Genomic DNA, 57,671 nt, shown 5'->3' with positions numbered 1-57,671 from the left:
GGCGACGCCGTGATTGGCGTCAATCCGGCCGCTGAATCAGTCGACTCGGTCGAAGCCGTGCTGCGCGGGCTTGACCGGCTGATTACGACACTCGGCGTGCCGACACAAGCCTGTTGCCTGGCGCACATCAGCACGCAACTGGCTTGCCTCGAACGCGGCGCGCCGGTCGATTTGCTGTTCCAGTCGATCGCCGGCACGCAGGGTGCCAACGACAGCTTCGGCGTGAACCTGGCGCTGCTTGGCGAAGGGCGCGAGCGCGTGCTCGAAGAGCATCGTCGCCGCGGCATTCCCTGGGTCGGCGAGGACGTGATGTACTTCGAGACCGGGCAAGGAAGCGCCCTGTCGGCCGGCGCGCATCAGGGCGTCGATCAGGTGACGCTCGAAGCCCGGGCCTATGGAATCGCCCGCGAGTTCTCGCCGCTGCTGGTCAACACGGTCGTGGGCTTCATCGGGCCGGAATACCTGTACGACGAGCGACAGATCACCCGCGCCGGCCTTGAAGACCACTTCATGGGCAAGCTACTCGGGCTGCCGATGGGCTGCGACGTCTGTTACACCAACCACGCCGCCGCCGACCAGAACTCGGCCGACAACTTGCTGGCGTTGCTGACGGCCGCGGGCTGCAACTACTTCATGGGGGTGCCCTGCGCCGACGACGTGATGCTCCACTACCAATCGACTAGCTTTCACGACACGGCCGCGATGCGCGAATTGTTCGGCTTGCGCCCCGCGCCCGAGTTTGAAGCCTGGCTCGAAGCGCGTGGCCTGATGCGCGACGGACGACGGTTGTTGCCCGATGATCGGAATCGACGGCCGTGGCTGGCGACCATCGAATCGGTCGTGGCCGGACGCGAGCCGGCGAACCTGCCCGCGTTAACCACTACGCCGCCTGCCGTGCCATCGTCAGCCATTCGGGCCAGCAGGGCGATCGAGCTGCCCGCGGATTTGGGTGCGCGGACACCGGCGCGAATCTTCACCGGTTCGAGTGGCACGTCGTATCCTTCGACAGTGCAGCTCGAATTGCGCGAGGACCATGCCGCGGCCCTCGACGCGGTGCGCGACGAGATCGACATTGCCCGCGATTTCGGCGGCGAACTGAGCGAGCGATTCGGGCTGTTCGAGGTGTCGAGCGCCGCCAGAACCAAGCACGAATATCTGTTGCGACCCGACCTGGGGCGAAGCCTGAGCGAATCTGGCCGAACGCTCCTTGTCGAACATTGCCAGCGCGGTGCGACCATTCAAGTAGTAATCGGCGACGGATTGTCGGCGGCGGCCGTGCGGCGGCAGATTCCGGCGCTCTTGCCCGCGTTGATGAACGAGTTTACCTCGCGCCGCTGGACGACTGGCCCCGTCTGCTTCGTCCGTCACGCCCGCGTTGGGCTAATGAACGAAATCGGCGCGCTCGTCGAGCCCGAGGTCGTGCTGCTACTGATCGGCGAACGTCCGGGGCTGGCGACGGCCGAAAGCTTGTCGGCTTACCTGGCCTATCGACCTCGGCCGGGGCACACCGACGCGCGGCGGAACCTGATCTCGAACATCCACCAGCGCGGCATTCCCTGCGAAGTCGCGGCCGTGCGCATCGCGCGCTTGATCGAGCAGTTGCTTGCCGCGCAACAGAGCGGCATCGCGGTCAAAGAGTCGCTGGCCGCTCCGGCGGCCGCCATCACCAACGCGCCGCGTGCTAGCTAGGCGCAGTTTCTTCAAGCCGCAGAAACGGCACAACCGATAGAGACGAGGAGCGCTGGTCGCTGCGCCCTGGCTCATCGAGTGCGCGCATCGAACTGCTAGCTCGCCCGCCCGTTCGCCGTCGCGCGACGGTCACGTCTCGATTGCCCGTCTACCGGACCCGTGTGAATCTCATGCGCAAGTTGCTGGCCTTCGGGATGGTTTCGCTGTGCGCCGCCTCGGCGAGCGCTCAAGGCGTGCCATCCGCGCCGAGTTACCCGCCGGGCGTCGGCTATGGCAACTACGGCGCGGGAGGTTTTAGCGGCGGCGCATTGGCCGCGCCGCCGATAGCGCCGCCGTGGCGCGGCGGGCAGAATGCCCCCTACGCTGGCATTCCGACATCTCCGAACACGGAAGTGGTTCCTCTCGGCACACCCAGCGGAGTCGTGCCGAGCACGCCGACAATGCCCGGCTATGGCGTGCGCCGCACGCCTCTCATGTCGCCCAGCGGGCCGGCCGCGAATCTTTGGCAACAGCAGCCAGCCGCGCCTTACAACCGTGGCGCCGCCATTCCGCCAGCCGAGTCAGTTCCGCGCGGCACGCTGGCCCCTTGGAGCGCAACAGCTCCCTACGCTGGCGGTCCACTCTACGGCGCTCTTCCTTACAACGGGGCCGCACCCTACACGACAAATGCTCCGGTCGGGCCACCGATCAGCCCCTCGGTTGCGCCAGCAAACGCGAATCCTGCCCCCGAGGCCGCCGACCCCGGCGTTGGTTACGCCAGCGGCCCCGCCTATGGCGGGCCGGCTTACGACGGTGGCTCGGGCTACGGGTACGGCGCAATGGGCTCGGGCGTCAGGTTGCCCAAGATGCCGCTGCTGCGCCGGCATCGCGGCATGATGTATGGCGGCTCGTATGGGGCGCCGAGCGACATTGATTATTCGGTGGGCGATCCCGCAGTCGGTGGCACGGTGTCCGGCGGCGCTCCGCTCGCCCCCTCAATGGTGCCGACGCCAACCTACGGCCCGGCCTCCAGCGGAGGGCCGATTGTCGCCGCGCCTGCCCCGGCGGCACTTGGTCCGACCATCGATGCTGGTCCGGCGGTTGGAGCCGGCCCCATGATGGGCGGCCCCGTCGGTGCTGGACCATTCGACGGCGGCACGTTTCCATCGCTCCCCTTGCCCGGCGGCCGGATACCCCGCTTTGCGCCTCGCGCTTACGGGCCACCGATGATTGGCGGCTTCGACGCTGGGCCACCGGTGGACGATCCGGTCCCCAGCTATCCGGCCCCGGTGGAAGAACCAGCGCCAGTGTACGAAGGCGATCCCTTCGTGAGTGGCCGACCGGGGCGTTGGTTCGGCGCGCTCGGCGCGCTGGCCATGACCCGTTCACAGGTCAACAGCCGAAACTTGGCGTACCTGAACCCCGACATCAACGCCGGTGTGCTGAACACTCGCGACAGCGTCGACCAGCAGTACCGGCCGGGCTATGAAGTGCGGCTGGGGCGCGTCGTGCGGCCGACCTCGGCCATCGAAGGCTCGTTCTGGATGCTCGACAACTTCCACGCCAGCAAGACCTACACCGGCCCGGACAATATTTATAGCACGGTCGATTTCGACACCGGCGGCCCGGTGATCATCGACAATCGGCCGGCCAGCTTGTACTTCGACGCCGCGCACCAGCAGCAGATCAACCGCACCGACGAGACCTGGAACCTGGAAGTCAACTGGCTCGAACAGCAGATCGAACCGACCACGCGCTGGAGTCTGCTGGGCATTGCCGGCATCCGCTGGTTCCACTTTCGCGAAGCGACTCAATATCGCTCGGCCATCGGCGGCACCACGTTCGACCAATACGACGGCGGCAACGTGGCCGACTACAAGGTCAGCGTGCGAAACGACCTGATCGGCGGCCAGACCGGCGCGCGGATTCAATACCTGATTACGCCGCGCTGGCGTTTGTACGCCATGCCCAAAGTGGGCGTGTTCGGCAACGCGATTCAGTCGCAGTCACACCTGCACTGCGAATGCGCCGACGGCGGCACCGGCGGGTTTGATCTGTCGGCTTACAAGCCCACGGTCAGCCTGTTGGGCCAGGTCGACGTCGGCACGTCGTGCCAGATCACACCTCGAATCAGCGCGTACATCTCTTATCGCGCGGTGGGCATCAGCAACATCGCTCTGGCCGACAACCAACTGCCGTACTTCGCCGCCGACTACGGCTACATCCAAAGCGTCCACTCGGCGAACTCGCTGATCCTGCACGGCGCGACGACGGGCATGCAGTTTGGATACTAGGAAACGATGAACGATGAAGTGTAAACGATAAAGTAAATGCCTGTTCGCGACTTCGTTGACCGCGAGTTAACACGCGAGTTGCCGTATCACTTTATCGTTTATCGTTTCCACTTTATCGTTTCCTCAATAAGCGTTCTGCCGCCCCAGCACGGTCAGCACCGTGCGGGCCAGAATCTTCAGATCGAGCCACGGCGACCAGTTGCGAATATACTCGTGGTCGCATTCGACGCGCTTTTGCATTTTCTCGAACGTGTCGGTCTCGCCGCGCCAGCCGTTCACCTGGGCCAATCCGGTAATGCCTGGCTTGACCTTGTGACGCAGCATGTAGCCGTCGATCTGCTTGCGATACAGCTCGTTGTGCGCCGTCGCATGCGGGCGCGGGCCGACCAGTGACATGGTCCCTTGCAGCACGTTGAACAGTTGCGGCAGCTCGTCGAGCGACGTCCGTCGCAAGATCGCCCCCAGCTGCGTCACCCGTGGGTCGTTCTTAGTGGCCTGAACGACGACCGGGCCATTGTCCGCGGTGCCCATGCTGCGAAACTTCCAAACCGCGATCGGCCGGCCATCCAGACCATAGCGTGTTTGCTTGAACAGCACCGGCCCGCGCGACGTGAGCTTGATCGCCAAAGCGATGAGCGCCATCGGCAACGCCAAGGCCGCGAGCATGGCCGAGCCCACCATCACGTCGAGCAACCGCTTGATCGCGCCGTCGACACCATAGAACGGGTTCTCCGAAACGCTCACCGCCGGCAGCCCGCCGATGTTGGTCCAGCGAGCGTGGTGCAAATCAAAGACAAAGAAGTCCGGCACGATGTAGACCGAGGCGGTCGTGTCGGCCAAGGCTTTGAGCACCGCCTGCACGCGCCGTTCGGCCCGCAGCGGCAGCGTGATGAAGATCATGTGTACCTTTCCCTGCTGAGCATCGGCCACAAGCTGGTCGATGTTCCCCACGCACGCCCCCACGTCGGCGGGCAGCTCGACGCGGCGATGCGCCGGCCGATCGTCATAGAAGCCTTCCAGCTTCACGCCCGTCCACGGGGCGCGCTGAATGTTGCGCACCAACTGAAAGCCGAGTTCGTTCGCGCCGACAATCGCCAGGCCGCGCAGATTGCGACCGCGGCAGCGCTGCCAGCTTTGATACAACCGCCAACTGCCGCGCAACGTCACCAACACTAGCGGCGTCACCAACAGCCAGGCAATCGCCCCGCGCTGGGTGAGCGCGGCTTCGATGCCGGCAAGCTGGCCGGTGAGGAAGCCCGCCAGCAGCAGCGCCGGAAACGTGGCCAACCAGGTCAGCGCCACGCAGCGGAACTCGTGCAACATCGGCGCGGCGTGCCAGCTTCGGTACAGGCCGATCACCTCGGACGCCAGGTTGAACACAATCAGCGCGGCCGCGGCCGCCAGCAAGCAATGCTGCTCGACCGTGACGCCCGCATACCAGGCCGCGGCGTACAGGCCGGCGACGATGGCCACGGTGTCAAGGCAGTGGAGAATCAGGCCCAACAACGAGGCATGTTGCGTGATACGGCGCTGCGCGTGGGACATCGCATCCTCGGCCAAGGAAATCCGCGAAGGTTCGCGCACGGCGGCCGTCCCCAGCGGTAAGCCCACACGCACGCGCGCAAGTGTAGCTTACAAATCGGCCCGAAGATGCCGGTTTTGCCGGGCGCAATGCGAGGAATTGTGAGCATGATTCCGATTAGAGCGCGTCTCACGACGTTCTAGCGTCTTGGGTGGCACCGATGGCTTGGCCATCGGTGTTGCGCAGCAACAAGAAACTCGATGGGCAAGCGTAACCCCAATGGAAGCTCGCCACCCGTACGAGACGGCGCTCGAGGTTTCTTGTGGCCTTCGGCCACCCAGGTGCAAGCACCTGGGCTACCCAAGCGACAGTGTTCTGAGAGCTGCTTTAGTCGGTCGCTACGCTAAACACCGCGCGATTGGCGTGGACCGCGCCGGTTTTGATCACGTTGCAGCTCACCTCCCTCCGATCGGCCTTCACCGGATATGCCATCGATGGGTGAAGCCAACTCATCGCGCGCGTCGTTGGCGCCGCAGCCAGCGGCGCATTGTTGCGGACGAAGTTGGTTCCGTCATGTGAATCGTAATCGTGGCGATTTTCTTGACAGCGAACCAGCGACCGCTATGTTGCGTACAACACTTGGCGCGAGCTTCGCAAATCGCGCGTCATCTGTCCAGATTGCAGGACGGCACTGGTGCAGTATGCGGGCAGGCCTTCATTATTTTACGTCTGCCTCGGAATTGATTGAACGAGGGTGGTCCTATCGCCCAGCCCACTCGGGCTCCTCGTGCATCGCGACGCATTGCGGCTCGGTTTTTTGTCGCTCGTTTCATTTCCTTGGGGCAATCGCCAGGTGACATCATGTTCATGTGCAGAACAGCACGGCATTGGCTGATCAGACTTTCATTCTGCGCTGCGGTTGTGGCGACTGGCTTGTGGGCGTTACTGAACGCCGAGCAAGCTCATGCTCAAAGGCCCACAGCACAAGCGGCTGGGCAGGTGCCAAAGGCAGGGAAAACATTCCGACTGAATGATGGCACGGAACTGCCGATCGATGAATGGCCTGAAACCTACGAGGCAGTAGAGTGGCAGCCACCCCTCGATCCAACAATTGCTAAGACACTCGTTGAGTACGATTTTAGGTCCGACTTGCACGTTGTAGAGATAGGGCTCGATCGTGAGCAGCAGAAAGTGTATTGGTTCGCATGTACAGGTGGCGGCAACAACGGGAAGCTTTGTCGGGCCAATTACGATGGCTCTCATGCCGAGACCTTACTCGATCACTATCCTGGTTCAGACAACAAAGAGTTGTTGTACCCGCGAGCGCTGTGCGTTGCTCCAGAATTAGACGCAGTTTATTGGGTTGGAACCTCGTATAGCCCCACTCCGGGGCAATCAATTTTTCGGGCCGATCTTAATGGAAAGAACGCCCGGCCCATTGTCACGGGGCTAAAGGCGTGTGTCTCGCTGTACTCGGATTCAATTGAGAAGAAAATTTATTGGCATGATGAGAATGCGATTCTTCGCGGTGATCTCAATGGTGATAATGTCGAGAGCATAACCGGGTTGACCAAAACGCGAGGGTCGTTTGGAATTGATATTCAACATAAGCGAGTGTTTCGGCGCGACGGCGAAGGATCGCTTTCACAAGCAGGCTATGACGGCGGGATGAGGAGTGTATTTCTTGATTGCGGAACTGAAATGAGTTCCAAGTACCCGGCGGACATTACCTACGTCGCGGAGCAAGACGCGGTGTATTGCCAAATGGCACGAGGCGTTGTATGCGTACGGCTTAAATCACCGGGTTACGCTCAACAAATAACACGAGGTCAATCGACTTGCTTTGCAATCGACGCGGGACACCGAAAGCTGTTTTGGTCAGATTCCATGAGGCATGGAGGTCGTCTAATATCTGGCGCGCTGCCTGACAAATGGCCAACTCAATTGCGCCGCGCTCCTCCTCTAATTTCCTCGATTGAGCCACATACTTCCCGCGTTGGTCAGGAGGTGACGGTTCGAGGCAAAGGCCTTAGATCCACTCGCACAGTATTTATGATCGGAAATCCGAGGTGCGAGTTAGTTGAGTCTCAGTTTAAGGTTTTGTCCGATGAACAACTGTTAGTCACGGTACCCAAGTTCACCGGCGAGTGCCGCAACATTCTTGCGATTGTTGTTACTGATACAGGCGCGACAGTGACCGTGCCTCAAAATCTTACGCGAATCGACAAAGTCGTTCAGTTCGTGCGCTACGAGCGACGCGATTCCTTAGGCTATTGGATTTCCGAACGAGGATTGCTTGACAAAGCTGAGAATGCAGTCGGCTTCATTGAAAAGGGAGGTGTTCTCCATTCGGGAACGCGCGGAGGGAATGTTTTGTTTGCCAAAAACGGTGCTCATGTCACCGTTACGACTACACCTGTATCGGTGTTTCACGAACCTTATGCCGAGATTGTCGGATTGAACAACCAAACACGCTGTATAGCGATTCCCGCGATACGCGCTAGCTTTATCGCTAGCTCGGCGGAGCTAGGCGGCGAATAAAGCTAATAGTTTGGTTTTGGCTATGTAGTGATCATCCACTATTACATCAAAGGGGTACCGATGTCTACGGATTGCAGTCCGGGAGATGGATGGGTGCGAAAAAGGGGATAAGTCCCATTATTGACGTCAGGGAGCGGGACTGCTAACGTAAAGCCATGCCCCGAGCCGCGCGTGTTGCCCCTGGTGGGATGGTGTTCCACGTACTGAACCGTGGCAACGATCGACGCGCAATCTTTGAAGGCGGCGGCGACTACGAGGCGTTCTTGCGGGTGATGCGCGAATCGCAAGATCGCTTGTCGATGCGAATTCTCGCCTACTGCCTCATGCCCAATCATTGGCACCTGCTGCTCTGGCCCCACGGCGACGGGGAACTGGGCACGTTCTTACAGCGGCTGACCACGACGCACGTTCGTCGTTGGCGTCTGCACCGACACAGCGTGGGTCAGGGGCACTTGTACCAAGGAACGTATAAATCGTTTCCCGTGCAAGATGACGACCATTTTTACGTCGTGGCGCGTTACGTCGAGCGCAACGCCCTCCGCGCCAACTTGGTGTCCAGTGCGGAGCAATGGCGGTGGAGTAGTTTGGCCCAGCGCGCCGGCGGTCAGCACCTGGACGATCCGCCGATCCTGGCGACCTGGCCGGTGCCCCGGCCGCGAAATTGGTTAAGCCGCGTGAACACGCCGCAGACCGACCGCGAACTGGCGGCGTTGCGGATGGCGGTGGCGCGTGGCCAACCGTTCGGCGGCGACGTGTGGCAACGGCGGACGGCCAAGCGGCTGGGCCTGGAATACACGTTGAATCCCCGCGGGCGTCCGCGCAAGAGTCCATCGTCGCGCGCATAGCGTCGAAATGGGACTTATCCCCTTTTAAATGTAAATGGCCCCCAGGTGCAAGCACCTGGGCCACCCCCGCTACAGCCTCCTGAGAACTGCTCTCATCGTTACACCGCAAGCTTGGCCGCGATCGGTTCGAGCGCGGCAATCACTTCGTCCATCGTCTGGGTTCGCTGCGTCAGGTCCTTTTTGAGCATCTGCTGGTAGATGCTTTCCAACTCGACGGGAATCTCGGGCCGGGCGGCAATCAACGATGGCACCGCCTGAATGTGATGCGCCATGATTTTCAAAACCGCCGTGTCGCCCGAGTAGGGAATGGCGCCAGTGAGCAGTCGATACAGCGTGCAGCCCAGCGAATAGATATCGGCGCGAGCGTCGGCCGTATGCGTATTCTTGGATTGCTCGGGCGCCATGTAGTCCGCCGTGCCCATGATCTCGCCCTCGTACGTCAGGGCGATGCCCTCTGATTCCGTCGACTGCTCATCGTCACCGGTCGCGTAAATGCGCGCGATTCCCAGGTCGAGAATCTTGACGACGCCGTTTTTATCGAGCAGCAAGTTGGCTGGCTTGACGTCGCGATGCACGATTCCTTTGCCGTGCGCAAAGCCCAAGCCGCGCGCCGCTTGCAGGATGTAGCTGATCGCCTCGTTCAGCGGGAGCGGGCCGCGTTGCTTGACCGTGGTCGAAAGGTCCTGGCCGTCAACGAACTCCATCGCCAAATACTGCAAGCCTTGCGCTTCGCCCGATTCGTAAGCGGTAACAATGTTCGGGTGCGAGAGCTGCGAGGCGACTTCGACTTCCCGCAGAAAGCGTTGAATGGCCCGCGACGAGCCGTCGCCGCGCGCGATCAGCACCTTCAAGGCCCTGACCTGCGAGGTCGGCACATGACGGACCTGATAGACCCGGCCCATGCCCCCCACGCCGATTCTGTCGATGATCACGTAGTTGCCAAAGACCAGTTCCTTGCCGCGCTCCTGGTACAGCTTGGCGGCCTGGTACTTGGACAGCTTGTCCTTGCGCACCAGGTAGCGGAGCAGCGTTTCGGCGTCTTCCGCCAGTTGCGCCGACGTCAGCCCATTGCGGAGCTTGGCGAGGTCTTCCTGGCCGATGATCGAAAGCGAGGTCAGGCCGTCGAGAACTTGCTGCGCTGAGATTCCCATATCCGCGAATTCAAAGTTGGTGAGGTGGATTGCGAGCCATGTTATCGACGATGGCAGGCGTCGCTGGCAAGTGGCGTGCGGCTAGGCGCGGCCGAGTATTGCACTTCCAAAAGGCGCGGGCCGTCGACGCAGTTCACCTTTTCTCTTCGGCCTGCATTTCCCTCCATTCGATTGCCGGCCAAATAATCACGGTGCCGTCACGACTAGCCGACAGGGCGGCATGACCATCCGGCGAGAAACAAACGCTCGTGACCTCCTGGCTGTGTTCCTTGAGCGAGAGGATTTCCTTGCCGGTTCGCGTGTCCCAAAGCTTGACCGTGTTGTCTTGGCTGGCCGTCAGTGCTCGCTTGCCGTCGGCGGAAAGCGTCGCGGCGTTCACGCCCGACGTGTGGCCTGCCAGCGTGATCAACTCGCGACCGCTCGTGGCGTCCCAGATTTTGGCCTGATTGTCGGCCGCGGAGGTGATGATGCGCGTGCCGTCGGCGCTGTATTCGGCCCACAGCACGCCCCACGTGTGTCCCGTCAGTTGGCGGAGTTCGCGCCCCGTCGAAGTGTCCCAAATACGACAGGTCTTGTCGGCCGAGGCGGTGACGACCGTCTTGCCGTCTGGCGCAAACGCCGCGCGTGTGACGCGATCGGTGTGGCCGGTAAAGGAACGAATGGCCTTGCCAGTGGTCGCATCCCACAGCCAGGCGGTCTTGTCGTCGCTAGCCGTCAGCACCCAACGATCGCGGCGGTCGAACACGGCGCTATTGACGTAGCCGACGTGCTGGCCGGTGAGTTTCAATTCGGCAAGCCCGGTCGCCACATTCCAAATCTTGGCCGAGTTGTCCCAGCTTCCCGTGACGATCCGCTTGCCGTCGGTCGAGAAATGCGCGCTGGCCACCGCGCCATGTCGATGGAATGTTTCCTCCAACAGCCCGCTGGCGGCGTTCCACAGCCGGGCCTCACTACCGCCGACTGTAGCCAGTTTTTTGCCGTCGGGCGAAATGGCCGCCGCCCAAGCCGAGCCCCCCGATTCGGCCAGATTCAACAAGGGACGACCCGACTGTTTGCCAGCCGCCGCAAAGATCTCGCGCTGGGCCTCGTTGTCCCAGAGATGGACCGCTCGATCCGCGGCGCTTACCGCCAACACGCGCCGACCATCGGGCGAAGCGGTCACAAAGCTGATCGCGCCACCGGCAAAGCTGAGCGTGTCGACCTCCTTCGCCGTTTCGACATCCCAGCGGCGCACCAGATTGTCTTCGCAGGCCGACAGAACTTTGCCTCCTGGCAACATGGCCAGCGACGTAACGGCCTTGGGATGCTTGAGCACGAGCGCGGTCAGTTCTTGTCCCGCCGCGACATCCCATTGGCCAATCGTGTTGTCCAGGCTCGCCGTCAGTAGCCGGCTCCCCTCGGGCGAGAAGGCCGCCGCGGTAATCTTGCGTGAATGACGCAGCAGGGACCAGGCTAGTTCACCCGAGTCGGCGCGCCAGACATTGCAGCGACCGCTCGACTCGCCCGTGAACAGCCAGCGACCGTCGCGCGACAGGGCTACGGCCGTGATCTCGGTGCGATGCGCTGGCAGCTTGCGCACCAGCGCGCCGTTGGCCGCATCCCATAGCTTGGCGGTCTTATCGGAACCGCCGGTGAGAATCGTTCGCGCGTCGAACGACAGCGCCGCCGCGGCGCTGCGGCCCGTGTCGTTCAGTCGCAACAGTTGCGTACCCGAAGCGGTGTCCCAAACCAAGGTCGTGCCATCGACCGCGGCGGTAAGCAACTTCTTGCCGTCGGGGAAGAACAGTACCGTCGAGGCCAGGAACGTGTGCCCTTCTTCAAAGGTCTTGTCTTCTTCGCCCGTCCGAGCGTTCCAAATCTTGGCGGTTCGATCGCGGCTGGCGGTGACGACTTGCTGGCCATCGGGCGAGAAACTGGCACAGAGGACCGCGTCGGCATGCCCACGCAACACACGTTGCCCGATGACGCGGACCTCTTCGTACTTGTCGACGTCCCAGAGCTTGACTTGCCCATCGTGGCCGCCGGAAAGAACATATTTGCCATCGGGCGAAAAACAGCAACTGCGAACCTGGCCGGCGTGGCCACGCAGCGATTTTAGCAGCTTGCCGGCCGCGACGTCCCAAATATTGATGGCGTTGTCCAAGCCGCCGGTGGCCAGCCGTCGGCCGTCGGGCGAGAAAGAAAGGGCGTGAACTGCGGCCGTGTGCGCCTTCAACTCGGTGATGGAGAGCGCGGCCTGTTTGGCCGAGAGGACCGCGCTGAGGCGGAACGGCTGCACATCGCCCGCTTTCCAGAGCAGAGCGCGCTTGTCGTAACCGCCAGTGGCAACGCGCACGCCGTCGGACGAAACGGCAACCGCGTACACCGCCCCCGCGTGGTTGCGAACGGTTCGTGGCGGCCGGCGCGCCGATGTGCTGCCGGCTTGAATCCCGATCTCGTCGGCAATCGACCAGACAATGGCCGTGCCGTCCTGGCTGGCGGTGATGATTTCCGCCTCGTTGTGCGAAAAGGCGGCTGACCAAACCCACCAGCTATGGCCGCCCAGCGTGCAGATCAATTGGCCGCTGGCCGTGTCCCAAAGTCTGGCGGTGCCATCGTACGAGGTTGACAGCAACCGTTCGCCGCGGCGAGAGAAGACGAGCGACAAGACCGAGTCGGTGTGTCCCTCGAAGGTTCTGATCAATTTGCCGGTATCGGCCGCCCACAGCTTGATGTAGCCCCGCTTGTCGTTTCCTCCCGCCGCCAGGCTCTTGCCATCGGGCGAAAAGGCGACCCCGTGGACGTACATCCCCCCATAGGGAATCACCCGCTGGGATGTCCCCGCGGGAAGGTTCCACACGCGCACCTGGCCGTCCCAGCCGGCGCTGGCGCAGCGACCGCCGGCGGCGTCGAACGCCACGGAACTGACCGGTGCCGCCGCGTCGAGCGACAGCATGCTTTGCGAACAGAGATAGCGCAGGCGACCCCATTCCCAGTGCCGGAGTGCCGGCGGGCATTCATCGAGCAACGAGGTGGCCCCCTCGAAAGCGTTCTCGTCGATCTTGGCCGAGGCCAGTCCGATGCGCGCCAGATAGGCCTGGTAGATCTCCGCTTCTTTCGCTTGCTCCGCGCGATCGCGCTCGGCACGGGCCTGTTCTTCGGCGGCCAGCGCGCGGTCACGCTGAATGCGGGCTTTCTCCTCGGCCGATAGCGCCTTGTCGCGCTCGGTCTTGGCTTGCTCCTCGGCCAACCGGGCGCGGTCGCGCTGAATACGAATGCCAAAGAACGCCACGGTGACGACCAAGACGATCGCCGCCACTAGCCCCGCCGCCACGCGCTTGACGCTTTTCAAGCGGTGCTGGCGCGCGTCACGTTCGCTCCGCGCCGCCGCGATCTGTTGAGCCAACGCCGAGTGGGCGGGGTCGCTGTCCACCAGCAATCCCGCCGCCAGGTCGAAGTCGCCTTTGCCCAGCGCGCAGGTGGCGTATTTCAACCGGGCGATCGACAGACAATCTCGGGCGCGCGCGTTGCCATCCCAGAGCGACAAAGCCTCTTCGAGCCCGAACAAGGATCGCGCAAACTCCGGATACTCGCCCGATTGGTCGGCGTTGGCCAATTCTTCTTCGGCGCGAGTGGACAGAGCAATGCTTTCGGAATGCGCCAGGTAGCCACGGATCGCCGCTTGGAAATCGCGCACCGAGGCATGGCGGTCTTCCTGGTTCGTGGCCATGGCGTGCAGAGCGATGTCCACGAGCTCGCCGCTCTTGTCCGTCGGCTGGATTTCATTGCGAGCGACGGCAAACAAACACTGCGACACGTTGGTGCCGGTGTGCGGCGGTTTGCCCGTGACGATCTCGTAAAGAATGGCCCCGAGCAAATAGATGTCGCTGGCCATGGTGATCCGTTCGATCGGTCCCAAGGCCATTTCCGGCGCCATGTAGGACGGCGTGCCCCCCATGCTGTGCGATTGCGTGATGCTCGCCGATTTCCGGAACGACGCCGATGAATACGCCAGGCCCCAGTCCATGACCAACACTTCGCCGAATTCGCCCAGCATCACGTTCTCGGGCTTGAGATCACGATGGATCACCCCGCGCGAGTGGGCAAAGGCGACGGCGTCGGCCACCTTGAGCAGAATATCGATGTTCTCAGTGACGGTCTTCTTGCGAATCGTCTTCAGCCAAGGCGTCCCTTCGACCCGCTTCATGGCGTAAAACAGCGCGCCGGCGTCGTTGGTCCCCAGATCGTACATCGGCACGATGTTGGGATGGTCGAGGTCCCCGGTCACCACCGCTTCCGAAAGGAACTTCTGCCGCTGTTCCTGATTGCGCGCCATGTGGGGCTTGAGCATCTTCAGCGCCACGGTGCGGTCGACCGACGCCTGGCGGGCGGAATAGACCACCCCCATGCCCCCTTCACCCAGCACCTCCAGCAGTTCGTATTCGGCCGCCACCAGCGAGTTGGATTTCAGGTCGCGCATGCTGCGCGGCTTGATGACCAAACTTTCGGTCGGCTTGCCTTTGGCCGAGTCGTCGACTTTGAGCGATACGTGGGGAGCTTGCGGGGTCGAGAGCTTGTCTCCCCAGACGTTCGATAACCGCGCCTCGAAGTTGAAGGACTCGTCATTGCCGCCCCCCGCGCGCAAGTCGCGGGCAAAGTCAGAGGACAATTGATCCGAATCGCAGGTCGCGTCGAGATTGATCCCCGTGAAGCTGCCGACGCCGCCGGTATCGTGACCGACAGGCTTGTCGGGCAGCGGCGTCGAGTCGGTGGTTTGCATCACGCGCGGATCGGAACCGCCGAGAAAGTCCCCCTTGGAAATCTCGTTCGAGTCGCAAGTCGCGTCGAGATTGATCCCGGTGAAACTTCCCGAGCCGCCGCCATCCGGGCCGGCAGGGATCCCCGACAGGGGCGTGGAATCCGTGGTCTTCATCAGCCGTGGATCGGAGTCGGTCAGAAAATCGCCGGCCTTCTCGATCTCGCTCGAATCACAGGTCGCGTCAAGATTGATTCCCGTGAAACTCCCCGAGCCGCCGGCATCTGGAGTGGCAGGTGTTCCAGACAGGGGCGTGGAGTCCGTCGTCTTCATCAGCCGCGGATCGGGCGCGCCGCCGTCAGCGTCATGGGACGCTTTCGGCTCAGCGGCGCGGGCGTTTGGGTCGGACAGGGCGGCGGAGTCAAACTCGACGGTAGCCGCGGGCGAACGATGATCGGTATCGGTCAGGCGGGGCGGCAACGACTTGCCACACACGGCGCAGCGCCGAGCCGACTGGTCGGCTTCAGGCACTTCTGCTTTGCAATGAGGGCAAGTCGGCATGATCGATCAGTCTGCTGAGGTTACTTGGGTTTGCGACGACCACGATTTCGAGCGCGCCAGGGGGAGTAAGCCTTGAATCGCTCCATCGCCTTGTCGACTCGCTGTTCCCAACCAGGGGCGCCGGCAAAGATGGCGGCCCCGCCCGACAACATCAATGCCGCCGCGGTTGACGAGGCGGACATGCTGCCAACGGCAAGGCCTTCGATATCTTCGGCGGGGGCTGAACCGCCGTGTAGCGCCGCCGACTGCTCGACCAGCGCTGGGCCAACGGCCCCGGGTTCGCCTTCAACAGCCAGGGCGAGGCGCGAATCGTCCCGCGCGGCCGGCTGTCTTTCCGGCGACCACTGGGCGCTGGGCGGACGGTCGCGGATGCCTTCCAATTGATCGGACGATTCGCCGGCTCGGCCGCCACGGACCTTGATTTCCATCACCTTTCGCATCGACTGCGAGTCGCCTTCAAACAGGTAAACCTCGTAGTGCCCGTCGGGCAACTCCTTGAAGAGCAGGTTCAAGTCATCGAGCACCTTCTCACCCAATTGGACGTTCTCGCCTTCCTCGCCATTGGGGAGCACCAGCTTTAAGATGACGATTCGTTCAGTTACCTGGTTCGTCTCAACCACCGTGACCGCCAATTGCAGCACACGCGTCTCGGCAATCGGCGGGACGATTGCATCTTGCACCGTCACAAGCCGAATCGCGACGGGAAACGTGAGATGAGCAATTTGAGGGGTCGTGTCGATGCGCACGGGCTTCAGCCCTTCGCCGGGAACCGTGACCGTGACCGAATCCTGGCTCAACACGTGATTGATGAAATTGATCCGATTGTCGCCTTGCAGCGTGACATTGATGACGATTGGCGAGGCGGAGTTCGACGTGTTCGGATTGGCGGTGTAGATGTGGTTGGCGGTGAACGTGCCGGGGTTCAACAGGTTAAACACATCCAGCGTTCCATCCGACCAATTGACGACGGCCGTGAAGTTCGACTCGCCCGCGCGCCCATAGTCGAACGTCACGCTCGATTCGCCCAGCGACGTGACTTCCGGTCCCGATAGATTACTTAATTGCGGAGGAACGTCCTCGATGGCGCCCGTCGCACTACGCACGCGCACGTTCGACCCGAAGACCACCTGGTCCCCTGCCGAACCGGTGATCGTGCCTGTGCCCACCACCGAGACGTCATCGGCAGCGCCGCTGTCGAAAAGGTACAGGTCGCGAGCCGCGGTCATCGAGATGCTGCCGTTTCCGCCCGTCGCCGCCAACTGCGCCGCAACGATCAAATCGTCGGCATTCGTGGTGAGCGCGATCCCTCCGCCACCCGACTCCAGGATGCTTTGCACCACGTCAAGGTCGCCGTCGTTGCTGACGATGATCCCGCCGCTCGAGGCATTCGTGATCCCCGCTACACCGTCCACCGTGCCGACGGTCAGGTCAGTGCCGTGATTCGCGAGCTGAATCGCGCCAGAGGTGGAGTTGCTGGCGGCTATTTGCTGCACATTGGTGTCGAGTGCGTCGCTGTCGCCGATGCCCGTCGCGGCACGCAGCGCCAATTGCGTGGCGATCACCTTGGAGTTGCTTCCGCCGCCGTCCACGATGCCACCGTTGTCGGACGTAAGATCGACAACCGAGTTGGCGGCTGTCGCGTCAATCGGCTGATCGAGCGTCAACGCATTCGTCGCGCGCAGCGTGACATTGCCCGCCGAGGTGACGCCAGCCGTGTTCACGGTGCCGACGGCCAGCGCGTTGGCATCGCGATAATTGACGGGCCCCGTCACGTTGGCGGCCAGATTGGTAACATCGTTCGCGGCATCGGTCAGCGTGAAGTTACCAGTGCCAAGCAGTTCCAAGCCGGTGGCACGGATATTGTCCCCCGCCCCCTGAGTGACGGCGCCCGCGGAGTTCAACGTCAGGTTGGCGGCGTCCAGGTTGATGGGGTCGCCAATCGTCAGCGGCCCCCCCGTCACCAACGACACGTTGCCGGCATTGGTTTGCACGCCCGTCACACCGTCGACCGCGCCGATCGCCAGGTCGTTGCTGTCCTTGAACCCTAGCGAGCTACCGCTCCCAGAAAGCTGCGCCGCCAACGTGTCGACGTCGTTGCTTTGCGTCAGGGTGACGCTATTCGCCGCTTCGATGGCCAGATTGGTTTCTTGAATCGTGCCCGTGCCGCTGATGCCTCGGCTGGTGATCAGGTGCAGCACGCTCGTCCCCGCCGGCGCGATCGGCGCGCTGATCGTGATATCCCCCGCAGTCGAACCGCCGATGCGGAGCGTGCCGGTGAAGATGCGATTGAGTTCGGCGCTCGTAATGCCCAGCTTCCCTGACGTGTTGCTCCCCAAATCAATCGGCTGCAAGCTCGACTCGTTGCGCACGGTGACAATGCCCACCGGCGTGGTGTTCAACGAGCCGTTGGTGGTATCGAGCTGCATGTCATCGGCGTTAATCGTGATAGCGCCGCCGGCGGTATTGACGGCGGCGTTCACGGCCAGGTCGCCAGCCGAAACATTCAAGGCCGTGCCCGAGACCGCGGCAAGCGTCGTTGCGCCCCCCAAGGTTGCCGTCGTGCCGGCGCTGACCGTGAGCGTTTGCAGCCGCTGGCTGTTGTCGCCCACCGCTCCGGAAAACGTGGCCAGCCCCGTCGCGTTCACGGTGGCGCTATCCAGCGCGTCGGTCGTGCCGCGTAGCGTGCCGGCAAAGCTAATATCAGCTCCGGCGAACGTCGTGGCGTGGCCGGCCGCCGCCAGCGTCACCGGGTCCGTGTACGTCTGATTGCCGGTGGTGGTGACCGAGCCGCCATTGATGGCCGTCGTTCCGCCGTTGTTTACCGTCAGACTGGCCAGCCGCTGAGTGTTATCACCGACCGCGCCCGAGAACGTGGTCAGCCCCGAACCGCTGACCGCGAGGTTCTCCTCGCCATCCGTCGTGCCGCGAACGGTCGAGGCGAACGAAACATTCACGCCCATCAACAGCGTGCTATTCGCGGCGGCGTTCAGCGTGACGGCGTCGTTGTAAGTCTGGTCGCCACTGGTGGCCACGCTGCCGCCATTCAGCGCGGTCGTGCCACCGGCGTTGGAAAACACGCTGGCGGCGTGGACACTAGCGCCGTAGGTCGTCGTGCCCGTGCTGTTGACGATAATCGCGCCGATCGCGCCGTTCAGGCCAGCGCCAATCGCGTTACTGACCGTGACATTGCCGCTGCCGGCATTGATCGTCAAATCGCGCGCCGTGGCGGTCGCGTTGTCCACCGTGCTGTTCAGCGCCACGGCGCTGTCGGTCGTATTCAATGTGACATTCGTGCCCAGCGTCACGGCGCCGCCGTACGTCTGCGTGCTGGCGGTGGTGATGGTGCTGGTGTTGATCGCCGCGGCAACCGACACCGAAAGCGTCGTCAGGCCGGTCACCGTGTCGGCCGCCGCGTCGCCGAACACGGCATTGCCAACGATGGCCAGACTGTGGCTCGCTCCCAGTATCTTGTCGAGGAACGTCGCGTACGAAGCGGTCAGCGTGGCGTCGCTGCCCAGCGTCGTCTGGCCGGTGTAGGTCTGAGTGCCGGTGCTGGTGACGTTGGTGGTATTGATTGTCGTCGCGCCCGACACTGCCAGCGTCGACAACCCGGTGACCGTATCGGCCGCCTCGTCACCAAACACGGCATCGCCGGTGACCGTCAGACTCTTGCCGCCTCCGATGACCTGACCCAGGAACTTGGCGGCGGTCGCCGTATCGACGACGTTGCCCGTCAGCGTGACAGGCCCTTGGAACGTGATCGTATGCCCCGCGGCGGTCACATCGCCGGCCGTCGAGACCGAACCGCCGGCTTGCAGCACGTCGCCGCCGGCAGTGATGTCCGCGGCCGCCGCGATGTCCATGTGCGTACCGACGTTCAACGTCACCGCGCCGACGGTGCCGGCCGTGGTGACAATGGATTGATTGAGCGTAATCTGCTCGGCCGTGATCGACAGATTACCCGTTGATTTGGTCGAGCCAAGCGCCAAGGCCGCGTTGACCGTCACCGCGTCGGTTCCCGCGCCGCCGTCGATGGTCATCGCCGCCTTGAAGGCGGGACTAATCGAAGCGATGGTGATGTTGTCGTTGCCCCCGTCGGCGTTGAGGGTGAAGGACCGGGTCGGATTCGTCACCGGCGCGGGCAGATTCGAATCGACAATCGAGATCGTGTCGGCCCCCTGCCCCGCGTTCACCGTCAACACGCCCAAACCGGCGTACGTCAGGTTGCCGCCGCCAAAGAAATTCTCGGCGCGCGCGAACGGCATCAGCTTCAGCGTGCCGGTCCCCGACGGCGGCTGCGTCAGCCAGCCCAGCGTGGTCAACCCCGTATCGAAGCCGCTGCCGGGTACGTCGGCGTCGATCAATCGAATATGGTATTGCAGGTAATCGCCGGCGCTGGGATTGAACGTATGTCCGGCGTCAACGATGGCGGCCAGCGGAATCGAGAATTCGTACAGCGAGTTGCTCGCGCCATTGGGGCTCAGGAACGAGCCGGTCACATTGTTGGCCGGCGAGACGACCGCCGAATCGAGCTGCACGACCGGCGTCGCGCCGTTGTTCAAATAGATGTCGATCATCACGCGGCTGAAGGGGCCGTTGGCTGTCCCCGGCCCCGCGGCATAGGACTGAATCAGCCCGTACAGGTTGGTATCGTCCCAGGCAAAGCGGCCGATCGCGCCGTCCAGGTCATAGCCACCCGCGTTGGCGGCCCCGTTCTGGTACATGGTGCTTACGTCGCTGGCGCGGAGGGCCGAGCCAAAGACCGCGATATCGGCAAGCTGGCCATTGAAATACTGTGCCGAGGTCTTGCCGTCGCGGCCAAAGACCCAATCTCCCGTCTTGCCCGCCGCTTGTGACCAGTTCGTCGAGCTGGACGTGTTATTGAGCACCGTGCCGTCGGCCTGGCCGTTGATGTAGATCACGCTGGTGTGCGTGGTGTAGTTCCAGGTGACCGTGACCTGGGTCCACTGGTTGAACGGCAGCCGAGTGTTGCTGACGATGATGTCTTGATTGCCAGTGGTCGTCTTCTCCCACGGCGAGAAGACAAGCCGATCGTAGAAGTCGGCGTTGCCAAAGCTGGCGCCGGCGTTGTTCTGCCAAGAAATGCCCAGGCTCAACTGCTCGTTCGAGTCTTCGACCAGGTACGAGAAGCCGTTGGCCGAGTTGTCGACCGCGTGGGTCGCGGGATTGACCCACAGGGTGATCGACCCCTGGGTCTTGTCGAACTCCAATGAAGAGCTATCGCTCGCGCGCAGGTAGCTTTGCGCGCCGTCGAACACAACCGAGTTCAGCGTCTGGCCCGTGCCCGAAAGCGTCGGCCCGCCGCCGACGTTAAACGTGACCGGCGTGGGCGCGTTGCCAATCAGCAGCGCGACGGACGTGCCGCCGTTGCCAGCCACCGTGGTCGTGCCAACCGCGTTGTCAAAGTTCCAGTAGGCCACCAGGTGGCCAGTGCCAGTTCCCACCGGATCGAAATCGCCATGCGATGAAGCTTGCACCGTCCCCACGCTGGCCGAGAGCAACTGGCTTCTTTCACCAGCGCTGAGCACGGTGTTGAAGATGGCCAGATCGTCGAGCTTGCCCGCCAGATTGCGCCCCGCGACGGCCGGATCCTTGCCAATGGTGAACAAGCCGTTAATCGTGCTGATGACACTGTTCCAGCCGGCAATGTTCTGGTCGAAGCCGCTCAGGTAGCTTTGTTCGGCGCCATTCTTGTAGATGCGCATCGTCTTGCTGGTGAAGTCCCAGGTGTAGGTCATGTTGACCCACTGGCCGATGGCGCCGCGGTCGGGGCCGTTGTCGATGACAAAGTCGCCCCCCGACGTGTTGATCCGGCCGTAGAACTGACCGTTGCTGTTGGGGCGATACTGCAGCTCGAAAGCCGACGTGCCTGGCCCTTCCAAGAACTCGTTGCGGTTCGTGCCGTCGGTCATGAAGGTCCAAAAGCTGATCGTCCCGGTGTTGCCGAATTCCAGGCTGCTGTCGCTAGGCATCTGGAAGGTGGCGTAGCTGGAACCGCCGTCGAATGTCAGCGCGCCGCCAAACTTGCCCGACGACGGTTGAAATTGCGCCAAGCCCGACGTGTAGAGGGTGATCGACGTGCCGCCGTTGCCCGCCACGACCGTGGTGCCGGCCGGATTGTCCAGGTTCCAATACGCGATCAGGTTGCCGCCGTTGCTCACCGAATTGAGCGCGCCGCCAAACTGCGCTTGCGCGTCGCCGACCGAGCGGCTGACGCTGCCGCCGGCCCCTTCGATCTCTTGCAGTTCCGTCGAAGTCAGCGCCTTGTTGAACCAGGCGACGTCGTCCATCAGACCTTTGAAGTAGCGCGTCGAATCGGTCGGATCGCGCCCCATGTACATGTTGACGATGGTCGTATTGACGACGGTGGTCCAACTGGTGATCGTCGAATCGAACCCGACCAGGTACGGCGCCACCTCCGCGCCGTTGACGAAGATGTGCATCACGCCGCTGTTGGCGCTGGTTTGCTGCCAGGTGAACTGCAGGTTGGTCCACGCTCCTTGCAGGGATGCCGCGCCGGTATTCTGGATGGCGGTATCGAGGCTGTTGTTCGGCGAGGCGTAGAACTCGCCGCTGGTGTTCTGCCGGTACTGGAACTCCATCGCGCCGGGTGCGCGGAAGAACGTGTTGCGCCGCGTGGCGTCTTGCATCAGCGTCCAAAAGCTGAGCGTCCCCTGCGCGCCGACATTGAAGCTGGGATCCTGAAACCAGGCAAAGTCGCTGGTGCCATTGAACAACAACGCGCCGCCGAACTTGCCCGCGTTCGGCTCGAAGATCGGCCCCGGGGGCGTCGCCAGCAAGCCCGTGTTGCCGTTGCCGCTGGTATCGGCCGTGGTCGTGCCGGACCCTTCCGAGAAGGTATAGAGCAGCTCGGTCTGCTGGTTCGAGGCGGGACGCGCGCCGGTGTCGAACGCAATCGGCACGCTGTTCCACTCGATTGGCCCAATGCTCCCGTCGATCACGGGCGAGGCGGCCCCGGCATTGTCCACGGCAGCGCCGGCCGGAACGGGGGAACCGCCGATGGTCGTGTCGCTGATCGAGAAGGTGCGCCCCGTGCCGTCCCCCGAGTCATCCACCGTCAGCGTGTCGCCGTCCTGGCCTCCGCCGTTCACGTAGATCGGAAAGGTGACAAAGCTCACCGTGCCGCCCGACGAGAGCCCATTGCTCGAGATCAAAAACGTGTCGTTGCCACCCTGGCCGTTCAGCGTGGTGGTCGCCTGATACGCCGCGTCGGTCTGTTGTAAGGTGACCGAGTCATCTTGCGGGCCCGCGTTCAGCGTCAGCGTGCTGGTCGGATTTACGAACGCGGTCGAGGGGCTGTTGTTGCTGGTAATCAGCGATTGCCCCGAGACGCCCGTGTTTGCCCCCAGCACAATCGCGTTGGCCGTGGCGAGAAAATCAAAGATGCGGTTCGCGGCGAACAGCGTGTCGGTAATCGACTCGACGCCGGTGTAAACGGCGAGCGAGCCATCGACATTCACTTGCCCGTCCAGCGCGTCGGTATACGTGTGGTCCACCGAGACGACGCTGCCGTTTTGCAGCAGCAGACGATCGGTCCCCGAGCCAGCGTTGAACGTCACGTTGCCTGCGGGAATCGGATTGCCGCTGGTCGAGTCGAGCGTCAGCGTATCGTCGTGCGACGAGCCGGTGACCAGCAGGTTGCTGATCGAGCCGGCATTGCCACGAAAGACGAGCGAACCGTTGACGGTCAATTCCAAGCTCGCCCCGTTGCGCTGGGCGAAGAACGTATCGCTAGCACTCCCCGAAGGATTGGCCGTGGCATCCACGGCGACGTTGAACGAGGGAAGGCCGCTAAGGCTATCAACCCCGGTGAACAGATCAGCGCGACTACTCAATGACGACAGCGTGCCGGCCCCCTGGCCGGTAACCGTGTAGAGGGGACTGCTCAAGCCGGTCAGGTTCAACACCACGTTATCGCCAGGATTGGTGGCGATGTTCGGCGTGCCGGCGTTCACCGTGTAAGCGGTGGTCGCGCTCGGCTGCACTTGAATTGAATCGGCGCCGTTGCCCGTGTTCAGCGTAAGCGAGTCGATGCCACCGTAGGAGATCGGGATGAAGTTCGTCACGTTCACTGCCGTGGGCGCGAGCGAAACGGTGTCATCCGTCGAGGTCGTGGCCGCCACCGCGTGCAGCGCGCCGATATACAACGGATCCGGATCGAACGTGGTGCTCGCATAGCTGGTAAAGCTGGCCAACGTGCCAGGATTGGGCAGATAACTGCTCGTCACGCCATTGTCGTTCGGCAACACCACGCCCGAGCCGGTGGAGCTTTGCATCCGATCGGCCGAGGTCATGTTCACCAGCCGGATGGCGTCGATCACGCCCCCCGTGGCGATACCGAAATCGCTCAAATCAAACTGCGTGGCAAACGCTCCGCCGCCGCTGGTATAAGTGGCAAACGACGTGGAAGGCTTATAGACCCAGGAGCTCCAAGTGTTGGTGTTCGGGTCATGCACCTGGACCATGTACGCGTCGGGGGCGTTGGCGTTGCCCGATTCGTAGATGACAAAGTCATTGCCCGCGACGTTGGCCAGAGTGCGCCCCTGGTCCCAACTGACGACAAAGCCCCCTCGGTTGCTGGTGCCGTTGTTGGTGATGTCGGGCAGATTGACGGCCGTCGTGGTCGTGCCGCCGCGATTGAACAAACTGCCAATCGATAGCGCGGGGTTGTAGCCGGTCGTGGTGCTGGGAAAGCCCGAGATCGCGCCCGTGGTCACCGCGGGGCGAGTCTGGATGCTGACTCCCTGTCCGCCGGTCAGTGCGCCGGTGCCAAGTTCCGAGAACACGTTGGGCGTGGCCGACTGGTCGAATGTCACGCCGGCAAACGAGAAGGTCTGGCTGGCCGCGGACGTCGCCGCGTAGCCGGTGTTCACCACCAGCGCGTTGTGCTGTGCCGCCGCGCCGCCGAGCACTTGCAACTGGGGCGAGTTGCCGGCGAGCGCGAAGTTACGATTGACTTGCACCGTGTCGTTCGCAGCGCCCGAGACATCGACCGTGAGCGACTCGACATTCGACAGGGAAACCGTCGTGGTCCCGTCCGCGACGGTGGTGCCGCTGAGCGAAAGCGTCTGCCAGTCGGTCACGCCGAACAGCGTCACCTGATCCGAGTCGGTCGGTGTGCCGCCGTTCAAGCTGATCGTCGACGGGATGCCAGCGCCGCCGAGCGTGGCGTTGATCTGATCGGGCCCCGATCCGGTGTTGATTCCGAGCGCCGCGATCCCGCTGTAGGTGATCGTGGGAGTCAACCCGGCGGAGCTGCTGACCGCCACGGTCGTGTTATTCACCGTGACGACGTCAGCGTTGATGCCGCCAGCCGAAGCCAACGGATGCAGCGCCGCCACATAGAGTGGATCGGGATCGAGGGTGGCATTGCCATAATAGGCAAAGCTGGCCAGCGGGCCCGGGTCGGGCAGCACGCTGCTCGTGGCGCCGTTGTCGCCGACCAGCACCTGGCCGGAACCAACCAACACGCCGCTGCCCGAAACCTTCTCGACGCCGGTTCCCGCAATCCGATCGGCCGCCGTCAGATTGGCGTAGCGGATGCCGTCGATCGCCTGGCCGTTGCTCAAGCCAAACGTCGATAGATCGTACGCCACGGCGAAAGCGCCTTCCGTGCTCGAACCGACGTAAAAGTCTCGCGAGTTATCGGGCTGGTAATACCATTGCGTCCAATCACCGCCGGCAACGTGTACCTGGACCATCGCGCCGTCCGGCCCGCCGGGATTGGACGACGATTCATAGATCACAAAATCATCGCCCGCTTGATTGGTCAGCGTTCGCCCGGCGGACCACGACAACTGAATCCCCGCGCGCACTGTGGCCCCATTATTCCCCGAGGGCATATTGACGGCCAGCGTCCCCGATGTGAGCGAAGGATTCAGCAGTCGGCCGATGGACAGGGCGGAATTGAAGCCCGTGCTACTCAGCGGAAACGCCACACTACCGGTCGGAGGGTCAGGCGTGGCCGTGATCACGATCCCTTGTCCGCCGGTGGGCGTGCCCGACAAGGCGGCGGCCACGTCCGGGGTATCGCTTTGGTCGAAGTTGAATCCGGCAAAGTTGAACTGCGGCGACGTGAGCGCCGGGTCGGGCGTGCTGACGGTGAGCGAATTATTCCCCCCCGAGCCAACGACCGAGACGCCAAAGGTTCCCGACAGCGCGCCGACCTGCAGCGAGTTGTTGCCACCCCCCAGGTTAATCGTGACCGAACCTGTCGGGTTGGTGAACAACGTCGACTCGAACGTGCCGTTCAAACTGCTTAGTAGCGACTGACCGCCCCCCGCGTCTTGGAGAAGCGCCTGCACGTTGCCGTTGTTCAGATTGAAGACAATGTTGGTCGCCGTACCCGTGTTCGTCAGCGGCTCCAAGTTGCGATAGTTAATGGTCCGCGACGTCCCGTCGAAGTCGACCACCACGTCGCCGTCGTGAGCGTTGAGATAGTCGTAGGTCACCGAGGGCGCCCCCACGACCGTCAACGTATCCAACCCGCCGTCGGGCTGGCCGAGCCCGTCGTAGTCGAGTCCGCCCACCGGCACGGGATTGCCGCGCGTAAAGTCGACCGTCAGCGTGTCGCTGGCGCTCGAACCGGTGACTCTTAGGTGGCTGACATCTTCCAGCGGCTGGCTGAAGAGGGTGTTGTCCCCTTGGACCACTTCCAGCTTTCCGCTGTTCACCGTCACCGTGGCGTTGCCGCTGAACGAAACGGCGGCCGGCGCAAACACGTCGGTCAGGTTGATTTGCACCTGGGTGGTGGCCGTCGCGCCATTTTGATCGGCAACGCCAATTGTCAGGTCAAACTCAGGATGCGTTTCAAAGTCGAGCTGGCTGGCGTCGGTGACGGCAATTTCGCCGGACGACGGATTGATGAGAAAGGCGTTGCCCGGCGACGCATCGAGAATGCTATACGTCAGTTGCGGCGACGCCGCGTCCGAGTCGGTGGCCGCCACGGTCCCGACCACGGTTCCCGCAGCGCTGTTTTCGGCCACGGAAAACGCCTGGCCAGCCGGGACGTTGACGGACAGCACGCGGCGTTTTTCGAGCTGGCGAACGAACAGCGGAGGGTGCTGCTCCTGGTGGCGCTGAGCTTTACGCCGACGAGCCGCCTGACGGCAGTGGTTCGCCCACAGTCGGTCAATCCAGCCCCGGAGAAGCATTCAGGCCCTTCCCGACAGCCAAACCATCCCTGCTTAGCGCTGAAGTGTCGTGATGACAACGGTTTTACCGCGAGAAAATGGTGATCCTCGATTATCGCTACTCCCCCTATAGGCGTCAATCTTTGCTCCATCTAAACCGCTGAATTGGCGGCGTTCCGGTTGTGCCCAAGTGACCGGTTCTGCCAGCCAAACCGACGGTACCGCTTATTCCAAGGCCAACGAAAACATTGCTAATAGGCCGCCGAATAATCGATAGCCACCTTAGTCAACGGATGTAACGATTAGTCTGAATCGAGCCTGATCGGTATGGCCGCAACATCGACATCTCGCCTGCGACGCCTCCTCCTTAGTCTCGCGCTGGCGAGACTGCTCGGGGCGCCGATCGGCCTCTTGGCGCCGGCCTACACCGTCGCCGGCGCGGAACCGGCGGGTGACGCTTCCTCATCGATCAGGTTTCAAGTCTCCGAACCGCTCCCCGTCGAGCACAAGGCAACGCCGCCGCACGTGCTGCGCGTTCCCGACCGCGTGACGCCACCGGCGGCCAGCGCCGAGGTTCAACCACGCACGACGATCCGCATCGCCCAGGTGCCCGCGATAGCTCCGCCCCAATTGCCCGCGGCAGCGCAGCCCAAAACCGGACGCACCGAAAGTTCACTCCCCCTCAAGCCGAGTTGGGCGTTGATACCCAGCCAGGATTTGTCGATCGATATCCGGCCCACCGCGGGCGAGTTGCCCCCCAACGCCGCCGCCGCCATCCTCGGCCAGCCAGAATATGGCCGCTTGACTCGCGGCTGGAATAACACCGTGTTTACCTGGGAACCTCCCGGAGTTTGTCATCGGCCGGTCTACTTCGAACAGGTCAATGTCGAACGCTATGGCTACACGGCGGGAGTGCTGCAGCCGGGCATCTCGGCGGCGCATTTCTTCCTGACCATCCCCTTGTTGCCTTACAAGGTCGGAGCGCAGCCGCGGCGCGAGTGTGTGTACACGTTGGGCTACTACCGGCCTGGCAGCCGCGTCCCCTATCAGCGCGAGCGACTGCCCATCAGCGTCCGGGGCTTGTTGTTCGAAACCGCCACGGTCACGGGCATTGTCTTCTTTGTGCCGCCGTAATCGCCTGCGGCTACCGAATGAAGCGGAAGGTGCTGGTCAGGAATCGCCACAGCCGGCTGATGAGCGGCTGCTTGTCGACCGAGATCTTGGTCCAGCCCGTCGCGCCGAGTCGCGCACGATGGGGAGATTCGTCGAGCGACACGCGGGCCTGGTAATGTGTCTCCAAGGGGCGGTGCATGCCTTGGGAGTCAACGCGAGTCGGCAACTCACCTCCGGCGGCAAGCTCGCGCGGAGCGACGCGCAGCTCGACCTCGGCCAGCTCGCTGATCGTCCCTTCCAGAAACTCGCCCGGGAATTCGTCCAGGCGAAGCTTCACGCGCTGGCCAACTCGCATGAACTCGATCTGACTCTGTTCAATCGCCACCGTCGCCTGCAGGCGTTGTGGATCTCCGACCAGACAGAACAAATCGCCGGTCTTCAACCACATGCCGGTGTTTTGCTCGTCCAAGGGAGTGCCAGCGTGCGCCGGCAATTCTTCCCTCGGCAAGCCGCGCGCTGGCCCAGGCTGGGGCATGACCACGCCGGCGACGGGGGCCGAGAGCAGCAACCGCTGTTCGTCCAGCAGCCGCAAGCGCAGGCGCTCGTCAAGTTCTTCGAGCACTTTCTCGGCCACGGGAATGGCATCGGCCGCAGTTGGATCTTGGATCGCCTGACTGCGCAAGTGCGCCAGTCGCAACCGCTGGACACGGCATTCCCCTTCCAATTGGGCAACTTGCCGACGCAGCTCCAAGTTTTCGGTGCGGGCTAGGGCGTCGCCCGGCTTGACGATGGCCCCCTCCAAGACATGCTCGCTCACCTTGCCATCCACCAAGGCGTAAACGCGGCGCGCGTCTTTGGCTTCCATGACCGCCGGCCCTTCGACGGTGCGCGGCAGCGGCAGCAGCAAGATTCCCGCCAGCAACAGCGCTAAACCACCGCCACGCAGCATGGCCATCGGGCCGTTGACTTCGACGTTTCTCGTCGGATTGCTGGCAAAGCGCCAAGCACGCCACATCGGGACGCACAACATGATTCCAACGACAAACGAGCCAAGACTATCGACGATCACCGCCAGCCCATACGGATCGGCGGCCCTGCGCAGCAGCCACAATGCCGCCAGCACCACGAACCAACGATAGCCCGTCGCCAGGATGGCGTAGCCCATCAGCCAGCCGCGCCCACGCTCGGGCAAGGCCCGGTCGGCGACCAGTTCCACGCCTAGGAACCAGCGGGCCAGGTTTTGCCTGAGTACAGCGTGAGCCTGATCGGCAAGGTTTGGCAATTCAATCAGATCGGCGAGCACGTAGTAACCGTCGTACCGCATCAAGGGATTGCCGTTCAAGAACAGCGTTCCCACCGAGCAGACGACGACGAGATTCAGACACAGCGTATTCAGCAGGCCCGGCTCGCTCGACCACCACAGCAACGCGCAAATCGCGGCCAGCAGCACCTCAAGAAAAATGCCCGCAGCGCCGATCGCCGCGCGCGGCCACTTGCCGGGCAGCATCCAGGCGTCGGACACATCGCAATACAGGCACGGAGTAAAGACGAAGCACATCGCGCCCAATTCATGACACTCGCCGCCGAAATGTCGACAGACCAGGGCATGGGCCAGTTCATGGAGCACCTTGGAAACGATGACCGCCGCCGCCAGCCAGGGCAGGTTGCCAGGCGTCAGAAATGCATTCAAATCGCCAATGCGCGCGACAAACGAGTCAAATCGCAGGGCGGTGAGCAGCGCCGCCACGCCCACCAACAAGATCGACGCCACCGCGAAGCCGCGCGAGAACATCCAGCGGCACTTCGGATATAGCCAAGCGAGGAGCGGCTCGGGATCGAGCCCCCGGAAGCGAATCACCAACGGAGACGACAAACGCTGCAACCAATCTTGTCGGCGTCGCCGCTGATGGCTTTCGAGCAACACGTCCCCTTGCGCACTGGCCTGGCTGATGATCAGACCTTGCGCATGGAGCGAGCCGAGAAATGCTTGGAGCTGAGGAACCGTCAGGCGGCATGGAGCGTATTGCTCTTCAAAGCGCCGACAAATGTCGTCCAAGCTCGCCGACCCGTCGAGCCAATTGAGAATCTGATATTCTTCGTCGCGAAGCTGATAGTAACGCAGCGCTAACGGGTCTTTGACGGTCCAGTGCTTGCGCCGCGCAAATTCGAGCGGCCGCGTGACCAGATCAGGCCGCATCCGCAGTCCCAGCGGCCGGCTCGTTGCTCGTGGTGCGAAAGAACTGGCTGACATCAAAGCCTCTGCCGGGCGTTACCTTGCGACGGCGCGATGGTTGAACATTACGGCTTGCGCGACGCGCCAATGACGAGCGACGCCCTCATGCCAGGACGCAAAAGTTGATCGCGATTCTCGACCTCCGCCCACACGCGCACCTGACCGTTGACGGGATTGATCTCGGGACTGACGAAAACCAAGACGCCCGTGAACTCGGCACCCGCGCGACCGGGCAGATTGGCCACCAGCGTCACTGGCGCGCCCACCAGATGGTCGGTCAAATCGTTGGCCGCGAGAAATCCTTCGACCCGCAAGCGGTCAATACGGACCAGTCGCACCACCGTCATGCCTGGCTCGACCCATTCTCCCTGTCGTTTCTTGATTTCGACCACGACGCCTGCCGCCAAGGCTTTAATCTGACAGCGCTCGACGTTATGCCGAGCGGTTTCATATTCCACTTCCTTCTGCTTGACGGTCAGTTTCGCCAACGCTTGCTCGTGCGCCGCCTGTTGGCTTTCGAGCTCGGCTTTTTCCACCACCAACCGCAGCCGGTCCAACTCGGTCTGGGAAATGCTCTTGCTGTACTTCTCGACCGAATCTGTCGATCGTTTCAACTCGGCACGGGCCACTTCGGCCGACTTGGCCGCAAACAACGCCTTGACCTCGTTGTTGGCTTCGCGCCGGGCAATATCAAGTTCGGTTTGCACCCTTCGGGCCAGCAGCACGGCAAGCTGATCGTCAATGCGCGCGAGCGTGGCGCCGGCTTCGACGCATTGCCCCTCGCGGACGTCAATCTCCATCAGCACGCCGGCTTCCTTAGCCGCTACGTCCACTTGCTCGATCAGCGTCACCAGCGCCGCGTCCACGCGCAATTCGCCGGCCCACGCGGCCTCGTTGCCGCACATGAGAGCGGCGAGGAACAACTGACAGAGGTTCTTATTCAGCATCGATCTTTCCTCATGATCTGACCGGCAGCATCGCGCTGGGCCAGAACTCTTGTCCACACGGCGCCCAGCGGCCCTCAAAACAACAGCCAAGACTGCACGGCGTGGATCAGCTCGTGGAACCACACGTAGCCAAGCGCGCGGCGGCCACAATGGATCTTGGCGATCACTGTCGCCCCGGGACGGCGACACTCGGCGGACAGTTGTTCCCGGTCGATATCGGCGGTCACCAGCACGAAGGCTTCGTCCTTGTCGTCGGTGGCGGTCGACATGGCGATGTGAGCCACGTCGCCTTGGTACGTCGTGGCTGGGTCGGTGGCCACCACGAACTTGACCGCCAACGGAGTCGACTGTTGACCTTGCGCGGCAACCACCGGGCCGACGTCCCGGTCGGCAAGCCGTACTTCCAGCACCCACGGTCCCTCGGTACGCGCCACGGTCAGCAGCGTTTGACCGCGGGCCACGGGCCGAGCGCTCAACAATCGCTCCACGTCCCAGGTGACGACAATTCCGTCGAGCGGGGCGCGCACCTGCAGTTCCGCCTGCTGCTCGCGGAGAATCTTATGTTCGGCCTCCAGACTGCGGAGGCGTTCTTTAAGCTCTTCCTCCTCGGCCGTCATCTGATTGTCGCGATCACGTCCCTTTTCCACCGTGCCACCGACCAGCCGCGCGGCCTGAATGCCTTCGAGTCGCTTGCGCGCCGTCGAGATTTCTCCCAGCACGCGGCTGAACTCGACATCCAACTCCGGCTTGCGGAGCGTCACCAATGCCTGACCAGCGGCGACCTGGTCGCCGTGGCCGACATCGACGCGATCAACCACGCCATCCGCGGGCGCAAAGAGATCGCGGCGCTGACGTGGTTGAAGTGAGCCTCGCGCTTCCAACTCGAAGTCCGCCGGCACCACGGCCAGCACGACAGTAAGCGCCGCCACGGCCGCCAATCCCCAGGCCAGACGAGGCAGCCCCTTGGCCCTGCAGTACCAGGTCGCACGGCTGAGCGCTTCGAGCGCGCGCACGAACGGCACCGCCTCGTGCGCCAGCGCGTTCCGCAAGGCCAGCCCCCCGTGCTGACAAATCACCTCGATTCGCCGCGCGGTCGCCTCGTCGATCGAGCCGGCGCTGAACTGCTCGACGACCAAGGCGCCAATGGCCGCGGCGCGCCGGTCAGCTGACGCCGCATCTGCGGGGCCAGTCAGTGGTTGGATCAAGAGCGCTCGGGCGTGCGATTCGTCGACGTAGGACTGCAGCGGAGCCTCGATCTGCGGCGGGAGCGCCGTGGTGTCGCCGGCGTAACTCAAGGGTTCCCCTTGGGCGAGCGCCGCCCCCGCAAGTTGCTCCAGCGTACGCACGGCGTTAGCCCGCCGATCGAAGGTATCCAGGCCGCTGGTCGCGGCGAGGCGGCAACCTTTGTCGGCGGCGATCACGACGCTCAAGCGATCGACGCCGACCAGGTCTCGGCCTTCGTTGGCAAGCGTGTACGCAGTCGCTTGCGAGTCAAGGCTGCGATGAATCTTCTCGACGAACTGCTCGAACTTCGTGGCGATGGCCGCTCGGGCACGAAATTGTCGCCATTCGTGATGGCGATGAAAGTCGGCGGCCAACTCGGCCAAGAGCGTCAACAAGCGCAGATTGCCTTGCGACGCCGCGAGAGAAATCTGACTGCGCTGCAGTATTTCGAGGACGGCCGCGGCACGCCCCTCGACCATCACGGGACACAGCACGCGCAGCGCGTCGCAGGGCGCCACTCGCGAAGCTTCGGAAGCTGGCACAGGCGTCAGCAATCGAGGTTGGCCCCCCTTTGCCACCTCTTCGACAGCCACGAGATGAGCACGGCGAGCCTCGGAATCGGCGCCGGCCAGGGGCGTGTCCAAGTTGAGCTGCGCCACCAGGTCAGGCGTGCGCCCATCAGCTAGCAGCCAAACCGCTCCCCCCTGCGCGGCCAGGGCGGCCACCGAGCGTTGAATCAACTCGGCATAGAACGATGTCGGGGGGACATCCGTTTTTGATAACTTCGCCAGCTCGGCGATCAATTGATCGATTTCGTCCAACATCACGTCAGCTAGGGAATCCAGGCTCACCGGGTTGGCACTCATAAACGTCGATTATATCCACGCTTAGAGCGCTTTTCTCGCGTGGGATTTTGGACATGCGCGGGCTTTCCGCACGAGTTTAACGATTACATCGACATTAACGGATGTATTGCCCCCCCATCTGCCGATAGAGGGGGAGTATTACTAAATGTTTAGTTTCCCTTCGATCGCCGTGGGCCCTGGAAAGCCGTCTGACCGGCCGAAACATGGTGCGGTAACGGACCATCAATTCATGCCCCGAAACGACTCGGTTGCCGCCGTGTTGCTAGCAATCGCCTTGTCGGCGATCGGGGGTTGCCTTGCGCAAAAAAAGACGACGCCGTTCGCCGATGACACCGCCCATTATCAACGCGTGGCGACGGAAATCGACTATCCCAATGTCAGCACGCCCGCGCGCGTCGATCTGTTGGATACTCCCCGCCCGAACTCGCTGTCGAACCAACTGCCGCCTCGTTTTCGCGAACTCACTCTCAACGAGGCCGTTCAATCAGCGCTGGCCAACGCGCAGGTGATTCGTGATCTGGGCGGCACGCTGATTCGCTCGCCCGATACGGCCCAGACGGTCTATGGCGCCGCCGTGACCGAGACCGATCCGCGTTTCGGCGTGGACGCCGCGTTGGCCGCCTTTGACGCCCAGTATTCGACGACGTTGTTCTACGAAGACAATCATCGCGCGTTCAACAACTCGTTTTTTGGCGGCGGTACGCGGCTGCTCAAGCAAGAAGCGCTGGTCTATCAGAGCCAGATCGCCAAGACCATCGCGACGGGCGGCAAGGTCGCCTTTCGACACAACACCGATTACGACGCCAACAACGCGCCTGGCAACGAGTTCCCCAGCGCCTGGAATACGAACTTCGAGGCCGAAGTCCGCCAGCCGCTGGCGCAGGGTTCGGGAGTGCAATACAACCGGATCGCCGGCCCGACCGGCGTGCCTGGTATTTTCAACGGCGTGATGCTGGCTCGGTTGCGAACCGATGTCAGCCTGACCGAGTTCGAAGCCGCCACGCGCACGCTGCTTAGCGACGTGGAGAACGCCTATTGGGATCTCTACTTCGCCTATCGCGATTTGGACGCCAAGGTTCTGGCTCGCAACACGGCCTTGGAAACCTGGCGGCGCGTCAACTCGTTGAACGCGACCGGACGCGTGGGTGGCGAAGCGGAAAAGGAAGCGCACGCCCGCGAACAGTACTTTCGTTTCGAAGAGGAAGTGCAAAACGCCTTGGCTGGCATTGCGGTGGATGGCACGCGCACGAACAACGGCACCAGCGGCGGCACTTTCCGCGGTCAGGGTGGCTTGCAGACGACCGAACGAAGATTGCGGCTCCTGATTGGGCTGCCGATCAGCGACGGCGAAGTGCTCCGTCCGATCGACGAACCCAGGATGGCTGACGTCGTTTTCGACTGGACTGACGTGATGACCGAAGCCTTGGGACGTCGCGTCGAGTTGCGCCGGCAGCGCTGGTTGGTCAAACGCCGCGAGTTGGAACTTGCCGCCAGTCGCAACTTCCTCAGACCCCAGTTCGACATGGTGGGACGTTATCGCATGCGCGGCTTCGGACAAAACCTGATCGGCGGCTCGACGGCGGATTTCGACAATGCCTGGGGGAACCTGGCCACTGGCCAGTTTCAGGAATACCAGGCGGGCGCGGAGTTTTCGATGCCGCTGGGCTTCCGCAAGGGGCACGCCATGGTCCGCAACGCCGAGTTGAATCTGCGCCGCGAGATGGCCCTTTTGCGAGAATTGGAAAGACAAGTCGTCCACGATATCAGCGCCGCGATGGCCGAAAAGGATCGCGCCTACCTCGTGGTGCAAACCGTCTTCAACCGACGCCACGCCGCGCTGCAGCAACTGCGGGCGGCTCAAGTGGCCTTCGACGCCGACCAAGTGCCGCTCGATCTGGTGCTCGAATCGCAACGCATCGCGGCCGACGCCAGCTCGCGTTTCTATCGAGCCTTGATCGAATACACGCTGTCACTCAAGAATATGCAATTGGAAAAGGGATCGTTGCTGGATTACAACGGCGTGCAACTGTCCGAAGCGCCTTGGGCCGACAAAGCGTATCGCGACGCGGCACGTCGCGACTCGCTGCGAGCGCCGGTGGGTGCGCTCAGCTATATCCTCACCAAGCCGCCGGTCGTGACAGTTCCCAAGGGGCCTCTCGGGGCTGCCGCGCCTGCGCCAGAGCCATCCCAAACCGCCCCGCCGCCATTCGCCGCGCCTCAGCCTTCCGGCGAATTCGTGCCACCACCCTCGGGCCAATTGCCAGTCCCCGCCACTCAACCCTAAGCCGAGCGCCGCGCGAAGAGGGGTCGGGGCAAGGCGAAGCGCCGACGATCGGCTGGACGGGCGACCGGAAGGTCGTTATTCGTACCCGCCGACGGAAGCCGGTTCGTGACATTCCGTGCATGAAGCGGGTGCTGCAGGAACAGCAAAGCCACTCTCTGTGTTGTGATAGGTGACTCGCTCGATGAACCCGGTCATATTTTCAGGCATGGGCACATTCAAGGATGACGGCAATTCAGTGGCGGGCCTTCGACAGCTGCGTTTCTGCCTTCTTCGCCACAAACTCCGAGTCGTTGCCCTGGTGGAAGAAGATCATCCCGTGAAGTTCCTCGCCTTTGATGATGGCCCAACCACGCCCCTGGGCCGGGTCCATTTCGTCGTTACCGTCCCAGGTCCATTCAATCACTGGCTCCCCGTCCCTCGTTGTGAGGCGGCAATCCATCTGCCCGTGGACGTAGCCGAAATGGAACTCGCCCTGGTCCTTGTTCCCAAACTTGATGTAGCCCACTTCCTCTTCGTCAATGAAGTCTTGCTCCCAGGCGCTCATCGAGACAATCCGCCAGCGGCCTTTGAAGGGGTTCGGTTTAGGTTTGGCTTTCTCCATCGTGCTACCCCACGTCGTCCTCGTCCTGTGACGGCTGCGGTCGTTCGGGGATGTAAGGGATCAGTCCTTGGCGAAGCGCCTCTTCCTGAATCTCTCGTTTCAAGAACCGGGCATCCAAGATGAAACCATTCACTTGGATCATCCAGGCCATTGGGTTCTGGTCTATGCGGCTGCGAAGCGACCACTCCGGGTCCATCGGCCTGATCTTCAGCATTTTGCGGATCAGCATCGACTTGCCTTGCCGGTGCTTTCGCCGACGCCGAACGCCTTGTCGATGGCCGTCAGTTTCAGGTGGGGCTTCTGGCTACGGTCATCGAGGAAGTTGACACAGCCAATCGTCCGCACGATGCCGCAGGCCCAGGTGTTCGGCCTGCCGCTGACCAATGGGGACGGTCGTTTGCGGCCCAGCTTCTCGGTCAGGCGGCGACAGAGTTCGGCGTATTCTTCGTTCAGATGTTCACGGCAGAAGGCGTCCACCAGACCGCCGATTTCCTCGACGGCTTGTTGCTTGGCTTCGTCCGGGTCTGGCTTGCGTTGTGGCATGGCTACCTCATGTTCCTCCAATCCGGCAACCCCTTCTTCATTTCCTTCGTGGCCTTCTTCGAGTCGAACGCCTCGGGGTCAAAGGAACCGCCGATCCACTCCAACATGCCCTTGTGATCTTCGTACTTCGAATTGCGGATGACTTCGAGAAACTCGGCGTAGCCCCAAGGCCCGCCGCAATCTTCCGGTGGGCATGCTCGGGGCGCACTTCGTAATGGGCACGCTCGATGCGTTCATGGTCGCTGTCCTCCTGCTTATCTCGCCTTTACCGCACGGGCGTATTGCACTGGCAGGATCATGGCGGCTTTTTCATCGCCGAGCTTCAAGGCAGCGTGGTACGGCCAATATGGGTCACGCAGCATCTCCCTTGCCAGCGTCACGAGGTCGGTGTGTTGATCTCGCACTGCTTCTTCGGCCTGCTGTGGGTCGGTAATCATCCAGCCTACAGCGGTCGGTACGCCCGCCTCACGACGGATGCGGCTGGTTATCGGAATCATGAACCCCGGTCCCCATGGAACCTGGGAGATGTCCGGTGTGATGAACCCTTGGCTCACGTCCAGGAGGTCAAGCCCCGCGACTTTCAACCGGCGAACCAGTTCAATGGACTCCTCCACAGTCACTCCACCTTCGATCCAGTCCGTCACCGACAACCGGATCGTCAAAGGGAGGCGTTCCGGCCAAACCTTGCGGACGGCGGCGAACGTGTCCTGCAAGAAGCGAATGCGGTTGTCGAAACTGCCCCCATAGTTGTCAGTGCGATGGTTGGCGAGCGGCGAATAGAATTCGTGAGCGAGGTAGCCGTGGGCGAAGTGCAATTCCAGCCATTCAAACCCTGCCGCTAATGCCCGTTTTGCTGCGGCGACGAAGGCATTCTGGATGCGGCTAATATCCTCGACCGTCATCTCCCGTGGCACTTTCGGCAGGTTGCTGCCGAACGCCACAGCAGACGGAGCGATGGTTTCCCAACCGCCCATGTCCGAGCCGATGTGGTCATCGCCTTCCCACGGCTTGTTGGCGCTGGCCTTTCGTCCCGCATGAGCGATCTGGATTCCAGGAACAGCCCCGTGCTGCTTGAGGAACCCTGCGATCTTGGTGAAGGCCTGAACGTGATCGTCCAGGTAGATGCCGCTGTCCGCAGGGCTGATGCGACCTTCGGGCGTCACCGCCGTTGCTTCTACGATTACAAGGCCAGCACCGCCGACTGCACGGGAGCCGAGATGGACGAAGTGCCAGTCGTTCGGGAAACCGTTGTCCGAGGAATACTGGCACATCGGCGAGACGGCGATACGGTTCCGCAGCACGACATCCTTGATCCGAAACTCGCTGAATAGGCTCGCCATTTCGCACCTCCCTCTCAATCCAGCCCTGAATTCGCTGCGCGGAAATGATAGAATGTACTCATCAACAGGCCAAGTACGCAAAAAATGTTGGGTGCTTACATGCGAGTAAGTATGGCAAGCAACGAAGCCATGACAGACTACCACTGCCCGGTCGAGGCCACACTTGACGTGATCGGCGGAAAATGGAAGGTCATGATCCTGTTTCATCTGTCCCACGACGGCACACATCGCTTTGCCGAATTGCGGCGGAAGATTCCCGGCGTCAGCGACCGGATGCTGGACGAACAGCCACCTTCACGATTTCGAGATCAAAGGAAAACGCTACGGAGATCTTGAACTAATCGACGATGGCTTCGAGGATTTTGAGTGCGTCGATTCGACCTGGACGAAGCTCAGAGACATCCTTCCCAAAAAAGGGAAACGCCTCCGGTTCAAATACGAGTACGATTTCAGCGATGGCTGGGAACACAAAATTCTGTTCGAGGGTTGCCACCCATCCGCGTTGTTAACCAGCAGCACGATGTTGCAGTGAGTTTCTCGCGCGGACGACCGCTTGGCTGGGGTCGATGCCATCGCGTCGCTATAACACCGGCGCGGTTGCCCCGGGTGGAAAGACGAATTAGAATGGAGCGGCACACATCGCCCCGTTTCCGAGATTGCCCGATCGGCAAGGCGCTTCCAAAGTGAAGTTGTCTGCTCGACTCCTGTGTACCGGTCGTCGCCGTCAAGGATTCTGCCCCATGTCGCATTCCCCTCGCTCGGCTGTGGCGCGACGCTGTTCGCGCCGCGATGTGCTTCGTGCTGCTGCCCTCTCGGTAGCCGGCTTTGCGGCGCCCACGGTTCTGACTCGCCACGCCATCGGGCGGCAGGCGCCGTCCAATCGTATCACCTTGGGGGTCATCGGTTGTGGGCATCAAAGCACGCGCGTCATTCCGGCCTTTCTGGCGTGCAATGACGCCGAGATAGTCGCCGTCTGCGATGTCAACAAAGGTGGAACCGGCTACTACCACCCTGGGCAATTTCTTGGCCGCGACGCGGCGCGCCAGTGGGTCGATTTCCATCATGCCCAGAAGCATCAGACCAGCATCGTAAGCCGGTGCGCAGCGTATTCCGACTTTCGCGAGTTGATCGCGCGCGACGACATCGACGCGGTCGTCATCATCGTGCCGGACCATTGGCATGCTCTCATCGCCATTGCCGCGATGCGCGCGGGGAAAGATGTCTATTGCGAGAAGCCGCTCGCGCTGACCATCGAGCAGGGAAGAAAGATCGTGACAGTCGCCCGCCAGGAAGGCCGGGTTTTTCAGGTGGGGGCCCAATTCCGGTCCAGTCCCGCCGTCCGCCATGCTTGCGAGTTGGTGCGAAACGGTCGCCTTGGTGAGATTCGACGCGTTCGCACCTGGGTCGATGCCAACAGCTTCGAGGGTCCCGGCCCTGGCTGGCAACCGCAACCCATCCCCAACGGTTTCGACTATGAGATGTGGCTCGGACCTGCCCCCGAGGTCCCCTTCCACGCGGAGAGATGTTTCTTTCGGTGGCGATACATCCTCGATTACTCGAACGGGCAAACGACTAACTTCGGCGCCCACACAAATGACATTGCGCAATGGGCGCTCGGCTTCGACGGAACGACGCCCGTTGAATTCGAAGACGCGGGCTCGGAGTTTCTGCCGCCGGGGAGCCTGTTCACCACGGCTTCAAAGACGGCATTTCGGGCACGCTATGCCACCGGTCTGGAACTGCTCTGTGAAACTAGAAAGTCATCGGGAACGAAGTTCGAAGGAACTGAAGGGGCCTTGGAAATTACGCTCGGTGGGTCGCTCAAGACGTACCCCGAGAATTTGAAGGATTCCGTGATCGGCCCGAATGAAATCCACCTGCCGATGAGCAACCCGGAGCACCATGTTCACGTCCGAAACGACGTCGACACGGATCACGCGGCAAACTTCTTGGCCGCCGTGAAATCGCGTCGCGACCCGATCCAACCGGTCGAAACCGGGCATTCGACGGCCAGTCTTTGCATCTTGGGCAATGCGGCGCAGGTGCTGAAGCGGAAGTTCACTTGGGATCCAGCGCTAGAACGAAGCTCCGATTCCGAGGTTAATGCGTTTCTGTCGCGCCCGTTGCGCGCCCCTTGGACCCTCTAACTTCGAGCTTCGAACGATTATGTTGCACGAACTCGCCAAACCAATCTCGTCGCAGCGACAGTTGCCGAGTCCTCTCTCGGTCAGCCGGCTGCTGCTGTTCCTAAGCGTTCTCATCGGCATCGCTCGGCCGGCCGAAGACGTCGTCGCCGACGAAGTCGCCGCGGCTCCCAAACGGATCAATCGATTCATTGAATTGATGGAATCGAACAAGCCGGCCTTCGGCATTTTTTCGTCAAACGTCTCGCTCCGCGCCGGGGCTGCGATCTCCGGCAGCAAGCTCGACTTCGTCATCGTCGATATGGAGCATTCTCCGTACGATCCCACGAGGCTCGAAAGCTATCTCGCCGGCATGACCGCGAAGGCGGACGTCTTGAAATCCGGTCTACAAGTTCAAACCGTTCCGCTCATTCGCGTGCCGGCCGCCGGTCGCGAGCAACTTCAGTTCGTCATCAAGCAGGTGCTTGATCTTGGTCCGCTCGGCGTCGTCGTCCCTCATGTCGACACTGCCGAAGACGCACGCGCCATGGTGCAAGCTTGTCGTTTTCCGCAGCTTAAGACGGCGTCTGATTTTGAACCGCAGGGCAAGCGAGGCGTCGGCTACGGCTGGGCGGCGCGGCAATGGGGACTGTCGGGGGGCGAGTATGCCCAACGGGCAGACCTTTGGCCGTTGGACACGCACGGAGAACTGCTGCTGTGGGTGATGATCGAAAGCGAATCGGCCGTCAAGAATATTCGTGCCATTGCCGGCACGCCGGGTATTAGCGGATTGTTCATCGGGCCTTCCGATCTGGCATTCTCGCTGGGCGTGCCGTTGGGCGATCCGGCCGTTGAAGAGGCCATCGCTTCAATCGTCGCCGCCGCAAAGGAGGCCGATGTTCCGCTCGGCACACTGTGCGGCGGCGGCGAGGTCGAGAAACGTCTTGCTCAAGGCTTTCGTTTCCTCGCCGTCGGCAGCGACGGCGGCGTCTCGGCCAGCGTACAAGAGGCGGTAAAAAGGGGACGCTCGTTCAAACAAAAACCATGACATGCCTGATACATTGTCGCATTGTCTGATTCCACTCAAGTTGCACCGCTTTCGAGGTATGTCCGTGCGCCTTTTCACATCGCTTGCCGTCTCGGTCGCCTTACTCTTGGGTGCAAACCTCGCTTCGTTCGCCGCCGAACTCAATCCGATCCAAGTAGAAAACGCCCAGCCCGGCGCCGACGATTGGCAGCTCACGCGCGTGCGGCTCGACTCGCGCGACGGCACGCGATCGCCTTGGATCGAAGGCTACTGTTCGAAGCAAAGCGTCGCCGCCGGCGAGACGATCGACATCTTCGTCTCGACCAATCCACCGGTAAAGTTCAACATTGAAATCTTCCGCACCGGCTACTATGACGGCAAAGGGGCGAGGCTGATGAAGCAGATCGGCCCGCTCGAAGGAGCGGTGCAGCCGACGCCGCAGCCCGGCGAAAAGAATCTGCACGAGTGCCGTTGGCGAGCCTCGACGCAAATCACAATCCCCGCCGACTGGCTTAGCGGCGTCTATCTTGGTCGGCTCACGACGTTGCCTGCATTGCCCGACGAGCCGTATTGGCAAAGCTACGTGATCTTCATCGTGCGTGACGACCGCCCCGCCGACATTCTCTTTCAATGCTCCGACAACACTTGGCAGGCGTACAATAAGTGGCCGACGAATTTTTCGCTCTACACGCATCCCAAAGGCGGCCAAGGTCCGTGGGCCGACGTGAGCTTCGACCGCCCCTACGGCCGCCAATCGCAGTTCTCTGGCATCGTCAACGATCCGCTTTCGGTCGGCTCCGGCGAGTTTCTCTCGTTCGAGCAGCCGCTCAGCTATTTTCTGGAGCAGCATGGTTACGACGTCGCCTATTGCTCCAATAGCGACATGCTTACTCCCGAGCGCGGGCTTAAGTGCAAGGCGTTCATCAGCGTCGGCCACGATGAGTATTGGGACATTCGGCAGTTCCACAGCGTTGAGAAGCTGCGCGACGGCGGCGTGAATCTGCTGTTCCTTTCGGGCAACGCCGTCTGCTGGGTCACGCCGTTTCGCGCCGGATTCGACGGCAGGCCCAATCGCATCATCTTCCGCGGCGGACCGTACGGGGGCGATCAACCGTATGCCAATGATCGCAACCAGAAGAATGGTCCGTTTCCCGAGCGCGGCCCTGACGAAGGCTTGCTGATGGGCGCCCGCAACACGCGCCCGATCAACGGCGGCGGCGATTGGACGGTGACGAAGGCGGATCATTGGATATTTGACGGCACCGGGGTAAAGCCGGGCGACCGCATCCCCGGCCTCGTCGGCTGGGAATATCACGGCGGCCCGGCCGATTTGCCGGGCCTGGACATCGTCGCGTCGGGCAATGCGTGGGTCGGCGGCGTCACTCGCTCCACGTGGGCCGCGACGATCTATCCCGGCCCGAAAGACAACTTCGTCTTCAACGCGGCGACGATCTTCTGGTGTCAAGACCTAAGCATGCCGCCCGGCCACACCCTCCCCTGGTCGCACTGGAGCCGGCCGCACGGCCCGGATGCTCGCGTGCAAAGGATCACTCACAATTTACTGGAGCGCGCCAAGTGTCCGCGCGGAGGTTAGGACTTTAACCGAACAGCGCCGCGATTGGATTGCCGCCGTCGGTGATCGGCACCGGGCGGCCGGCTTGGTGCAGCTCTTTGCTCGGGTCGATGCCGAGCGCGGCGTGGACGGTGGCGTGGAAATCGGGAATCGAAACCGGATTTTCGACGATGTCGTGCCCAAGCTCGCTCGTGACGCCGTAAGCGCCGCAGTGCTTCAATCCGCCCCCGGCAAGCACCAGACTGAACGCTGTCCCTTGGTGTCCACGTCCGCCGCGGTTGTCGAACTCCGCGGGACGCCCAAATTCGGTTCCGACGGCGATGAGTGTCTTGTCGAGCAGGCGCTTGCTTTCCAGATCGCGAATGAGCGCCGACAGCGCGGTATCGAGTTCCTGAATCAGCAGGTGTTGATTCCGCTGGCCTTCGAAATGAGTGTCCCAGCCGGTGCCGTTAATGAAGTTGAGGTTGTGCGAGACCTCGATGAAACGAACGCCGGCTTGCGTGAGCCGGCGAGCGAGCAGACAACGTCGGCCGAACTCGCCGCCGTAGTCCCGAAGTATCGCGGTGGGCTCTTCGTCGAGCTTGAAATTGCGCATGAACTTTGGACCGGCCCAACGGCGCGCTTGTTTCTGAATCTCGGTGTAGTGAGCCAAGGCGGCGCCCCGCGTCTCGCTCGGCGACGACTCCGCCAGCCGAGCCCGACGGGCGACTTGCGCCGCCGAAAGACCGTCGGGCTGCGTGAAGCCGGCCGGGCCGCTTTCCGTGTCGACGAGATAAACCGGTGCATAGCGAGGACCGAGAAAGCCGGGTCCGCGACTGACGTTCGGATACCCGACGAGCATATACGCCGGCACGTCCTCCGAGGCTGCGCCGCGCTCGTGCGCGACGATCGACCCAACCGACGGATACGTCACCGTTCCGCTGATCATGCGGCCGGTGTGAACCATGTTGGTCGCAAATGCATGCTCGTCGACGATGCGATGGTTCACGGTGCGCACGGCCGTCAGGCGGTCGGCGACCTGGGCTGTCTGAGCCAGGTGCTCGGTGAACCGCACGCCGCGCACCGCCGTGTCGATCGAGGCATAGTCGGAGCCGGCGACTTTGGGCGCCGAGCGCGGGTTGCCGCGCCGCTTCGGGTCGAACGTGTCGATCTGCGCCATCCCGCCGCCGAGCCAAATGAAGATGCAATGCTCGGCCTTGCCGCGCATGGCATTCGGTCGATTCGAGGAAGCGAGCGACGGAGCGCCGAGCGCCGAGCCGGCGGCAACAGCGGCGCTATGAGCGAGGAACTGACGACGATTCATGGCAAGTCGATCTCGATTTGGGCAGACAAGAAGTTTGTCAGCGGATGAACAACCATTCGGGCCGAGTAAGCGTATGCCAGATGAGATCTTCCAAGCGCTCGCGCCAGTCGGCCGCAAGCCGCTCCGTCGGCGCGTCGCCGCGGCGAGCCGCGGCTTCGAGTTGCCCGGCCAAGGCGTTCGCCGGACCGTCCAGATGGTTCGACCAGGTGACGAATTTCGGCCGCACGCGCTTGCCGGGCGCACGTTGCGGCAGCTCGACGCGGCGCTCGGCGAAGCCGGGGCCGAGCAATTCACGAGCCGCGGTACGCTCCGGATCGCTCGGCTCGCGCGTCAGCAAGCGCAAGTACAAAGAAGTGATGAACGCGTCGAGCGACTGGTCCTGAAGCGCCAACCGCGTGAGGCCGTGATCGTCGCTAAGTCGCACGCACCATCCGGCCATCGCGCCGTTGGCCAGCACCGCGGGTTGCAACACGTTCGGATCGCTTTCACGAAGCGTGACGGGCGATTGCCGCGCCCCACGCCAGCCGAACGTCTCCATGACGGTAATCACCGCCTGCACGCGCGGCAACGTCAGGCTCGGCCGGTCGCGCTCGTTCGAGGTCGAGGTCAGCATCCAGGCGCGGCGCGCTTTGCCGAGCGAGGGCATATTCGAGATGCCGTCGAGATCGAAGCAAAGCTCCTCGACCTCGAACGGCTTGCCCGTTGTCGCGAAGTATGAGTCGACGATTTGTTCCGCCGTCATCCGCCGCGGGGCGGGCGCCACGAAGAGCGGCTCGACCTGCTCAAGCTCCTGCGACGAGGCTCGCTGATAGGCGTGCGAACGCATGATGATGCGCGACACCGCCTTCAGGCTATAATCGGAGCGAACGAATTCGCGGCCCAGCCAACGCAACAGCGCGGGGTGCGTCGACTCGGACTTTTCCCAATCGCCCGGATTGCTCACCAAGCCTCGACCCATCAATCGCTGCCAAACACGGTTCGCAGTCACTTGGGCGAAACGCTCGTTCTGAGGCGCGGTAATCGAGGCGGCAAGAAGACCGCGCGTGTTTTTCGGATCGGCCGCCAACTCCGCGGCGATCGTGTCGTCGCAGAAACGCGCAAACGGCCAAGCCGGCTCGACGGTCGTATTCGGCTTGAGCGTCACTTGAATCAAAGCTTTGCGTCCGCCTTCGTGCAGCTTGTCGGTCGGCACGCTGCTGGTCGCGGGGACTTTGACCGGCCCTTTGTTGAGCAGGGCGGCCAACTCGAACAGATCTTTCTGCTTCGATTCGTGCAAGGGAGCGTCGTGGCACCGCGCGCACTTCATCTCGATGCCGAGGAAGGCCGAAGCGAGAATGGCCCCTTTCTCGGCGAGCGGGGCATCGTTCTGTCCGGCGACCGCAAAACCGGCCGGCCCGCCGACGTTCCGGCTGCCTCCCATGCTCACCAACTCGGTGACGAACGCATCCATCGGCACGTCATCGCGCAGCGCTTCGTAGATCCACCAGCGGAATGGACCGGTATTGTTCAGGCTGCCGGAGAGCAAGTTCGGGTTCTCGGCAAGCACGTCGAGCCAGTAACCCATCCAGTGGTCGGCCCAACGCTCGTCAGCGAGCAGCCGGTCGATCGCGTTGTCGCGGCGGTTCTTCGGTGCATCGGCCAAGAAAGCGGCGATCTCGTTCTCGCTCGGCGGCACGCCGACAGTGTCGAGCGTTGCGCGGCGCAGGAACGTCAGGTCGTCGGCCAACGGAGTCGGCTTCAAAGTCGTGACCTGAAACTCCGGCCAACTGGCCCCCTGCTCGATCCAAGCTTCGAGCAAGGTGATCTCTTGCAGAGTCAATCGATCGCCTGCGGGAGGCATCGCCAGATCCGCGTCGGCGCTGCGCACGCGATGGAGCAGGGCGCTCGCGTCGGGCTTGTGCGGCGCGACGGCCGATCCGTCGGATTCGCCCCCTTGGAGCGCGGAAGCGAGTTCGTTCAACCGCAACCCACCCTGCGCTTTGCCCCCTTGATGACAACTGTAGCAACGGGCTTCTAGCAGCGGTTTGATGTCGCGAAAGTAGTCGGGGCCTTGCCGACCGGCTTGGTCGTAAGCCGGCGCGACCTCCCCGATTCGCGCGCCGAGAAAGCGATCGACCTCGTTGAGCGCCGGCATGCCCTGCGGCAACGGAGGTACGGCCGTTTCGGGCGTCGCCGCGAGCCAAGCCTGTGCCGCCTTGCGACGCTTGGCCCAATAGTCGGCCTGCTCTTGGCGCTTGGCCAACCGGCTCTCCGTGTTGATGCGGTCGAGGTTCTGGCGGCGTTCCGCTTCGTAGACAGCCCAGCCGGCGTCGGTGTAAGGCACATGGCGGCCGGACGGAGAGAGCAACCGCCAACTGCTTTCACCCTCGCGCGACCACGCGACCACGGTTTCGCCAAGGCCGGGGCGGACGGTGCCGAAGACGGTTTCCATGACGACCAGGTGCGGCTTATCGCCCGCCGATTCAAACTCGCACCACGTTTCGCGATTGCCCGGCGGTGCGAAGCGGAATTCGGGCCCAAGATCGAGATAGTCGTCTTGCTCGGACGTCAGATGATGCCCGTTGAGGCTCGCCGGCATGAGCGGCGTATCGAGGAGCTGCTTGCCGTCGACGATCAATCGCGAGACGCCGCGCGCTCGTAGGAGCAGCCGATGTCGGCCTTTGGGCAGCGACACCAGCGCCGAAGCGCGCAGGAGCGTCGTCGCAGGCGGATCAGCGCGAACGCCGCCGGCCTGATAGACTTGCGGCAACGCGAAGAATCCAAAGGCGGCTTCGGTCGTCACTTCCGCGACGGGTGGCGGAGCGTCGGGCCATTCGCGACGGCCGGGGACGCCCGCGGTGCAGAGTTCCACTTGGACTCGCCCCGGCGCAACGTCGGCACGCTCGATCGGTGGCAGCGGCGGCCGAATGGCGTAGAGCGTTTCGATTTCGTCGGACTTGAGCACGCGGCGATGCAAGATCAGCGAGTCGAGTCGGCCGAGGAAACAATGCTTGTCGCCGCCGCCGATGCAGAGATCCCCCTCGCGCTCGACTGGTCCGCGTAGGGTCTTGTTCTCCCACTTGCCAGAGAAGAGTTGCATGCGGCCGTTGACGTAGAGCATGACGCTCGTCGGGTCGCCGAACGTGTAGGTCACCGCAATGTGATGCCAAGTCAGGCCGGCGAGGGAGATCGTGCCGCTCCACCATTGATGTCGCGTGGGGGCCGCCGACGGCTTTTCCGACTCGGCCGCGAAGCACAGTCCGACGCGCATCGAATCGGGTCCGAGCCGTTCGATCGTGAGGCCGTAGTTGAGGTTGTCATCGTTGCGACCGGCGCGCTCGGGGCTCCCCTTGGCGAGGAGAAATACCGGCTTCTTTTCCGGCATCGGGCCGGGCGCAAGCCAGAAGTCGAACGTCATGGAGTCGCCATGCCGAAACCGCGGTGCGTTCTCGTGGGCGACGGTCAGCGTATCGACCGGCGAGCCGAACTCCGCAGCCATGTTCCTTGCGTCGAACAATGGATGGACCGGCGATCGCGGCCCCGGCGCGCGACGCTGCCACTCGCCCAAAGAATCTCGGCCGTCGAAACGCCACGCCGCTGCGAGGGCGGGCTGACGCCCCTCGGCAAAGTCGCCCGGTTGCGAAACGTCGGCTCGCACGGGTAACGACAGAAACGCGGCGCAAAGCATTGCGGCGCAAGCCGAACGCCATCGAAGAAGCTGGAACATGCGGTGGGGCATTGGGCGTGGCGGGGATGAAGGGAGGGAAACAGGGGGAAGCGGCAACGGAGCAAAGAGCTCAACCTAAGTTATTCCATATCCGAGCGCGGAACCTTGTCGAAAAGCATGTTTTCGGGACCGTCTAAGACGGGCTTGGCGCCGGCGAATCGGGCACGCACGTCTGCTGACCCACTAAGCTTTTGCCGCCGTGGGAGGCGTCGAGACTGAAAACCGCTGCCCACGGCTAGATCGACTACAGCGTAGGATCCCAGACCTTAGGATTTGCGTGATCTCTCCTATGCGTCCACGGCACACAATCGCAGGAAACTTTTTGAATCGTTTGTCCAAGCTGGCTCGGTCGTTACGCGGGAAGGTCATTCCAGCGGCGTCAGTACGATGTTGCGGACGTAGAGTTCCGCGCCTTCGGTCTGGATCAAGATCTTTCCTTTTGTCAGGCTTAGCCCGGTCGCCTTGTTCACGACTTTGCCGTTCACCAGATAGGTGACCGTATCGGCTTTGGCAATACACTCCACCTTCGTCCATTCGCCCAGCGGGCTTTCCACGTCGTTCTTGCCGCGAATGCCGGCCACGTCTTTCCAATCGGGGTCGCGGCCGTACCAATTCAAGCGCCCGCTGTTTACCCATGTCGACGGCTCGGCCCCCGGCTTGTAGACGCGTTGTTTGCCCTGCATGGCCACTTCCGCGGTGACGGAAAGATCAATCGGATTGCCGGCGTCGTCTTTTTTCGTGGCGTTGACCACAAGCAGATCGCCGGTTCCTCCTTCGATGATTTGCAACTCGTAGCTCGTCATCCACGGTCCAGGTTCGTTAGGCCCGACGCAGTGGAGCAGCACGCCGCTGTCGCGCGATTTGTCTTTCCGTTTGCCGTAGGTCGGCCCGCCCCACTTGTACTCCAGCGTCAGGTGATAATTACCGTAGGCCTCTTTGGTGACCATGCCGCCGAAGTAACCGATGTCGTCCTTGCCTCCGGCAATTTTGACCATGCCGTCGACGACCGTGAAGATACCGGGATTTTCGTAGCCTGTCTCGACCGTGTAAGTGTACCAACCCGTCAGGTCGCGACCATTGAAGAGCGGGATCGCCTTGCGAGAAGCGGCGGGCTCTTGAGCCGATGCGGCATAGGGCGCGACGCAGACGAGGAAGATTGCAAATGACTTAAGCATGAAAACGGCTTCTCAATGGTGCGGTGGTTGTTGAAGCAAAAAACCGACGGCGCGACGTGCCTGTTTGGTCGCAGCCGTCCGTCGATTGTACTATAGTAAGCCGTCGTGGGCACCCCGCTGGGCGTCGGCGAATTCGCTTGCGTGACTTGGCGTCGATCCGGGTTAGGCTACCGTCCGCAACCGACAAAATGCCTTCTTCGCATTTTTGAAGCGAACCAGGATTATGATTAGAACCACCTTTCTTAGCCAAGTCGCCTTCGTTATTGCCGCATGGATGTCTCTCGGCACACTGCGTGCAGACGAAAAAACGCCGTTCCATTTCGCTCACCGTGGTGGAGCGTACGAGTTTGAAGAGAACACGCTCTTCGCATTCAAGAGCAGCTACGAAAAGGGTATTAGGGGGTATGAGCTTGATGTGCGCTTGACCAACGACGGCGAACTGGTGGTTCTGCATGATGATTCGCTGGATCGGACTCATCACGGCAAAGGGCCGGTCGAACACTTAAACGCAGACGAAGCCAGAAAGGTTCGTTCCAGGAAGCAGAACGAGCCGCTGCTCTTCCTGGACACACTGCTTGCTTACTTGAAGGACAAGCCCGGCATGTATGTGGAGTTCGAGATGAAGACCAGCAACAAGGAGCTTTATCCAGATTCCCGTATTACCAATTATGCCGCCAAGCTGCATCAAAAGGTCACGGCATTCGTCCCGCAAGGATCGACTTATATTTTCACCTCCTTCGACCAGCGCCCTCTGAAGGCAATCAAGCAGATAGACGCCAATGCTGACATCATGCTGATCAAAGGCGGCCCGCTGACCCCGGAACTGATGGAGGCGGCAAGAGCCATCGGCTCCAAAAGAATCGCGGCAAAAATGGAAGGCACAACGCGTCTGGCTGTGCTGGAAGCCCAAAAACAGGGGTTCATTGTGACCGGCTGGCCGGGCCACAATCTCAAAGATTACTTCCTTGGGCTCGGCCTGGGCGTGGACGCCATCTGCAGTGACGTCCCGGTACAAGTACAGGAATACATCGACCGCAAAAAGTAAGGCCGCTCTGATTGATCCCAGCGCACGCCCCACTTCGCTCTCCCTTAGAGTTGGTGGATTATCGCCCGGTGTATGTAACCCTTTTGCCCTCCCGGCTCCGCGTCTCCTTTGGCGGCCGATTTCACCCGCCTCCCTGACCACACACACCTATGGGCACTCGCCGCGACTTCATCAAAAAGGCCATGCTGCTCTCCGGAGCGATGGGCTGGAACGGTTCCACGTTCGAATCCATCGCCAGGGCGGCGGCCATCGATCCGGCGCCCGGCAGCACCTATGCGGACGCCGAGCATGTGGTGATTCTCATGCAGGAAAACCGCTCGTTCGATCACTGCTTCGGCACGCTCAAGGGCGTGCGCGGTTTCAACGATCCGCGCGCGATGCGGCTCGCGAACGGCTACCCGGTCTGGTTGCAGAGCAACGCCGCGGGCGAGACATATGCGCCCTTCCGCTTCGACATCCGTGGCACGAACATCACCTGGCTGGGCGACACGCCGCACTCGCGTTCCAGCCAAGTGGATGCGCATCATGACGGCAAATACGATCGCTGGATCGACGCGAAGAAAGTCCGACGCACAGGCGCCGAGCACATGCCGATGACGATGGGCTATTTCACACGCGAGGATGTGCCATTCAATTACGCGTTGGCCGACGCCTTCACGGTTTGTGACCAAAACTTTTGCTCTGCGATGACCAGCACCACGCCGAATCGGCTTTACCTTTGGTCCGGGACGATTCGCGGCGAGCAGAACGGCGACGCGAAGGCCTACATTCGCAACGACGTTCCCTATGGCGAGGCGCACTGGACGACCTTTCCGGAGCTGCTCGAGAGGCACGACGTCTCCTGGAAGGTATACCAAAACGAGCTCACCGCCGGCGGGGGATTCTCCGATGAAGAACGCCGCTGGCTCTCCAACTTTGGGGACAACCCGCTGGAGGAACTCTCGCAGTTCAACGTGCGCTTTTCCCCGCGCTATGTCGCGAGACTCAAATCGCAGACTGAGGAATTGCCCGGCGAGATCGCGAAATTGAAGGCGGTGCTCGCGAAACCGCTGCCGGAGGCTGGCGGAACGGCGGCAGCGAAGAAGGCATTCGACAAGGCGCAGCAGGCGCTGGAAAAGTCGAAGAGGGACATCGCCAAAAAGGAAGATGTGCTCCGCCAGGCACGAGAGGAGTTGAAGAAATGGAGCCGGGAAAACTTCGAACAGCTCAGCAACGAAGCGAGGAATCTTTACGAAAAAGCCTTCAGCACGAATCTGGGCGATCCCGACCAGCATCAGCTCGCGAGCCTGAGCTACGAGGCGAACGGCGAGAAACGCGAGTTAAAGATCCCCAAGGGCGACATCCTCCACCAGTTCCGCCAGGACGTGAACAGCGGCCGTCTTCCCGCCGTGTCGTGGCTCGTGGCTCCGGCAAACTTCAGCGACCATCCTTCGACGCCCTGGTATGGCAGTTGGTATGTCTCCGAGGTCATCGACATCCTGACGAAGAATCCCGAGGTCTGGAAGAAGACCATCTTCATCCTGAACTATGACGAGAACGACGGTTACTTCGACCACATCCCGCCGTTCACCGCGCCTGACCCGGCAAAGCCCGAAACCGGCAAATGCTCGCCCGGCATCGACACGGGCGTCGAATACATCCGCCGCGAGCGGGAGCTGGCGCACGGCGTCGCGGAGAACGAAGCGCGCGAAGGCCCGACGGGCCTCGGTTTCCGCGTGCCCATGATCATCGCGTCGCCGTGGAGCCGCGGCGGGCGAGTCTGCTCACAGGTATTCGATCACACGTCGGTGTTCCGCTTCGTGCAAAACTGGCTGGGTAAGAAAACCGGCAAGCAAATCGCGGAAAACACCATCAGCCTGTGGCGTAAAACGGTGTGTGGCGACCTCACATCCGCGTTTCGTCCGTTCGATGCGAGCGCAGACCAGAAGCTCGCCACGCTGGAGAAGACGCCGTTCATCAAGGGCATCCACGACGCCAAGTATCAGCCGTTGCCCAGCAATTACCGGATGTTGACGGCGGAGGAAATCGCGAAGACAGCGGACGATCCACGCACTTCGCCGCATCTGCCGCAACAAGAACACGGCGTGAAACCGTCAAGCGCACTGCCCTACCAGCTTTATGCCGATGCGCGCTTGAGTGACGATCGTAGGACGCTGGTCGTCGGGCTGGAAGCGCGCAATGAAGTTTTCGGCGCACGCTCCGCCGGATCTCCCTTCAACATTTTCACGCCCGCCAAATACGCCGCCACTAACGCTGATGGAAAGCAGGCCGCCTTCGAGCACGTGGGCAGCCGGTCCTACGCCGTCATCGCCGGTGACCGCCTTACCGACTCCTGGCCTGTGGCGTCCTTTGAAAATGGGCTCTATCACCTTTGCGTGAGCGGCCCCAACGGCTTCTACCGCGAGCACCGTGGCAGCGCGCACGATCCCGCGCTGGTCATCGAGTGCGATTACGAGCGGACGCCCGCCGATGCGAGCAAACTCACCGGAAAGATCCTGCTGCTAGTCAGATCTACCGACGCGCGGAAATCCTACGACGTGACTTTCAAGGACCAGGCTTATGGCGCCGAACCGATACGCCAGACCATCACCGCGGGAAGCGCGCCGACGAGAATCCTGATCGATCCGTGCCGCGGTCAGGGCTGGTATGACTTCAGCCTTCTCGTACAGGGGTTCGAGCAGTTTGAGAAACGTCACGCCGGCCGTGTCGAGACGGGCGCCGACGGAATCACCGACCCATACATGGGCCGGCTGGTTTGAAGAACAGAACTGAGCCGGCGGATATGACCACGGGCGATCGCCTGTTCCAGGAAACAAAACTGCTCCCGCTTTTCTTCATCGGGACTGACGCGCGTATTGAGTTGCATTGACTTAAGCTTGGGACAAAATCGGAGGTTGCCGTCGAGCGGGTGCTTGCCTCAGCCAAACAGTTCTTTGATCGGCGCCCCTTGGTCGGTGATCGGCACGGGGCGGTCGCCGTCGTGGAGGTTGGCGCGGTAATCGACACCGACGGCGGCGCAGATGGTCGCGAAAAAGTCGGGCACGCCGACCGGATGGGCGACGATCTTCTTGGCGAGATCATCCGTCTCGCCCCAGGCGCCGCGGTGTCGCAGGCCGCCTCCGGCCAGCACGCAGGTGAAGGCACTCCCCTGATGTCCGCGACCGCCACCACCGTCGAACTCGGGCGGACGGCCGAACTCGGTGGTAATCACGATCAGAGTCTTATCAAGCAGACGCCGCGCTTCGAGATCGGCGATCAGGGCGGCGACGGCGCTGTCGAGTTCCTTGATCAACTCGTGCTGTTTCAAAATGCCCTGGTTGTGCGTGTCCCAGCCGGTGCCGTTGAGGAAGTTCAGGTTGTGCGAGACCTCGACGAAGCGGACCCCCTGCTCGACGAGCCGGCGGCTGAGCAAACAGCGCTGCCCGAACTCGCCGCCGTAGCGCTGGCGGAGGTCACCGGGCTCCTGGTCGAGTTGGAATACGCGGCTGAAGGCCGGGCCACTGAACTTCAGGCTTTGTTCGATGGCGGCATCGTAGCTTTTTAGTTTCGAGTCTTCGGTCAGCGGGGCCGCGGCCTGCATGGCGGCGCGAAAACGGCCGCGACGCTCCTGGCGCTCCGTGCTGATATCGGGCGGACGGGAGAGACCTGCCGGGCCACGGCTGGTGTCGGTGAGGTAAAGATAGCCGGACTGCGCGCCGAGGAATCCTGGGCCGCGGGTGACGTTCGGGTAGCCGATCAGCACATAGGGCGGCGCGTCGCCGGAGGCGGAGCCGCGCTGGTGAGCAATGATGGAGCCGATCGAAGGATAGCTGATGGTGCCGCTGATGGGGCGGCCGGTGTGCATGCGGTTGGTGGCGGCGGCGTGCTCGTCGATGACGTCATGATGCACGGTGCGCACCGCCGTCACCCGTTCCATCAGCGGCGCGAGTTTGCCCAGATGCTCGCACAGACGGATGCCGGGAACGGCCGTGTCGATCGCGTCGTAGTAGGAGCCGGCCTTTTTCGCCGCGGGGTCGCCGCGCCGTTTGGGGTCGAAGGTGTCGGTCTGCGCCATGCCGCCGCCGAGCCAGATGGAGATGACGTGCTCGGCCTTTCCCTTGATGAGCGCCGGTTCCGGGGCGGCCATGAGCGGGCGAGAAAAGAGGGCCGCACCTGCCAGTGAGGCGGTGGATTGGAGGAAGTGTCTGCGGTGCATCGAGAAAAAGGGGTTCATAATAATCCGCGGGTTCAGGGAATCCACACGAATTCCCGGTCATTGATCACGCTCCAGACGAGGTCTTCGTAAACCTCCCGCCATGCGCCGCGCAGACGGGGATCGGCGGGCGGTCCTTGCCGGACGCGCTTTTCCACCTCGAGCTGGATGGAGTTGGCCTCGGGGCTGACGTGGTTCAGCCAAGTCACCTGCGGCAAAGGCTCAGCTACTCTGGGCGCTGCTTGTTCGTCCGCCGGAACGAGCCGCGTCTCGAATCCTTCGCGAAGAGCCGGCAGAAAGGCATCGCGTTCCGCAGGGCGCGGCTTGCGGCTCAGGAACCGCAGGAAAATCTCGTCAATGAGCGCGTCGGGGGACTTCGCCTTCACCGCGAGATCGGCCAACTCGCTGCGCCACGAGGCGCGTGACAGCGACTGCACCAGTGTGCCGTTGGCGAGGATGCCGGGTTGCAAAAGGTTCGGGTCCGTGGCGCGCTCGAAGATGGGCATCTGCCGCGAGCCGTTCCATCCAAAGGCTTCCAGCACGTCCACGGTCGTCTGCGCGTGAGGCAAGGCCAGGCTTGGGCGGTCGCGCTCGTTGTTCAGGCTGGCAAACATCCACGCGCGGCGCGGCACGCCGAGGGTTTGTCTCTTGTCCAGCGCATGACGGCCATCGTGGACAAAGGTGATTTCCTCGGAGTCAATCGGTTTTCCGGCGGCGGCGTGCAGCGAATCCACGATCTCTTCGGCAGTCAGGCGGCGGCGGCCCGGCGCGCTGAAAAACCGCTCGTTCGCCGGCAGCGCGGCAAGGTTTTCCACGGTCGGCTCGCGTTGATAGGCAGCGGAGGTGGTGATGAGCCGCATGAGATGCTTGGGATCGTAACCGTGCGCCGCGAAATCACCGGCCAGCCAGTCGAGCAGCTCGGGGTGGCTACCCTCGCGGCCTTCCCAGTCGTGGGCAGGTTCGACAAAGCCAGACCCCATAAGCCGTTTCCAAACGCGGTTCACGAAGAGCCTCGCAAAGCGCCGGTTTTCCGGTGAAGTAACGAGGGCGGCAAAACGCTCCCGCGTGTCCTTCGGATCGTCCATCAGACGGTCGATGCGGCTGCCATCGGCCGCACCAGTAGCGGCGGCAAAGGGCCAGTAAGGCGCGATCGGTTCGTCGGGCTTGAGTGTAACGTGGATGAGCGATTCGCGTCCCTTCTTCTCGAAGAATCCGGCCGGCACCCGGCTCGTAGCGGGCACGGTCACCGTCTTGCGCGAGAGCAGCGCCGCCAGCGAATACAAATCGCGCTGCGTGGTGCTGTGGTAGGGCGAGTCGTGACAGCGTGCACACTGCAATTCGATACCCAAAAATGCGGCGGCGATGATGTGCCCCTTGGCGGCAAAGGGGGAGTCGTTTTCTCCCGCCAGCGCGAAACCCGCGCTGCCACCCCGGCCAACGTCCCCGCGCATCATCATTAGTTCGGTGACGATGCGGTCGAGCCCCTTGCCATCGCGCAGGGCATCGAACAGAAACCAGCGAAATGGACCGGTGCTGTTGAGCGAGGCGTTAATGAGCGTGGGATTCTCGGCCAGCAGGTCCAACCAGTCGGCCATTTGGTGCTCCGCCCAACGCTCGTCGGCGAGCAAGCGGTCGATCAGGCGGGTTCGCTTGTCGACCGCCCGGTCGTCGAGAAAAGCCCGGACTTCCGCAGCCGTCGGGGGCAGTCCGATAAGGTCAAGGCTCGCGCGGCGGAGAAACGCCTCATCGCCGACGACGGCGGTTTTGGCGAGACGCTCGGCGGCGACCGGCGCGGCCGGCCAAGCGGCGCCGTCGCGAATCCACTTCTCCAGCGCGGCTATCTGCGCCTTACTTAGCCTTTCTCCCGATGGCGGCATGACGATGGAGTCGTCGGCGGTGCAGAGGCGCACGATCATCTCGCTGGCGTCCGGTTTACCTGGCACAATCGCGGGGATCTCCGAATCACCCCCGCGCAGCGCCGCCGCACGCGAGTTCAGCTTCAGCCCGCCTTGATTTTTTTCGCCGTGGCAGCGGAAGCACTTTTCCTGGAGGATGGGCAGAATGTCCTTTTGGAACGCGCCGGAGTCGCTGGAAGCCGCGGCGTTCGAGGCCAAGGCCGCTTCGATCTTGGCATCGATGAAGGCATCGATCGGGTGTCCGTCCCTCAATGGCGAGGGGGGAGGATTCTGCATCACCCATTCCCGGGCAATGGCATGCCGCCTCTTCCAGAACGCATCGCGAGACCGCACCGCGGCCCGACGGTTCGTATCATCGAGATCGGACAAGGCGGTTTCCAACCGTGCAAGAACGGGCGCAACGGCGGCATCCGTCAGAGGCAAGCCGGGCTCGTCCCCAGCGCGGAGAACGGAAAACGACTTCCCGTCCTCCGTCTCGATGGCCACGCACACCTCGCCTGTTTCGGTGCGCTGGTTTTTACCACCGACGACCACTTCCAAAACGACGCGCGACGGGCCTTTCCGCGAAAGCTGCGCCGTGCCAAACACTTCCTGATAATGATAGTCCTTCACCCGCAGCCCCGGCAGCGGCGGCTCCGCCAATGGGGTGACGAGATCATGTCCATTCGGCGTGCTCGCATCCGCCGGCTTCGTTTCGGCGATCATTGCCCCATCCACCCACAGCCGTGCCAGCGCACGCGCGCGGAGGAGAAAGCGTCGCGATCCCTGGGGCAGTTTCACATCCGCCGACAGCCTGAGCATCAGCGGTGCCTTCCAGTCCGAGCGGATGCCCCAATCGTCATAGCGCAGCGGGATGCGCGGCAGCAGGAAGAGATCGCTCATCCAGCGCTCGGTCTCCGCCGGTCGCTCCGCCGTGCCGGGCCAGCGGTTGAAGGCGGGCAATCCCTCGCTGAATTGCACGAGCACCTTCCCGCCAGCGATTGGCCCCAGCTCGGGCATCTCCGCCTTCTCGGGCACCACGACGAGCGGGCCGCCCCTTCTCTGGAAACGACCGGCCATCTCCCGATCGGAGACGCGCTGGCGGTGAATGGCCACCATGTCGATCAGGCCGATGAGGCTGTTGCCAGCGTTGCCGTTCAGTGACGTGCCGATCCATACATCATCATCATCCACCACGGGCGGATCGGTGGTGGGGCCGTCCACATCCCATTTTCCCACTGTGGGCTGCCCGTCAATCCAGCCCTTGATGGTCTCCGGTTTTCCAAACTCATAGGCCACCGCCACGTGATGCCACCCCGCGGCAATCTGAAACGCCGCGTCCGAGGTCCAGCGATGCCAGTGAAAGGTTCGCGCGTCCGAGTTGCTGGTGAAAAGAAAACTCAGCGCCGCCTGCCCGTCCGCCGTACCGACGACTCGTAGCGACCAGTTTTGATTGTCCTTGCCGAAGCTCGGCGAAAGCGTGCGCCCCTTGCCGATGATGTAGGCGGGCTGCCCCGTGCGCAGCGACTCGACCTTGATCCACGCCTCGAGCGTGATTACGTCGCCATTGGTGAATTTATAAAAGCTCTGCGGGCCCGGGTCTTTGATCTCGAAGCGCGCGCCGTAGCCCTGCAACTGCACCGCCGTGTTGTCCGCGTCCAAGTTCGGAAACTCCGGCGGTCGTGGCCCCGCCTGATCGCGCACGACGCCGCCCCGCGAAATCAGCGACCCCAACTCTTCGGTTCCGAAATCGAAGCGCACGGTTTGCGGTGAATCGGCCGCCCAGGCATCCGAAACGAAAGTCCCCGAAAGAAACCCGAGGGCTGCCAGAAGCAATGCGCACAAGGTTCTGCGGTCGAAGAACCAGGAGTTGTGTCGGGGGGGCATAGGCGTTGATGGTGTCAGGACGCGGTACGCACGCATTGTAGCATTTCCGGAGCGACGCGCGCGACGTCCTAAGCGCAACGTAATTGATTACCGTCTTACGCCG

General features: G+C 62.4%; 26 protein-coding genes and 3 pseudogenes (1 of these 29 running past the window's edge). 13 read left to right on the top strand and 16 right to left on the bottom strand.

The window, feature by feature from the left end:
* Positions 1–1,689, top strand: the 3' portion of a protein-coding gene (gene eutC / locus JSS27_14930) for an ethanolamine ammonia-lyase subunit EutC (GenBank protein ID MBS0210237.1). It extends 555 nt beyond the left edge of the window; only the last 1,689 of its 2,244 coding nucleotides appear in the window; the start codon falls outside the window, past its left edge; it ends in the stop codon at positions 1,687–1,689.
* Between the two features lie 170 nt (positions 1,690–1,859).
* The gene (locus tag JSS27_14925) at positions 1,860–3,962 is read left to right on the top strand and encodes a hypothetical protein (GenBank protein MBS0210236.1); all 2,103 of its coding nucleotides are present in this window, start codon (positions 1,860–1,862) and stop codon (positions 3,960–3,962) included.
* Positions 3,963–4,085: 123 nt separating this feature from the next.
* Here JSS27_14925 and JSS27_14920 read toward each other — a convergent pair whose 3' ends face one another.
* A complete protein-coding gene (locus tag JSS27_14920; GenBank protein MBS0210235.1) occupies positions 4,086–5,507 on the bottom strand; it encodes an undecaprenyl-phosphate glucose phosphotransferase in 1,422 nt (473 codons plus the stop codon).
* An 838-nt stretch (positions 5,508–6,345) separates the two neighbouring features.
* On the opposite strand from JSS27_14920, the gene JSS27_14915 reads away from it, so the two are divergent.
* The gene (locus JSS27_14915; protein ID MBS0210234.1) at positions 6,346–8,025 is read left to right on the top strand and encodes an IPT/TIG domain-containing protein; all 1,680 of its coding nucleotides are present in this window, start codon (positions 6,346–6,348) and stop codon (positions 8,023–8,025) included.
* 155 nt (positions 8,026–8,180) lie between these two features.
* Positions 8,181–8,870, top strand: coding sequence for a transposase (locus JSS27_14910; GenBank protein MBS0210233.1), 690 nt, complete (start codon positions 8,181–8,183; stop codon positions 8,868–8,870).
* Between the two features lie 98 nt (positions 8,871–8,968).
* On the opposite strand, the gene JSS27_14905 is transcribed toward JSS27_14910, so the two are convergent.
* The 3 genes from JSS27_14905 to JSS27_14895 form a co-directional block, all read right to left on the bottom strand.
* Positions 8,969–10,021, bottom strand: a complete 1,053-nt coding sequence (locus JSS27_14905; GenBank protein MBS0210232.1) for a serine/threonine protein kinase — start codon at positions 10,019–10,021, stop codon at positions 8,969–8,971.
* A 133-nt stretch (positions 10,022–10,154) separates the two neighbouring features.
* Positions 10,155–15,317, bottom strand: coding sequence for a protein kinase (locus JSS27_14900; GenBank protein ID MBS0210231.1), 5,163 nt, complete (start codon positions 15,315–15,317; stop codon positions 10,155–10,157).
* Between the two features lie 20 nt (positions 15,318–15,337).
* Entirely contained in the window at positions 15,338–26,512 is an 11,175-nt protein-coding gene (locus JSS27_14895; GenBank protein ID MBS0210230.1) for a cadherin domain-containing protein, read from the bottom strand.
* 390 nt (positions 26,513–26,902) lie between these two features.
* Here JSS27_14895 and JSS27_14890 point away from each other — a divergent pair, with 390 nt between their 5' ends.
* Positions 26,903–27,625 carry a hypothetical protein gene (locus JSS27_14890; GenBank protein ID MBS0210229.1) on the top strand — a complete coding sequence of 241 codons (723 nt, stop codon included), beginning with the start codon at positions 26,903–26,905 and terminating at the stop codon, positions 27,623–27,625.
* A gap of 10 nt (positions 27,626–27,635) precedes the next feature.
* Here the strand turns inward: JSS27_14890 and JSS27_14885 are convergent, their stop codons facing one another.
* The 3 genes from JSS27_14885 to JSS27_14875 form a co-directional block, all read right to left on the bottom strand.
* Positions 27,636–29,855: an HlyD family efflux transporter periplasmic adaptor subunit gene (locus tag JSS27_14885; protein ID MBS0210228.1), complete on the bottom strand. Its 2,220-nt coding sequence runs from the start codon at positions 29,853–29,855 to the stop codon at positions 27,636–27,638.
* A gap of 47 nt (positions 29,856–29,902) precedes the next feature.
* Entirely contained in the window at positions 29,903–30,784 is an 882-nt protein-coding gene (locus JSS27_14880) for an efflux RND transporter periplasmic adaptor subunit (protein ID MBS0210227.1), read from the bottom strand.
* Positions 30,785–30,858: 74 nt separating this feature from the next.
* Positions 30,859–32,874: an HlyD family efflux transporter periplasmic adaptor subunit gene (locus tag JSS27_14875; GenBank protein ID MBS0210226.1), complete on the bottom strand. Its 2,016-nt coding sequence runs from the start codon at positions 32,872–32,874 to the stop codon at positions 30,859–30,861.
* A gap of 229 nt (positions 32,875–33,103) precedes the next feature.
* Between JSS27_14875 and JSS27_14870 the strand changes: the two genes are divergently transcribed.
* Positions 33,104–35,158, top strand: a complete 2,055-nt coding sequence (locus tag JSS27_14870) for a TolC family protein (protein ID MBS0210225.1) — start codon at positions 33,104–33,106, stop codon at positions 35,156–35,158.
* 232 nt (positions 35,159–35,390) lie between these two features.
* On the opposite strand, the gene JSS27_14865 is transcribed toward JSS27_14870, so the two are convergent.
* The 4 genes and pseudogenes from JSS27_14865 to JSS27_14850 all read right to left on the bottom strand — a co-directional run bounded on the left by JSS27_14865 (position 35,391) and on the right by JSS27_14850 (position 37,642).
* Positions 35,391–35,759, bottom strand: coding sequence for a hypothetical protein (locus JSS27_14865; GenBank protein ID MBS0210224.1), 369 nt, complete (start codon positions 35,757–35,759; stop codon positions 35,391–35,393).
* 4 nt (positions 35,760–35,763) lie between these two features.
* A pseudogene (locus tag JSS27_14860) lies at positions 35,764–36,302 on the bottom strand (hypothetical protein).
* Between the two features lie 2 nt (positions 36,303–36,304).
* Positions 36,305–36,502, bottom strand: a pseudogene (locus JSS27_14855) (plasmid pRiA4b ORF-3 family protein).
* 54 nt (positions 36,503–36,556) lie between these two features.
* Positions 36,557–37,642, bottom strand: a complete 1,086-nt coding sequence (locus JSS27_14850; protein MBS0210223.1) for an NADH:flavin oxidoreductase/NADH oxidase — start codon at positions 37,640–37,642, stop codon at positions 36,557–36,559.
* A gap of 99 nt (positions 37,643–37,741) precedes the next feature.
* Here JSS27_14850 and JSS27_14845 point away from each other — a divergent pair, with 99 nt between their 5' ends.
* The 5 genes and pseudogenes from JSS27_14845 (at position 37,742) to JSS27_14825 (ending at position 42,386) form a co-directional block, all read left to right on the top strand.
* Entirely contained in the window at positions 37,742–37,978 is a 237-nt protein-coding gene (locus JSS27_14845; GenBank protein ID MBS0210222.1) for a helix-turn-helix transcriptional regulator, read from the top strand.
* Positions 37,875–38,174, top strand: a complete 300-nt coding sequence (locus JSS27_14840) for a plasmid pRiA4b ORF-3 family protein (protein MBS0210221.1) — start codon at positions 37,875–37,877, stop codon at positions 38,172–38,174. The genes JSS27_14845 and JSS27_14840 overlap by 104 nt, the downstream gene beginning before the upstream one ends.
* A 208-nt stretch (positions 38,175–38,382) precedes the next feature.
* Positions 38,383–39,789, top strand: coding sequence for a Gfo/Idh/MocA family oxidoreductase (locus JSS27_14835; GenBank protein ID MBS0210220.1), 1,407 nt, complete (start codon positions 38,383–38,385; stop codon positions 39,787–39,789).
* Between the two features lie 19 nt (positions 39,790–39,808).
* Positions 39,809–40,813, top strand: a complete 1,005-nt coding sequence (locus JSS27_14830; GenBank protein ID MBS0210219.1) for an aldolase — start codon at positions 39,809–39,811, stop codon at positions 40,811–40,813.
* Between the two features lie 157 nt (positions 40,814–40,970).
* Positions 40,971–42,386, top strand: a pseudogene (locus JSS27_14825) (hypothetical protein).
* A gap of 4 nt (positions 42,387–42,390) precedes the next feature.
* Here the strand turns inward: JSS27_14825 and JSS27_14820 are convergent.
* The 3 genes from JSS27_14820 to JSS27_14810 all read right to left on the bottom strand — a co-directional run bounded on the left by JSS27_14820 (position 42,391) and on the right by JSS27_14810 (position 48,549).
* The gene (locus tag JSS27_14820; protein ID MBS0210218.1) at positions 42,391–43,668 is read right to left on the bottom strand and encodes a DUF1501 domain-containing protein; all 1,278 of its coding nucleotides are present in this window, start codon (positions 43,666–43,668) and stop codon (positions 42,391–42,393) included.
* A 37-nt stretch (positions 43,669–43,705) separates the two neighbouring features.
* Positions 43,706–47,146 carry a DUF1553 domain-containing protein gene (locus tag JSS27_14815; GenBank protein MBS0210217.1) on the bottom strand — a complete coding sequence of 1,147 codons (3,441 nt, stop codon included), beginning with the start codon at positions 47,144–47,146 and terminating at the stop codon, positions 43,706–43,708.
* A gap of 593 nt (positions 47,147–47,739) precedes the next feature.
* Positions 47,740–48,549, bottom strand: a complete 810-nt coding sequence (locus tag JSS27_14810) for a DUF1080 domain-containing protein (GenBank protein MBS0210216.1) — start codon at positions 48,547–48,549, stop codon at positions 47,740–47,742.
* A gap of 223 nt (positions 48,550–48,772) precedes the next feature.
* On the opposite strand from JSS27_14810, the gene JSS27_14805 reads away from it, so the two are divergent.
* The gene (locus JSS27_14805) at positions 48,773–49,594 is read left to right on the top strand and encodes a glycerophosphodiester phosphodiesterase (GenBank protein MBS0210215.1); all 822 of its coding nucleotides are present in this window, start codon (positions 48,773–48,775) and stop codon (positions 49,592–49,594) included.
* Between the two features lie 149 nt (positions 49,595–49,743).
* Complete coding sequence (locus JSS27_14800; GenBank protein ID MBS0210214.1) at positions 49,744–52,353, top strand: phospholipase C, phosphocholine-specific; 2,610 nt, start codon at positions 49,744–49,746, stop codon at positions 52,351–52,353.
* A gap of 158 nt (positions 52,354–52,511) precedes the next feature.
* Here JSS27_14800 and JSS27_14795 read toward each other — a convergent pair whose 3' ends face one another.
* Both JSS27_14795 and JSS27_14790 read right to left on the bottom strand, forming a co-directional pair.
* Positions 52,512–53,789 (bottom strand): DUF1501 domain-containing protein, encoded by a 1,278-nt coding sequence (locus JSS27_14795; GenBank protein MBS0210213.1) that lies wholly within the window; start codon positions 53,787–53,789, stop codon positions 52,512–52,514.
* Between the two features lie 32 nt (positions 53,790–53,821).
* Complete coding sequence (locus tag JSS27_14790) at positions 53,822–57,568, bottom strand: DUF1553 domain-containing protein (GenBank protein ID MBS0210212.1); 3,747 nt, start codon at positions 57,566–57,568, stop codon at positions 53,822–53,824.
* Positions 57,569–57,671 lie beyond the last annotated feature (103 nt).

This window comes from Planctomycetota bacterium, assembly GCA_018242585.1.
Lineage (GTDB): Bacteria > Planctomycetota > Planctomycetia > Pirellulales > PNKZ01 > JAFEBQ01.
Note: the sequence above shows the minus strand (reverse complement) of the source record. Positions and strands in the feature narration are given on the sequence as shown.

Coding starts and splice junctions, on each gene's coding strand:
- JSS27_14925 (MBS0210236.1), top strand. CDS start 1,860: ATGCGCAAGTTGCTGGCCTTCGGGATGGTTTCGCTGTGCGCCGCCTCG.
- JSS27_14920 (MBS0210235.1), bottom strand. CDS start 5,507: ATGTCCCACGCGCAGCGCCGTATCACGCAACATGCCTCGTTGTTGGGC.
- JSS27_14915 (MBS0210234.1), top strand. CDS start 6,346: ATGTTCATGTGCAGAACAGCACGGCATTGGCTGATCAGACTTTCATTC.
- JSS27_14910 (MBS0210233.1), top strand. CDS start 8,181: ATGCCCCGAGCCGCGCGTGTTGCCCCTGGTGGGATGGTGTTCCACGTA.
- JSS27_14905 (MBS0210232.1), bottom strand. CDS start 10,021: ATGGGAATCTCAGCGCAGCAAGTTCTCGACGGCCTGACCTCGCTTTCG.
- JSS27_14900 (MBS0210231.1), bottom strand. CDS start 15,317: ATGCCGACTTGCCCTCATTGCAAAGCAGAAGTGCCTGAAGCCGACCAG.
- JSS27_14895 (MBS0210230.1), bottom strand. CDS start 26,512: ATGCTTCTCCGGGGCTGGATTGACCGACTGTGGGCGAACCACTGCCGT.
- JSS27_14885 (MBS0210228.1), bottom strand. CDS start 29,855: ATGTCAGCCAGTTCTTTCGCACCACGAGCAACGAGCCGGCCGCTGGGA.
- JSS27_14880 (MBS0210227.1), bottom strand. CDS start 30,784: ATGCTGAATAAGAACCTCTGTCAGTTGTTCCTCGCCGCTCTCATGTGC.
- JSS27_14875 (MBS0210226.1), bottom strand. CDS start 32,874: ATGAGTGCCAACCCGGTGAGCCTGGATTCCCTAGCTGACGTGATGTTG.
- JSS27_14870 (MBS0210225.1), top strand. CDS start 33,104: ATGCCCCGAAACGACTCGGTTGCCGCCGTGTTGCTAGCAATCGCCTTG.
- JSS27_14865 (MBS0210224.1), bottom strand. CDS start 35,759: ATGGAGAAAGCCAAACCTAAACCGAACCCCTTCAAAGGCCGCTGGCGG.
- JSS27_14850 (MBS0210223.1), bottom strand. CDS start 37,642: ATGGCGAGCCTATTCAGCGAGTTTCGGATCAAGGATGTCGTGCTGCGG.
- JSS27_14845 (MBS0210222.1), top strand. CDS start 37,742: ATGCGAGTAAGTATGGCAAGCAACGAAGCCATGACAGACTACCACTGC.
- JSS27_14835 (MBS0210220.1), top strand. CDS start 38,383: ATGTCGCATTCCCCTCGCTCGGCTGTGGCGCGACGCTGTTCGCGCCGC.
- JSS27_14830 (MBS0210219.1), top strand. CDS start 39,809: ATGTTGCACGAACTCGCCAAACCAATCTCGTCGCAGCGACAGTTGCCG.
- JSS27_14820 (MBS0210218.1), bottom strand. CDS start 43,668: ATGAATCGTCGTCAGTTCCTCGCTCATAGCGCCGCTGTTGCCGCCGGC.
- JSS27_14815 (MBS0210217.1), bottom strand. CDS start 47,146: ATGGCTGCGGAGTTCGGCTCGCCGGTCGATACGCTGACCGTCGCCCAC.
- JSS27_14810 (MBS0210216.1), bottom strand. CDS start 48,549: ATGCTTAAGTCATTTGCAATCTTCCTCGTCTGCGTCGCGCCCTATGCC.
- JSS27_14805 (MBS0210215.1), top strand. CDS start 48,773: ATGATTAGAACCACCTTTCTTAGCCAAGTCGCCTTCGTTATTGCCGCA.
- JSS27_14800 (MBS0210214.1), top strand. CDS start 49,744: ATGGGCACTCGCCGCGACTTCATCAAAAAGGCCATGCTGCTCTCCGGA.
- JSS27_14795 (MBS0210213.1), bottom strand. CDS start 53,789: ATGCACCGCAGACACTTCCTCCAATCCACCGCCTCACTGGCAGGTGCG.
- JSS27_14790 (MBS0210212.1), bottom strand. CDS start 57,568: ATGCCCCCCCGACACAACTCCTGGTTCTTCGACCGCAGAACCTTGTGC.